53 protein-coding genes and 1 riboswitch (2 of these 54 only partly in view) are annotated in these 56,698 nt (G+C 66.4%); of the genes, 17 read left to right on the forward strand and 36 right to left on the reverse strand.

Annotated features, from left to right (window positions below):
* A protein-coding gene (locus E8L99_RS21230) for a hypothetical protein (protein ID WP_137101427.1) crosses the window boundary here: on the forward strand, nucleotides 1-152 show its 3' end. 475 nt of this gene lie to the left of the window's left edge; only the last 152 of its 627 coding nucleotides appear in the window; its start codon lies beyond the left edge, outside the window; the stop codon is at nucleotides 150-152.
* Here the strand turns inward: E8L99_RS21230 and E8L99_RS21235 are convergent.
* The 8 genes from E8L99_RS21235 to E8L99_RS21270 form a co-directional block, all read right to left on the reverse strand.
* Nucleotides 133-567: a universal stress protein gene (locus E8L99_RS21235; RefSeq protein ID WP_137101428.1), complete on the reverse strand. Its 435-nt coding sequence runs from the start codon at nucleotides 565-567 to the stop codon at nucleotides 133-135. The two genes, E8L99_RS21230 and E8L99_RS21235, sit on opposite strands and share 20 nt — an antisense overlap.
* A gap of 76 nt (nucleotides 568-643) precedes the next feature.
* Entirely contained in the window at nucleotides 644-1,642 is a 999-nt protein-coding gene (locus E8L99_RS21240) for a YcjF family protein (protein ID WP_137101429.1), read from the reverse strand.
* On the reverse strand, nucleotides 1,639-3,078 hold the full coding sequence (locus E8L99_RS21245) for a YcjX family GTP-binding protein (RefSeq protein ID WP_137101430.1): 1,440 nt from the start codon (nucleotides 3,076-3,078) through the stop codon (nucleotides 1,639-1,641). Before E8L99_RS21245 ends, E8L99_RS21240 begins: the two co-directional genes overlap by 4 nt.
* Nucleotides 3,079-3,630, reverse strand: a complete 552-nt coding sequence (locus E8L99_RS21250) for a SixA phosphatase family protein (protein WP_252511179.1) — start codon at nucleotides 3,628-3,630, stop codon at nucleotides 3,079-3,081.
* Nucleotides 3,631-3,663: 33 nt separating this feature from the next.
* Nucleotides 3,664-4,536: a DMT family transporter gene (locus E8L99_RS21255; protein ID WP_137101431.1), complete on the reverse strand. Its 873-nt coding sequence runs from the start codon at nucleotides 4,534-4,536 to the stop codon at nucleotides 3,664-3,666.
* 111 nt (nucleotides 4,537-4,647) lie between these two features.
* Nucleotides 4,648-5,685 (reverse strand): NAD(P)/FAD-dependent oxidoreductase, encoded by a 1,038-nt coding sequence (locus E8L99_RS21260; protein ID WP_137101432.1) that lies wholly within the window; start codon nucleotides 5,683-5,685, stop codon nucleotides 4,648-4,650.
* Between the two features lie 99 nt (nucleotides 5,686-5,784).
* Nucleotides 5,785-6,105 carry a 2Fe-2S iron-sulfur cluster-binding protein gene (locus E8L99_RS21265; RefSeq protein WP_137101433.1) on the reverse strand — a complete coding sequence of 107 codons (321 nt, stop codon included), beginning with the start codon at nucleotides 6,103-6,105 and terminating at the stop codon, nucleotides 5,785-5,787.
* Nucleotides 6,106-6,293: 188 nt separating this feature from the next.
* Nucleotides 6,294-6,653, reverse strand: a complete 360-nt coding sequence (locus E8L99_RS21270; protein WP_252511180.1) for an Hpt domain-containing protein — start codon at nucleotides 6,651-6,653, stop codon at nucleotides 6,294-6,296.
* A gap of 589 nt (nucleotides 6,654-7,242) precedes the next feature.
* On the opposite strand from E8L99_RS21270, the gene E8L99_RS21275 reads away from it, so the two are divergent.
* Nucleotides 7,243-12,507, forward strand: a complete 5,265-nt coding sequence (locus E8L99_RS21275; RefSeq protein ID WP_137101435.1) for an apolipoprotein A-IV repeat region-like domain-containing protein — start codon at nucleotides 7,243-7,245, stop codon at nucleotides 12,505-12,507.
* Nucleotides 12,508-12,836: 329 nt separating this feature from the next.
* On the opposite strand, the gene E8L99_RS21280 is transcribed toward E8L99_RS21275, so the two are convergent.
* The 4 genes from E8L99_RS21280 to E8L99_RS21295 form a co-directional block, all read right to left on the reverse strand.
* On the reverse strand, nucleotides 12,837-13,394 hold the full coding sequence (locus tag E8L99_RS21280; protein WP_168201778.1) for an ABC-type transport auxiliary lipoprotein family protein: 558 nt from the start codon (nucleotides 13,392-13,394) through the stop codon (nucleotides 12,837-12,839).
* 82 nt (nucleotides 13,395-13,476) lie between these two features.
* Nucleotides 13,477-14,757: an MlaD family protein gene (locus E8L99_RS21285; RefSeq protein ID WP_168201779.1), complete on the reverse strand. Its 1,281-nt coding sequence runs from the start codon at nucleotides 14,755-14,757 to the stop codon at nucleotides 13,477-13,479.
* Nucleotides 14,758-14,777: 20 nt separating this feature from the next.
* Entirely contained in the window at nucleotides 14,778-15,542 is a 765-nt protein-coding gene (locus E8L99_RS21290) for an ABC transporter ATP-binding protein (protein WP_137101438.1), read from the reverse strand.
* A gap of 2 nt (nucleotides 15,543-15,544) precedes the next feature.
* Nucleotides 15,545-16,699, reverse strand: a complete 1,155-nt coding sequence (locus E8L99_RS21295) for an MlaE family ABC transporter permease (protein ID WP_252511181.1) — start codon at nucleotides 16,697-16,699, stop codon at nucleotides 15,545-15,547.
* A gap of 125 nt (nucleotides 16,700-16,824) precedes the next feature.
* Between E8L99_RS21295 and dgcN the strand changes: the two genes are divergently transcribed.
* Nucleotides 16,825-17,880, forward strand: coding sequence for an N-acetyltransferase DgcN (gene dgcN / locus E8L99_RS21300; protein ID WP_137101439.1), 1,056 nt, complete (start codon nucleotides 16,825-16,827; stop codon nucleotides 17,878-17,880).
* A 1-nt stretch (nucleotide 17,881) separates the two neighbouring features.
* Entirely contained in the window at nucleotides 17,882-18,865 is a 984-nt protein-coding gene (gene dgcA / locus E8L99_RS21305; RefSeq protein WP_137101440.1) for an N-acetyl-D-Glu racemase DgcA, read from the forward strand.
* Here dgcA and E8L99_RS21310 read toward each other — a convergent pair.
* The gene (locus E8L99_RS21310) at nucleotides 18,835-20,022 is read right to left on the reverse strand and encodes an MFS transporter (protein WP_168201780.1); all 1,188 of its coding nucleotides are present in this window, start codon (nucleotides 20,020-20,022) and stop codon (nucleotides 18,835-18,837) included. The genes dgcA and E8L99_RS21310 overlap by 31 nt on opposite strands.
* Before the next feature lie 76 nt (nucleotides 20,023-20,098).
* Here E8L99_RS21310 and E8L99_RS21315 point away from each other — a divergent pair, with 76 nt between their 5' ends.
* On the forward strand, nucleotides 20,099-21,112 hold the full coding sequence (locus E8L99_RS21315) for a protein phosphatase CheZ (RefSeq protein WP_137101442.1): 1,014 nt from the start codon (nucleotides 20,099-20,101) through the stop codon (nucleotides 21,110-21,112).
* Between the two features lie 101 nt (nucleotides 21,113-21,213).
* On the opposite strand, the gene E8L99_RS21320 is transcribed toward E8L99_RS21315, so the two are convergent.
* On the reverse strand, nucleotides 21,214-22,188 hold the full coding sequence (locus tag E8L99_RS21320; protein WP_137101443.1) for a threonine ammonia-lyase: 975 nt from the start codon (nucleotides 22,186-22,188) through the stop codon (nucleotides 21,214-21,216).
* Nucleotides 22,189-22,341: 153 nt separating this feature from the next.
* On the opposite strand from E8L99_RS21320, the gene E8L99_RS21325 reads away from it, so the two are divergent.
* Both E8L99_RS21325 and E8L99_RS21330 read left to right on the forward strand, forming a co-directional pair.
* A complete protein-coding gene (locus E8L99_RS21325; RefSeq protein ID WP_168201781.1) occupies nucleotides 22,342-23,529 on the forward strand; it encodes an MGDG synthase family glycosyltransferase in 1,188 nt (395 codons plus the stop codon).
* 125 nt (nucleotides 23,530-23,654) lie between these two features.
* The gene (locus E8L99_RS21330; protein WP_137101445.1) at nucleotides 23,655-24,500 is read left to right on the forward strand and encodes a fumarylacetoacetate hydrolase family protein; all 846 of its coding nucleotides are present in this window, start codon (nucleotides 23,655-23,657) and stop codon (nucleotides 24,498-24,500) included.
* 405 nt (nucleotides 24,501-24,905) lie between these two features.
* Here E8L99_RS21330 and E8L99_RS21335 read toward each other — a convergent pair whose 3' ends face one another.
* The 5 genes from E8L99_RS21335 to thiM form a co-directional block, all read right to left on the reverse strand.
* A complete protein-coding gene (locus E8L99_RS21335) occupies nucleotides 24,906-26,471 on the reverse strand; it encodes an AMP-binding protein (RefSeq protein ID WP_137101446.1) in 1,566 nt (521 codons plus the stop codon).
* Nucleotides 26,472-26,661: 190 nt separating this feature from the next.
* Complete coding sequence (locus E8L99_RS21340; protein WP_137101447.1) at nucleotides 26,662-27,276, reverse strand: helix-turn-helix domain-containing protein; 615 nt, start codon at nucleotides 27,274-27,276, stop codon at nucleotides 26,662-26,664.
* Nucleotides 27,277-27,372: 96 nt separating this feature from the next.
* Nucleotides 27,373-28,446, reverse strand: coding sequence for a TRAP transporter substrate-binding protein (locus E8L99_RS21345; protein WP_168201782.1), 1,074 nt, complete (start codon nucleotides 28,444-28,446; stop codon nucleotides 27,373-27,375).
* 4 nt (nucleotides 28,447-28,450) lie between these two features.
* Nucleotides 28,451-29,248, reverse strand: a complete 798-nt coding sequence (gene thiD, locus E8L99_RS21350) for a bifunctional hydroxymethylpyrimidine kinase/phosphomethylpyrimidine kinase (RefSeq protein ID WP_137101449.1) — start codon at nucleotides 29,246-29,248, stop codon at nucleotides 28,451-28,453.
* A 47-nt stretch (nucleotides 29,249-29,295) separates the two neighbouring features.
* Nucleotides 29,296-30,048, reverse strand: coding sequence for a hydroxyethylthiazole kinase (gene thiM / locus E8L99_RS21355; protein WP_137101450.1), 753 nt, complete (start codon nucleotides 30,046-30,048; stop codon nucleotides 29,296-29,298).
* Between the two features lie 20 nt (nucleotides 30,049-30,068).
* A riboswitch (TPP riboswitch) is annotated at nucleotides 30,069-30,178 on the reverse strand.
* 181 nt (nucleotides 30,179-30,359) lie between these two features.
* Here thiM and E8L99_RS21360 point away from each other — a divergent pair.
* Entirely contained in the window at nucleotides 30,360-30,596 is a 237-nt protein-coding gene (locus E8L99_RS21360; RefSeq protein WP_137101451.1) for an Lrp/AsnC ligand binding domain-containing protein, read from the forward strand.
* A gap of 4 nt (nucleotides 30,597-30,600) precedes the next feature.
* On the opposite strand, the gene E8L99_RS21365 is transcribed toward E8L99_RS21360, so the two are convergent.
* The 9 genes from E8L99_RS21365 to E8L99_RS21405 form a co-directional block, all read right to left on the reverse strand.
* Entirely contained in the window at nucleotides 30,601-31,560 is a 960-nt protein-coding gene (locus E8L99_RS21365) for a DMT family transporter (protein WP_137101452.1), read from the reverse strand.
* 92 nt (nucleotides 31,561-31,652) lie between these two features.
* Nucleotides 31,653-32,360, reverse strand: coding sequence for a cytochrome b/b6 domain-containing protein (locus tag E8L99_RS21370; RefSeq protein WP_137101453.1), 708 nt, complete (start codon nucleotides 32,358-32,360; stop codon nucleotides 31,653-31,655).
* 56 nt (nucleotides 32,361-32,416) lie between these two features.
* Entirely contained in the window at nucleotides 32,417-32,863 is a 447-nt protein-coding gene (locus E8L99_RS21375; RefSeq protein WP_252511182.1) for a c-type cytochrome, read from the reverse strand.
* A gap of 192 nt (nucleotides 32,864-33,055) precedes the next feature.
* Nucleotides 33,056-35,374 carry a xanthine dehydrogenase family protein molybdopterin-binding subunit gene (locus E8L99_RS21380; protein WP_137101454.1) on the reverse strand — a complete coding sequence of 773 codons (2,319 nt, stop codon included), beginning with the start codon at nucleotides 35,372-35,374 and terminating at the stop codon, nucleotides 33,056-33,058.
* 115 nt (nucleotides 35,375-35,489) lie between these two features.
* Entirely contained in the window at nucleotides 35,490-35,711 is a 222-nt protein-coding gene (locus E8L99_RS21385) for a hypothetical protein (protein ID WP_137101455.1), read from the reverse strand.
* 156 nt (nucleotides 35,712-35,867) lie between these two features.
* A complete protein-coding gene (locus E8L99_RS21390; RefSeq protein ID WP_137101456.1) occupies nucleotides 35,868-36,059 on the reverse strand; it encodes a hypothetical protein in 192 nt (63 codons plus the stop codon).
* Between the two features lie 367 nt (nucleotides 36,060-36,426).
* A complete protein-coding gene (gene murJ / locus E8L99_RS21395) occupies nucleotides 36,427-37,974 on the reverse strand; it encodes a murein biosynthesis integral membrane protein MurJ (RefSeq protein WP_137101457.1) in 1,548 nt (515 codons plus the stop codon).
* Nucleotides 37,975-38,106: 132 nt separating this feature from the next.
* A complete protein-coding gene (locus E8L99_RS21400; protein WP_137101458.1) occupies nucleotides 38,107-38,565 on the reverse strand; it encodes a PaaI family thioesterase in 459 nt (152 codons plus the stop codon).
* 25 nt (nucleotides 38,566-38,590) lie between these two features.
* Nucleotides 38,591-39,313 (reverse strand): transaldolase, encoded by a 723-nt coding sequence (locus E8L99_RS21405; RefSeq protein WP_137101459.1) that lies wholly within the window; start codon nucleotides 39,311-39,313, stop codon nucleotides 38,591-38,593.
* A 136-nt stretch (nucleotides 39,314-39,449) separates the two neighbouring features.
* On the opposite strand from E8L99_RS21405, the gene E8L99_RS21410 reads away from it, so the two are divergent.
* The 3 genes from E8L99_RS21410 (at nucleotide 39,450) to E8L99_RS21420 (ending at nucleotide 41,661) form a co-directional block, all read left to right on the forward strand.
* Nucleotides 39,450-39,965, forward strand: a complete 516-nt coding sequence (locus E8L99_RS21410; protein ID WP_137101460.1) for a hypothetical protein — start codon at nucleotides 39,450-39,452, stop codon at nucleotides 39,963-39,965.
* Between the two features lie 133 nt (nucleotides 39,966-40,098).
* Nucleotides 40,099-40,566, forward strand: coding sequence for a YccF domain-containing protein (locus E8L99_RS21415; RefSeq protein WP_137101461.1), 468 nt, complete (start codon nucleotides 40,099-40,101; stop codon nucleotides 40,564-40,566).
* Nucleotides 40,567-40,680: 114 nt separating this feature from the next.
* On the forward strand, nucleotides 40,681-41,661 hold the full coding sequence (locus tag E8L99_RS21420; RefSeq protein WP_137101462.1) for a Gfo/Idh/MocA family protein: 981 nt from the start codon (nucleotides 40,681-40,683) through the stop codon (nucleotides 41,659-41,661).
* 18 nt (nucleotides 41,662-41,679) lie between these two features.
* Here E8L99_RS21420 and E8L99_RS21425 read toward each other — a convergent pair whose 3' ends face one another.
* The gene (locus tag E8L99_RS21425) at nucleotides 41,680-42,648 is read right to left on the reverse strand and encodes a Bug family tripartite tricarboxylate transporter substrate binding protein (protein ID WP_137101463.1); all 969 of its coding nucleotides are present in this window, start codon (nucleotides 42,646-42,648) and stop codon (nucleotides 41,680-41,682) included.
* Between the two features lie 21 nt (nucleotides 42,649-42,669).
* The gene (locus E8L99_RS21430; protein WP_137101464.1) at nucleotides 42,670-43,410 is read right to left on the reverse strand and encodes a GntR family transcriptional regulator; all 741 of its coding nucleotides are present in this window, start codon (nucleotides 43,408-43,410) and stop codon (nucleotides 42,670-42,672) included.
* 37 nt (nucleotides 43,411-43,447) lie between these two features.
* Between E8L99_RS21430 and E8L99_RS21435 the strand changes: the two genes are divergently transcribed.
* From E8L99_RS21435 to galE, 3 genes are all read left to right on the forward strand, one after another.
* The gene (locus E8L99_RS21435) at nucleotides 43,448-44,260 is read left to right on the forward strand and encodes an amidohydrolase family protein (RefSeq protein WP_137101465.1); all 813 of its coding nucleotides are present in this window, start codon (nucleotides 43,448-43,450) and stop codon (nucleotides 44,258-44,260) included.
* 129 nt (nucleotides 44,261-44,389) lie between these two features.
* Nucleotides 44,390-45,415, forward strand: coding sequence for an aldo/keto reductase (locus tag E8L99_RS21440; RefSeq protein ID WP_137101466.1), 1,026 nt, complete (start codon nucleotides 44,390-44,392; stop codon nucleotides 45,413-45,415).
* 353 nt (nucleotides 45,416-45,768) lie between these two features.
* Nucleotides 45,769-46,755 (forward strand): UDP-glucose 4-epimerase GalE, encoded by a 987-nt coding sequence (gene galE / locus E8L99_RS21445; protein WP_137101467.1) that lies wholly within the window; start codon nucleotides 45,769-45,771, stop codon nucleotides 46,753-46,755.
* Here galE and E8L99_RS21450 read toward each other — a convergent pair whose 3' ends face one another.
* Nucleotides 46,756-47,520, reverse strand: a complete 765-nt coding sequence (locus E8L99_RS21450; RefSeq protein ID WP_137101468.1) for a CPBP family intramembrane glutamic endopeptidase — start codon at nucleotides 47,518-47,520, stop codon at nucleotides 46,756-46,758. It lies immediately after the preceding gene.
* 202 nt (nucleotides 47,521-47,722) lie between these two features.
* Here E8L99_RS21450 and E8L99_RS21455 point away from each other — a divergent pair, with 202 nt between their 5' ends.
* Nucleotides 47,723-48,703: a Bug family tripartite tricarboxylate transporter substrate binding protein gene (locus E8L99_RS21455; protein ID WP_137101469.1), complete on the forward strand. Its 981-nt coding sequence runs from the start codon at nucleotides 47,723-47,725 to the stop codon at nucleotides 48,701-48,703.
* 79 nt (nucleotides 48,704-48,782) lie between these two features.
* Entirely contained in the window at nucleotides 48,783-49,442 is a 660-nt protein-coding gene (locus E8L99_RS21460; RefSeq protein WP_137101470.1) for a TetR/AcrR family transcriptional regulator, read from the forward strand.
* Between the two features lie 18 nt (nucleotides 49,443-49,460).
* On the opposite strand, the gene E8L99_RS21465 is transcribed toward E8L99_RS21460, so the two are convergent.
* From E8L99_RS21465 to rfbC, 5 genes are all read right to left on the reverse strand, one after another.
* A complete protein-coding gene (locus E8L99_RS21465) occupies nucleotides 49,461-49,886 on the reverse strand; it encodes a hypothetical protein (RefSeq protein ID WP_137101471.1) in 426 nt (141 codons plus the stop codon).
* 173 nt (nucleotides 49,887-50,059) lie between these two features.
* Nucleotides 50,060-50,926 carry a sugar phosphate isomerase/epimerase family protein gene (locus E8L99_RS21470; RefSeq protein WP_137101472.1) on the reverse strand — a complete coding sequence of 289 codons (867 nt, stop codon included), beginning with the start codon at nucleotides 50,924-50,926 and terminating at the stop codon, nucleotides 50,060-50,062.
* Between the two features lie 2 nt (nucleotides 50,927-50,928).
* Nucleotides 50,929-52,113, reverse strand: coding sequence for a dihydrodipicolinate synthase family protein (locus tag E8L99_RS21475; RefSeq protein WP_137101473.1), 1,185 nt, complete (start codon nucleotides 52,111-52,113; stop codon nucleotides 50,929-50,931).
* A 328-nt stretch (nucleotides 52,114-52,441) separates the two neighbouring features.
* Nucleotides 52,442-53,608: a Gfo/Idh/MocA family protein gene (locus E8L99_RS21480; protein WP_137101474.1), complete on the reverse strand. Its 1,167-nt coding sequence runs from the start codon at nucleotides 53,606-53,608 to the stop codon at nucleotides 52,442-52,444.
* A gap of 457 nt (nucleotides 53,609-54,065) precedes the next feature.
* On the reverse strand, nucleotides 54,066-54,620 hold the full coding sequence (gene rfbC / locus E8L99_RS21485; protein WP_137101475.1) for a dTDP-4-dehydrorhamnose 3,5-epimerase: 555 nt from the start codon (nucleotides 54,618-54,620) through the stop codon (nucleotides 54,066-54,068).
* Nucleotides 54,621-54,979: 359 nt separating this feature from the next.
* Here rfbC and E8L99_RS21490 point away from each other — a divergent pair, with 359 nt between their 5' ends.
* Nucleotides 54,980-56,698, forward strand: the 5' portion of a protein-coding gene (locus tag E8L99_RS21490; protein ID WP_137101476.1) for a polysaccharide biosynthesis protein. Its footprint extends 282 nt past the window's final position; the window shows 1,719 of its 2,001 coding nt (coding positions 1-1,719); the start codon lies at nucleotides 54,980-54,982; its stop codon lies off the right edge, out of view.

Raw genomic sequence — 56,698 nt, forward strand, 5'->3', positions numbered from 1 at the left:
ATTGGGGGCTTATCGGCATTCTGGCGCTGCTTGGTGGCTACGCAATCTGGCAGATGAGCCTCTGGCTCACCAAGAACCGCCCGGGCCTGTTCGACCCGGGCCAGCCACCGAAGGCGCTGCTGCCCTCAGGCGTCACGCCGCCTCAGGCCTGAGAACCATGACCGAGCACTTGGCGTGGCGCACGACATGGGCGGCGTTCGAGCCGATCAGATAGGTCGAGAGGCTCGGCCGGTGCGACGCCATCACGATGAGGTCGCTCTTGGCCTCGACTGCCTCTTCCAGGATCTCGTGATAGGGCCGGCCATAGCGAACCTTGGTGGCGACCGTCCCGGCTGGCAGGCCGAGCGACTGCGCCAGATCCTTGAGCGTGGCCTCCGCGTCCTTCCACTGGGTCTCGCGAAAATCCGCCGGCAGATACTCAGCGGCCATGCCGGGCGTGTCGGGAATGACGGCCAGCAAGGTCAGCTTGCCGCCGCTGGCTTCCACCATGCGCTTGGCATTGGTCAGTGCCGGCGCCTCGGGGCCGCGCTCGGCGGGATCGACGGGACACAGCACGGAACGGAACATGGCGACATCTCCTCGGATGAACGGGGAGATGAATAGGCCAGGCGCCGCGGACTGGCCTTGACGCCCGTCAAATGCGTCAAGACTTGCCCTTCTGCCCCCAGGAGAAGGCATCGCCGACGAGATCGCGCAGATCCGGCTTGGGCGCGCCGATATAGGGCAGCGGCCGGGTGACCGCGATGGCCGTGACACCAAGCCGGGCGGTGAGCAACCCGTTCAGCACCCCCTCCCCGAGCTTCGCCGAAAGCTTGGAGGCAAGACCCGCCCCCAGCAGCTGATCGAGCACCGTATCGCCGGCGGCCATTCCGCCGGTCAGCGCCATATGGGCGAGGATGTGGCGCGTCAGCTTGAACATGCCGAGCGTGCCGGGCCGGCCCCCATAGAGTTGGGCAACGCGCCGGATCAGTTGCACGGTCGTGCCGAACACCACGGCAAGGTCGACGGCGGCGCGCGGGCTGACCGCCGTGATGACCGAGACCCGCCGTGCCGCTTCCGCCACCATTCGCGTTGCCTCGCGGTCCAGCGGCTCGAGCAATTCGCGCTCGACGATGCGCAGGCGCTGACGGCCGTCGATGACCGCGCCATTGAGCGCATCGGCCACATTGGCCCGGCCGCGGGCCGTGCGCGGATTGGCGCCAAGCGCCGCGATCAGCTCGTCGGCGACACGGGCGGCCGCGAGGTCGTCGGATACCGCGATCGCGGCCAGTGCCCGCTCGCGCAGATGGTCGAAGCGGGCAAGCCTGCGGAGCGCGATCAGCTCGCGCACCAGCAGCACGCCGCCCGCCAGCACGAACAGGGCCAGCGCCGCGAGGCCGACCCAGCCGAGCCATTGCGCGCGAGCGTAAAGATCATCGATCAGGCGCGTGACCGCCATGCCGAACGCGAGCGAAACGAGAGCGCCAAGCCCCGTCCAGAACAGCGTGACCCAGCGGCTGGATTTCGGCGCGGGACCGGGCGTCTCCGCGATGACCTCGGCAATATCGGTGCGATCGACCACCGGCGCATCGGTCGGTGCTGCGATCTCGACATCGGTCTGGTCGAGCCGGAAGGCCTGCGGCTTGTTGGATGGGGGGCTCATGCCAGCCGGTCTCCGATCAGGAATTCAACGGCGCGATCGAGCCGGATATGCGGCAAGGCCTGGGCGGGATCGGCCAGCGGCGGCCGGAAGCGGACGAAGCGGTAATCCTCGCCGCGAAACGCGTCCGGTCCGGCAAACAGCACATCCGGATCGACCGGCAGTTCGCCCGGAAAGGCCGCGATATCGGACAGGCCGTCGAAGATCTCGTCGCCCACTCTCTCGCCGGGCAGCGGCGCGCCGACGATACAGGCGAGTGGCCGGCCCTTGCGGGTGACGGTGGTTTCGCGCGTGGCGCGCAGCGAGGCCAGCGCGACTGCATCCACCTTGGCGCCGGCAAACTGCGCCCGTCCGATGGCCCGGTCGGTCAGCCGCTTCAGCAGGGCTTCCAGCCGGTCATGGCTCGTCTGGTGCAGATGGTCGGCCTTGGTGGCGGCGAACAGGATCCGGTCGATGCGCCGGGCAAGGATCGCCGAGAGGATCGAATTGGCGCCGGGGCGGAACGCCGTCAGCACCTCCGAGAGCGCCACCTCGAGATCGGCCAGCGCCGGCGGACCGGCATTGAGGGCTGCCAGCGCATCGACCAGCACGATCTGGCGGTCCAGCGTAGCGAAATGGTTGGCATAGAACGGCATGACCACCAGCCGCTTGTAGCTCTCGAACCGGCGCTCCATCAGGGCGGCGAGGCTGTCGCCGGGCGGCGTGCGGCCGCCGAGATCGAGCGGCGCGAAGGTCAGCGCGGGCGATCCCTCCATCTCGCCGGGCAGCAGGAAGCGGCCGGGCGGCAGGGTGGAGAGCGACACGCGCTCGTCGCGGCAGGCCTTGAGATAGGCGGTAAACCCATCGGACAACCGCCTCGCCGCTGCTTCGTCAGCCAGGCCAAAGGCATCGATCTGGCCAAGATCGGCAAGCCAGGCAGCCGCAAGCCCCGCGCGCGGCGGGCGACGGGCGGCGTCCAGGCTCTCTCGCGACCAGTCGGCATAGGACTTGGCAAGCAGCGGCAGGTCGAGCAGCCATTCGCCGGGATAGTCGACGATATCGAGGGTCAACGTCTTTTCCGAGCCGCGCATCAGGCCGGAATTCGAGGCGAAATCGATCGCAAGCCTGATCTCGCTGATCCGCTTGGTACCCTCGGGCCAGGCGCGATCGGGACCGGTCAGGCTCTGCAGATGGTCCTCATAGGGAAATCGCGGCACGCCGTCATCGGGCTGCGGCACCAGCCGGACACGGGCGATCCGCCCTGACGCCCCCGCTTCGAACACCGGCCAGCGCGACGCCTGCAACAGGCCATGGACCAGCGCCGTGATGAACACCGTCTTGCCCGAGCGCGACAGGCCGGTGACGCCGAGGCGGAGCGTCGGGCTCACCCAGTCGGTGGCATAGGCCGCAAGCGACCGGGCGGCGAGCCGCGTCTCGTTGATGAGACCAGACCAGACCATTCACTCGGCCTCCCGGTCGAGGTCACGCGGCACGACGAAATCGATAAGCCGGCCGGACCCGGAGGCCAGATCCGACCAGTGATCGATGGCGCAATCGATCACCGCGAGACCGCCGGTCGGATATTTCAGGCTCATGCGGCGCCGGCCCGCCTCATGGCCTTCGCTGGCAAGATCCAGCGCGAAGTCTTCGATCCCTGGATTGTGGCCGACCAGCAGCAGCGTCTGCACGCTGTCCGGCATCCGCGCCACCAGATAGTCCAGCACACGCGGCAAGGCTTCATAGATCCAGGGCTCCGGCGTACCCGCGATCAGCTCCGGATGCCCTGCCCGTGCGAGCGCCCAGGTCTCTTCCGTGCGTTTCGCGGTCGAGACGAGCACCCGGTCGGGGATATAGCCACGCGCCACCAGCAGTTCGCCCATCAGGGCAGCGGCGCGCCTGCCGCGCGGATTGAGCGGACGGTCGTGATCGGCAAGCCCGGCCGGCCAGTCCGATTTGGTGTGACGCAGCAGGATCAGGCGACGCATCCGGTTCTCCGCGACTTGGACCTTCATGTGCGCGATCGATGCCTCCCAGACAAGGGCGGCTCAGCGTCGCTCGGAGAGGATGAGATAGAGACCACTCGCCACGATGACGGCCGCGCCGACAAAGACATGCGGCCCCGGCAGCACGGAGAACACCAGCCAGCCCGCGATGACCGACCAGATCAGCTGCACATATTGCACCGGCGCGGTCACCGACGCGGAGGCGAACCGGAACGCCACCATCATGAAATATTGCGAGATCAGCTGGACGACCGAAACCCAGGCAATGATCGCGAGCGTCTTCCAGGCCATCGGCTGGAGGCTCGGAAAGGCCAGCGTGCCGGCGATCAGCGTCACCAACAGGTTGAAATAGAAGACGACGGCGAGATTGCCCTCGGTCTTGGTCAGGTTGCGCATGGCGACCATGGTGGCCGCCCAGGTCGCCGCCGAGACGAGCGCCAGCAGCGCCGCGATCGACACGCCCGCCGGCCCTGGCCGGATGATGATCAGCGCCCCGACAAAGCCGACGACCACGGCGATCCAGCGGTTCGGCGGCACCGCCTCGCGCAGGAACAGGCCCGACAGCGCCACCACGAAGAACGGCGTGACGAACAGGATGGCGGTTGCCACGGGCAGGTCGAGATCCCGCAGCGCCTCGAAATAGCAGAACACCGATATAGCGGAGAGGCAGGCGCGCCCGAGATGGCCGCCGAAACGCCGCGTCGAGATGCGCGCCGTGCCGCGCGCCAGATGCCAGATGACGAAGGGCATGAGGTAGATCAGGCCGATGCCGCTGCGTGTCGCCATGAGCTGCCAGCTGCTGGGCACCTCGGCGACCAGCATCTTGAGCACGACATCATTGGCGGAAACGGCCGTGAAGCAGCAGAACTGGGCGGCTATGGCGGCGAGCGGGCGCTCGGCCGGTTGTGGGGGCATGGCGCTTGTCTCCGCGCGTTGTCCCCCAGTCTATCCGACCTGCCGCCTTAAGGTAGGCGCAGGCGGCCGGGGCATAGCGGCCATGTCTCTGAGATGAACGCCGTTCAGCGATCAGGAAACGCCGAGCTTCTTCTGCAGGCTCGACGAGGAGGTCGTGTACTGAAACGTCACCCGCTTGTCGGGATAGATGTAGCGCTGCGCCTTCTGGGCAAACAGTGCTGCCTCGTGGAAGCCCGACAGGATCAGCTTGAGCTTGCCGGGATAGGAATTGATGTCACCGATGGCGAAGATGCCGGGCGTCGAGGTCTCGAACTTCTCGGTATCGACGGCGATCAGGTTCTCGTGGAGGTTCAGCCCCCAGTCGGCGATCGGCCCGAGCTTCATGGTCAGGCCGAAGAACGGCAGCAGCGTGTTGCAGGAGACCGTGAAAGGCTGGTTGTCGGTGCCCCGGCAGGTGACGCCCGACAGGGTCTTGCCGTCGCCCTCGAGACCGGTCATCTGGCCGAAGGCGAGCGTCATCCGGCCCGAGGCGACCAGCGCCCGCATCTGCTCGACCGAATGGGGGGCTGCCCGGAACTCGTCACGCCGGTGCATCAGGGTCAGCGAGCGGACGATCGGCTGCAGATTGATCGTCCAGTCCAGTGCGGAATCGCCACCGCCGACGATCAGCACGTCGCGGTCGCGGAACGCCTCCATCTTGCGCACCGAATAGAACACCGACGTGCCCTCATAGCTGTCGATCCCCGGAACCGGCGGGCGCTTGGGCTGGAACGAGCCGCCGCCGGCGGCAATCACGATGGTCTTCGCCTCGAAGACCGTTTCGGCATCGGTGGTCACCCGGAACCTGGGCTTCTCTAGCGTGCCCAGGCTCTCGACCACATCCACCTGCTCGCCCAGATGATACTGCGCGCCGAAGGGCTCGATCTGCTTCATCAGATTGTCGACCAGCGCCTGGCCGGTGACGCTCGGAAAGCCGGGAATGTCGTAGATCGGCTTTTCCGGATAGAGCTCGGAACATTGCCCGCCGACCTTCGGCAGGATGTCGACAACATGGGCCTTGATGTCCAGGAGGCCGAGTTCAAACACCGCGAACAGGCCGACGGGCCCCGCGCCGATGATCAGGCAATCGGTCTCGATGACATTGGACATGGACAAGGCTCGGCTGGCGGTGAGACGGGGTCCCCGTCTCTAGCCGGAACAGCGGCGCTCAGGAAGGCCGGCTGCGCAGAGCCGGCGCGCTTGAGACAATCAGCCCTGGCGCTCCGGCGTGGTGACGGACAGGCCATCCATCGCATCGGTGATCTTGATCTGGCAGGACAGCCGCGAATTCGGCCGGACGTCGAAGGCGAAGTCCAGCATGTCCTCTTCCATATGCGAGGGCTCGCCGACGATCCCGGTCCAGCTCTCGTCGACATAGACGTGACAGGTGGCGCAGGCGCAGGCGCCGCCGCATTCGGCGACAATGCCGGGAATGCCGTTCTTGACCGCTGCTTCCATCACGGTCGCGCCGGTATCGCCGGCAACCGACCGCTTCTCCCCGGTATGGTCGATGAAGGTGATCTGCGGCATGTCGGCTCTGCCCCCAAGACTGGCTATTCGCTGGAAAGGATAGCGGTTGGCTGAAATAGGCGAACCGCCGCTGTCGAGGCGGTGGTTCCCGTGACTTGACCATCCGGCACATAGCGAAACTGAGGCCTCCGCGCCAGATGCTGCGGCGCGGTGCGGCCTTGCTCGTTCAGCAAACCGGCTGCGCCGGCTCAGGCAGCCTTGGCGATATCGGCAATGAACGCGTTGGCAGAAGCAACCGCCGCCTCGAGCCGTGCAAGCTTGCGCCAGGCTTCGCTCGACAGGTGGTCGACCTGCGCGCATTCCACCGCCTCGGCCGCTTCCGCGACACCGAAGGCGCCGATGCCGAGCGCCGAACCCTTCAGCGTGTGGGCCGCTTCCGCCCAGGTCTTGGCCGTGGTGGCGTGGCGCAGCCGCTCGACCATCACAGCCGATTGCCGCTCGAACAGCGCGAGCACTTCGCGCTCCAGGTCCCGGTCGCCCAGCGTCTGCCGGGCAAGATGGACCAGATCAACTGCGCGGCTGCCGCCGCCCGGAAAATCATCACTCATGATACGCGCCATTTGTTTTACGTCCCTGTTGTCCCCGGAGGAATTTGTCCCCTTCTCTCCGTTGGCCAAACATTGCGACGCGATGGGGCAAGGGCAGGTTAAAGGCGCGGCGAAACTGCGGTTTCCCTTCAATTGCAGTTGATATCCGGTGAATCCATCAATCCGATGTCACGGTGGCGGACAGGCCAGACGGCGCGCGCGCAGCCGGGGTCTGGATCACCGAAACCTTGGGCTGGCCGATTCGGGCGCGCGCCGAAGACAAGGGGCTCTTGCACGGGTCGCGGGCCGACGGGCTGGTCTGCATCTGGGTCGGGACAATCGGACCTGACCCGGTTTCGACGGACCGAACGCGAGCCATTGGGCTGCGTGACCCGTCGCGCCGCCTCGATTGCCATGGTTGCCAACCCGTTAACGATGTTTGGTGAACAAGCGGCCGGACAGGTTTCAATCGGAGAGTGTCACCGGTAGATTAACGACGCGGCGGACTGCGATCCCGTCATTCGTGTTTGTGCGTCCAAGAGGCACTTGGGGCGCGCGCCAGCACGGACGATGGAAACCTGTCTGCGATGTGTACCGAGGACGCGGGCGAATGGCGAACACTCCGAAGAAGGCTCAGGATCCGGCTGAAGCGGCTCTTGCCGCCATCCAGGATGCTCTGAATCTGGCCAACGAGGAGGCGAAGGTGTCGCCGCCATCGAAGCCCGCGGGACGCGATGGCAAGGCCGCCGACTTCCGGGTCGACGAGGACCTGTTCGCCGACACGCGCCGGTCGGACAATGTGGTCTCCCCGAGCCAGCCCGCCGCCAATGACGATCGCCGCGACATTGCCGAGCTGCTCGAGCGCCTGTCCCGCCGCGCGCCCGCAACCCCGATCTGGATCGCCCTCATCCTGTCGGTTGCCTGGCTCGGCCTCGGCCTGTTCCTCGGATCGCGCCTGTTCGCCGGCGCGACCATCGACCTGATGGCACCGACCACCCTCACCTTCCTCGCGGCGCTCGCGCTGCCCGTCGTGTTCTTCTTCGTCATGGGCGCCCTGATCCGCCGCACTCAGGACATGCGCATTGTCGCGCGTGGCATGAGCGAAGTGGCGATCCGTCTCGCCGAGCCGGAATCGATCGCGCGCGAATCCGTCGTCTCGGTCGGCCAGGCCATCCGCCGCGAAGTCGCCGCCATGGGCGACGGCGTCGAGCGGGCGCTGGCCCGCGCCGGCGAACTCGAGACGCTGGTCCACAATGAGGTCGCCTCGCTCGAGCGCGCCTATAGCGACAACGAACTGCGCATCCGCACCCTCATCGAGGAACTGGTCACCCAGCGCGAGGCCATCACCTCGAACTCCGAGCGCGTGCGCGGCGCCATCACGGGCGCCCACGAACAGCTGGCGATGCATCTTGCCGAAGCCGGCGAGAACCTCACCCGCCGGATCGACGACAGCGGCATGCGCGTCACCGGCACGCTCGCCGACAAGGCGGAAGCCATCACCATGGCGCTCGGCCATGCCGGCGACACCATGATCGGCCAGCTCCAGGCCCGCGGCAACGACATCGTCGACCGCCTTGCCTCGACCAGCGATGAGGTCACCCGCGCGCTCTCCACCACCGGCGACCGCGTCACCGCCGTGCTGACCGATACCGGCAATATCGTCACCGTCACCATGGCGGAGACCGGCACGACCATGGCGGCACGCCTGGCCGAGACCGGCACCTCGATGACCGAGCATCTGTCGGCCACCAGCAACGAGATCACCCAGGCGATCGCCAGCCGGTCGGAAGAAGTCACCATTCGCCTCCGGGACACCGGCGAGGCGCTGGTGTCGGAGCTGGCAAGCCGCGGCGGCGAGGTCTCCTCGGTGCTCAAGGAAACCGGCGATGCGCTAATCTCCGAGCTGTCGAGCCGCGGCGGTGCCGTGTCCTCGTCCATCCGCGAGACCGGCGACGCGCTGATCTACGAACTCTCGTCGCGTGGCGGCGAGGTCACGTCGGTCCTCAAGGAGACCGGCGATGCGCTCATTTCCGAACTGTCCTCGCGCGGCGGCAATGTCACCTCGGTGCTCAAAGAGACCGGCGATGCGCTGGTCTACGAACTGTCCACCCGCGGTGGCAGCGTCACGTCGATCCTCAAGGAGACCGGCGATGCGCTGGTCTACGAGCTCTCGACCCGTGGCGGCGAGGTCAATTCGCTCTTGAAGACCACGGCCGACACGCTGGTGTCGGAACTGTCGTCGCGCGGCAGCGAAGTGGCCGCGCTCCTCAAGGACACCGGCGACAATGTCGTCAGCGAGCTGTCGACCCGCGGCTACGACGTCAATTCCCGCCTCAAGGAAACCGGCGAAGCGCTGATTTCCGAACTGTCGAGCCGTGGCAGCAATGTCGTCGACAAGCTGGAATCGACCGGCAATCTGGTCGCCGGCACCATTTCCGAGCGTGGCGATGCCCTGGCAAGCCGCCTGGAAGAGACCGGCGAGCGCCTGCACACCACCGTCACCATCCATGGCGACGAACTCGACAAGCGCCTGTCGGTCACCGGCCAGCTCATTGCCGATGCCATCACCCAGCGCACCCAGGAAGCCAAGTCCGCCATCGGCGATGTCGGCATCCAGGTGGTCGAAAGCCTCACCGAGAAGGCCCAGGACGTCCAGCTTGCCCTCTACCGGGCCGGCGAGACCGTCACCTCGGCCATTTCGGAGCGGACCTCGGGCCTGCGCTCGGAGATCGAGCTTGCTGGCACGGAAGTGCTGTCGTCGCTGGCCACCCAGGGCACCGACCTCACCAACCGCCTCGGCATTGTCGGCATCGACGTCACCAATGCGCTGGGCGCCCGTGGCGAGGAGATCAACTCCCGCCTGCAGGAAACCGCAGCCGCGGTCGCCAATGCCATCGGCGAGCAGAGCGACAATGCGGTCACCCGCATCGGCCAGAACATCATCACCCTGGAAGACGCGATCAACCGGCACACGTCCGGCTTCGAGAACCGCGTCGCCAACCACGCCGAGATGCTGGGCGAGACGATTGCCGCCCAGACCGGCCGCCTCGACGACCGCTTCACCTCGGGCATCGAGATGCTCGACCTGACGATCGCCGGCAAGGGCGGCGAACTCGCCGACCGGATCGCCCGCGATACCCGCGAATTCGCCGACCGGGTCGCCTCCCACACGACCGAGATCACGGAAGCCCTCGACGGCCGGATCGCCCGCATCGATCAGGCTCTCGACAGCCGCGCGCAGGCCTTCAACGCGACGCTTGCCAACCGCACGCTCGAACTTGCCAAGGTCATGGGCGAAGGCGGCAAGAACGTCACCGAGGCGCTGGAGAACAAGGCGGCCGAGATCACGACCAATCTCTCCGCCAAGTCGGACGAGATCACGCGGACGCTGAGCGACAAGTCCGAGGAAATCACCCAGAAGCTCGCCAGCCGCTCAGGCAACATCACCGACATTCTCACCGAGAAGTCGGATGAGATTTCGCGCAACCTCACCGAGAAATCGAGCGAGATCGCGAACAATCTGACCGTCCGGTCGGACGAGATCGCCCGTCACCTGTCCGAGGCCTCGGACGGCATCGCGCTGACGCTGTCGACCCGTTCGCACGACATCGTCCAGAGCCTGTCGCTCAAGTCGGACGAGATCACCCGCACGATCTCGGCCAAGAGCGACGACGTCACCCAGATCCTGACCGGCAAGGCCGACCAGATCACCGCGACGCTCGGCAACAAGGCCGACGAGATCAACCGCACGCTCGGCGATCGCGCGCTGGAGGTTGCCGACACGCTCGACAGCCGCGTGGCCCGCTTCGAGGAGGTCGTGGTTGGCCGCCTCGAGGTCGTCTCGCAGACCCTCGACGAGCGCGGCACCAACATTGCCGAGACCCTGTCCGAGAAGGTCGAGGCGGTCTCCAACACGCTGCGCGTCAATGCCGATGCGGTGGAGCGGACCCTGTCGTCCATCTCGAACGACATTTCGCAAGGCCTCTCGACCAAGGTCAACGAGATCAATGTCGTCCTGGGTGCCCGCTCCGCGGAGCTCGCCTCCCTGCTCGACGAGCGTGGCAACAGCCTGCTCACCCGCCTCGGCGAGAACGGCATGTCGATCACGTCCGAGGTCAGCCGCGTCGGCGACGTCGTGGTCCGGGCTCTGGAAAACCGCGGCGCGACGATCGCCGAAGTGTTGGGGCAGAAGGGCGCCGAAATCACCCGCGCCCTGTCGGAAACCGGCATCGACGTCACCCGGACGATCTCCGACACCAGCGAACAGGCGGTCAAGTCGCTCGCCGATTCCTCGACCAGCTTCCGCTCCAACGTGGAGGAAGGCGCGCGCGAATCGATCCTCGCCCTCACCGCCACCAACGAACAGCTGCGGACCGAGGTCGGCTCGGTTCTCGCCCGCCTCGCCGAGAGCAACTCGACGCTGCGCCTGCTGGTCAGCCAGGCCGAGACCAATCTCGGCGCGGTCAACGAACAGCTCGGCACCCGCATGACCGAGTTCCGCTCCTCGGTTGACGCGGCCTCGACCGCCACCGAGACATCGACCCGCGTGCTCACCGCGCAGGTCGGCGAATTGTCCAATGTCGCCGGCACCGTGCTGCGCGACGTGTCGTCGCTTGCCGAGCGGCTGGACGGTCAAACCTCCATGCTGACCACGGCCGCCGATCAGGTGGACGAGGTCCAGACCCGGTTCGCCGCCTCGCTCGACGAGCGCCGGCAGGCGCTCGACCACCTCATCGCGACCATGTCGGGCAAGACCGAGGACATGGACAATCTCGTCCGCTCGTTCTCGGCCCTGCTCGACGACAATCTCGGCTCCGCCGAGAACCGGGCCCGCGAGATCGGTCGCGTCCTGGTGGAATCGACCTCGCAGACCACCGCAACCATCGCCGAACAGGCCGAGCACCTGCGGCTTGCCACCGGCAAGGAGCGCGAGCGCACCACCCACGCCATGCGCTCGGCCTATGAGCAGGCGTTCAACGACATGAACGCGCTGTTCCGCGATGCCGCCGAGCGTTTCGTCACCCTCACCGAAGGCCTGAAGGGCATGTCGGCCGAGATCCAGCGCGAACTGACCCAGACGCGCGGCGAGCTGTCGCGCGGCCTGGTCGAGCTGCCCCGCGAAACGCAGGAAAACGCCGCCGCCATGCGCCGCGTCGTCGCCGACCAGATCAAGGCGCTGGCCGAACTGAACGACATCGTCGCCAAGTCCGGCAGGGCCTTCGACGTGGTCGATCCGGCCCCGGTCGCGCCCCGCCGTGCTGCGCGCGAGGAGGCCCCCCTCCCCGTCCGCGCGCCCGTCGCCGACTTGCCGCGGGCCGAGGCTCCGCCGCGCGTCGTCGATGCGCCGCCGGCTCCGGTGCGCACCCGCGCGCCCGATCCGGTCGTCCGCCGCGAGCCCGCGCCCCGCGCCGAGTCGCCGCGCACCACCGACCGCACCGGCTGGCTGTCGGACCTGCTCGCCCGCGCCTCCACCGAGGACAGCGCCGATGAGCCGCTGCGCCCGACGCCGCCGCGCCGCACGCCGGCACCGGCCGCCCTCGACAATCTCGACGCCCTGTCCTCGGACATTGCCCGGATGGTCGATCACGACGCGGTCGTCGACCTGTGGGACCGCTGGCGCCGTGGCGAGCGCAACGTCTTCTCGCGCCGCCTCTACACGACCCAGGGCCAGCAGACCTTCGACGAACTGCGTCGCCGCTACCGCCGCGACACGGAGTTCCGCGACACGGTCGACCGCTATATCGACGAGTTCCAGCGCCTGCTGGGCGATGTCGACCGCAACGACCGCGACGGCTCGCTCGCCCGCACCTACCTGACCTCCGAGACCGGCAAGGTGTTCACCCTGCTGGCCCATGCCAGCGGGCGCTTCGACTGAAGCGGGCTGCCAGACATTCCGACATGATCAGGGCGCCCTCGGGCGCCCTTTTCGTTGGCAGGGGTGACGTGTCCGGCGAGCGAGGCTCTCAGACGAATGTCCGCCCATCCCCACCATCGCGTTGACCGATCCGACAGGCCCGACGTCATCCCCGGCGAGCGAAGCGAGGGAAGGGGATCCAGGGGCCACGAGGTCGGTGCTATCGACATCTGCGCCCGTTGGGCCCGGGCTCACGACTCCTGGCCCCCCTTCCCTCGCCCTTCGGGCTCGCCGGGGGTGACGTCGTGAGATCAAGGCAAGGTAGAGCCTAGCGACAATCGGCCAGGACTTCAGATCTGGCCGGCGGTCCACACCACGATGTCGCGCAACGCCTGCTGGGCGGCCTCGTTGAAGGCGGCGGAAACGGCCGGCGCGGTCGTGCCGCTGGCATTGGCGCGGGCCCGGAACACCTGGCCGGCGAGAATACGGCCCGTGCGCTCGTTGACGATCCGCACAGCCATGTCGATCACCACCTCGGTCGAGCCGCCGGTGACCACTTCGAACGAGCGGATGTCGGAGATCAGCTGATAGTCGCCGGTGAGCCGGTCGCCGGGACGGCCGACAGAGCGCAGCCGGTTGGCATTCTCGAAGGCCTGGATCATCCGGGCCTGCAAGAGCTTGGGCAGCCGGTCGGCCCAGGCGCCATCGGTCAGATAGGAGAATGCGCCGGCGGGGTTCCTGACGGCGATCCGTTCGGTGTCGAGGCTGGCAATTGCCTTGGGCTCGACCACCAGCAACTGGCCGCGCTGGCCGCCGCCACGGGCGAAAGACTGGGGCGCGGTGAGGTCATAGGCCTGCGGAGCGCCAGAAGAGACGCAGCCAGCCAAAGCGAACGCGACGGCGGCCACCGCCCCGATCCGACCCATGAAACCACGCTGGCTCAAACCCAACCCCACACTTTCCCCTGCCGAGCAGGGTCACATCCGGACGTCAACGCCGGAATTCCGGCACCCCTGAACCACCGAAGATGAAACGCTGCGGATTGCGCTCCAGAGAACGCAAGGTCCGCTCCAGTTCCGTCAGGGTACGGCGCCCATCAGTCGACAACGCTTGGATATCGCGAATGGTTCGATCCGTGAAGCCGGATATCGATGTCGTCAACTGCGAGGTGCGGGTATCGAGCCGCTCGGCGAGCGTACGCACCGCCTTCGCGGTGGCGGTGAATTCGGCCATCATGCCGCCGGCTCCGCCATCGCCCTGGAAGCTTTTCAGCGTCTGATCCAGCCGATCGGCCATGCCGTTGAGCTTGGCGACCAGTTCACTGGCATTGCGCGCGATCTGGTCGACGCTGCCGGAATTGTCGCCGAGTGCCTGAGCGAACCGGTCAATATTCGACATGGCGCGCTGGATCCGGTCGGTATCGAGCGCCGCCATCACGCGGTCGGCCCCGCCGAGTGTCCGGGTAATCGACTGGGTGGCGCCGCGCGCATCGCGGATCAGTTCGGCAAAGCTGTCACCCTGCGAGGCAAGGCTCTTGGTCAGATCGTCGACATTGCGGATGATCGAGGCAACGCGCCCCCGCTCGGCGCCCTCCATCAACTGCTCGACCTGAGTTGCGACGCGATCAAGCCGCTGCGCCAGCGCGCTGATCTGCTTGGCGGCCTCGCCGGTATCCTTCAGGAACGTGCCGATGCTGTCGGAATTGTCGGCCAGCGCCTGGGTGAACTTTTCCACATTGCCGAGGCTGCGCTCAACCGAGCCCTGACCGGCAGCAATCGTGTCGTCGAGCCGGCGCACCATCTGGTCGACATTCGACATGATCTGCTTGGCGGCCTGGACAAGGTCCTGAACCGACGAGGGATCGGCTGTGAGTTGGGGAGCCTGCCCCGGCGCCGGCGCTGCCAGTTCGGTGCCGCTGGTATCGCCACCCCGCAGGGCGATCCAGGCATTGCCGGACAAAAGCCCGACCTCGAGACCGACGCGGGTATTGGTGCGGATCGGCGTGTCCGGATTGACCGCGATCATCGCGATCACCTTGCGCGGATCGGCAGGATCGACCCGGATCGAGCGCACCTCGCCGACACGGATACCATTGAACTGGACGCTCGCGCCGGTGCTGAGGCCTGAGACCGGGCCCGAGAACACCACGCTGTAGATCGTCCGGTTGGTGCTGTCGCCGACCCTGAGGAACCACCACAGGAAGACGAAGAACAGCCCCAGGACGCCAAGCGTGAAGGCTCCGATCAGAGTTGTGTTGGCCTTCGTTTCCATTCCGTCCGGACGCCTCGTGCTCAGCCGATGCCAGCGGAGCGCGCCCGCTCGCCGCCGAAATATTGCTTCAGCCATGGATGCTGCTGACGAAGCATGTCAGCCATCGTACCCGTGGCGATGACCTTGCCGTCTGCGAGCGCCGCGATGCGATCGCAGATTCGCGCCAGGCTATCGAGGTCGTGTGTCACCATATACACGGTCAGCCCCAATGTGTCGCGAAGCGTCCGGATCAGCGTGTCGAACTCGCCGGCGCCGATCGGGTCGAGACCCGAGGTCGGCTCGTCGAGGAACACGATGTCCGGATCGAGCGCGAGTGCCCGCGCAAGCGCCGCCCGCTTGATCATTCCACCCGACAATTCCGACGGATATTTGTCCGCCGCATCGGGCCTGAGGCCGACCAGCGCGATCTTCAGCCGGGCGATCTCGTCCATCAGCGGCTCGGAGAGCTTCAGATATTCCCGAAGCGGCACCTGGATGTTCTGCTTCACCGTCAGCGACGAGAACAGCGCACCGTGCTGGAACAGCACGCCCCAGCGCCGCTCCAAGTCCTTGTGCCGCCCACCGGTCGCCTCATCGATGTCCTGCCCGAAGACCTCGATCTTGCCGGCCCGCTTGGGGATCAGCCCGATGATGCAGCGCGTCAGCACTGACTTGCCGGTGCCGGAGCCGCCCACCACACCCAGCACCTCGCCCCGGAAGACGTCGAGGTCGAGCCCATTGATGATCGTCTTGTCGCCGAAGCCGATCGTGACGCCACGGACCTTGATGATGACGTCCTCGGCCATTTCTACTGCCCGATGGCCGCGTAGAAGATGGCGAAGAGCCCGTCGACGACGATCACCAGGAAGATCGCCTTGACCACCGAGGCTGTCGTCTGGGCACCCAGGCTCTCGGCGGATCCCTTGACCCGCAGGCCCTCGACGCAGGCGACAAGCCCGATGATCAGCGCCATGAAGGGCGCCTTGGCCAGTCCGATCCAGATATGTCGCGTGCTGACCTCGTCCTGGAAGCGCTGTAGGAAGCTCTCGATCGACAGGCCGCCATAGACCTGCGCCACCACCGCGCCGCCGGCCAGCGCCGAGAGATCGCCAATGATGGTCAGAAGCGGCAGGCCGATCATCAAGGCGATCAGCCGCGGCAGCACCAGCACCTCGATGGGATTGAGCCCCATCACCTGCAGGGCGTCGATCTCCTCGCGCATCTTCATCGAGCCGATCTCGGCGGTGAAGGCAGAGCCGGTTCGCCCTGCCACCATGATGGAGACGATCAGCACGCCGATCTCGCGGAGCGTCAGCACCGAGACAAGATCGACGACATAGGTGTCGGCGCCGAACTTGCGGAAGAAGAAGAAGCCCTGCTGGCAGATGATGGCGCCGATCAGGAACGTGATCAGCGCGATGATCGGCGTGGCGCGGAAGGCCATGCGATCGAGCTGGGTGATCACGGCGGCAAACCGGAACGGCGAGGACAGGGTGACGACCTTGCCGAGGGCCACGACCACCTTCCCCAGCACATCGAGCAGCGCCTTGAGGTCGTCGATCGCCGAAATCGTCTCGGTTCCCACCTTCTCAAGCGCCATCCGGAGCACGGGGACGCGTGGCGGGACCGGCTCAAGCGGCGCCGACAGGCCAGTCACCACCTCGCCATAGATGACGGCGGCGGCTTCGCTCAGCCCGGTCCGCTCAACCGACACGCCCTTGTCGGCGAAGGCCTTCTCGATGCCATAGGCCAGCGTGCCGCCGAGCGTATCGAGGCGCGTGACGTCTGAGAAATCCATCAGAACGGCTTGCGGCGTGCCGGACTCGGCCTTGAGCTTGGTCGTGCCAGCTTCCGCCGCGGAGGCAGTATCCGCCGTCCATGCACCGCCCAGCGCCACGACGAGGCGCCCCGCATCGATACGGCTCGTCAGCGTTGCAGCGGGGGCAAGGGCTTCTGTGGTCACGGCTCGATTTTCGATTGTGTCGCATGCGTGTGCAAGCTTGGCACGCGCGCCTCTCCTCTCCATAAAGGAGGGGCCGGGCGCCGTCGAGGTCGCCCACTCTTTTCGCATTGACCGGAATCGCGTCCATGGACATCGCCAAGCCCTATCTCCTGTTCCTGGGAGACGTTCACGACCAGCTCGCCGCCAAGACCGCCCAGGGCATCGTCGACTGGCGCCGCGACTGGTGCGTCGGCCAGCTGCGCCTTGAAGGCTGCAAGGCTGATACGGGCCTGAAGGACACCAGCATTGCCGAGGGCGTGAAGGCCGGTGCGAAGACCCTGGTCGTCGGCGTGGTCAATGCCGGCGGCGTGCTGCCGCCCCACTGGATCGATTCCATCGTCGAGGCGATCGAGGCCGGCATGGACATCGCAACCGGCCTGCACGCCAAGCTCTCGGATATCCCCAAGATCGCCGCCGCTGCCAAGAAGCACGGCGCCAAGCTGTTTGATGTGCGCCATCCGACCCAGACCTTCCCGACCGGCAAGGGCGGTCTCCGCTCCGGCAAGCGCCTGCTGATGGTCGGCACCGACTGCTCGGTCGGCAAGAAGTACACCGCGCTCGCCATGGAAAAGGGCATGCGGGACCGTGGCTTCGATGCGGATTTCCGCGCCACCGGCCAGACCGGCATCTTCATTTCGGGCCGGGGCGTGGCGGTCGACGCTGTCGTCGCCGATTTCATCTCCGGCGCCGCCGAATGGCTCACCCCCGATGCCGACCCGCTGCACTGGGACGTGGTCGAGGGCCAGGGTTCGCTGTTCCACCCCTCCTTCGCGGGCGTGACGCTTGGCCTGCTGCATGGCGCCCAGCCCGATGCCTTCATCGTCTGCCACGAGCCGACGAGGCGCACCATGCGCGGCGTCCACACGCCGATCCCCTCGATCGACGACGTGATCGAGATGACGACGGCGCTCGGCCGCCTGACCAATCCGGCCATCACCTGCGTCGGCCTGTCGGTCAATACCGAACACCTCTCGGAAGACGCTGCCTTCTCCTGCCTCGATCGCCTGTCGCGCGAATATGAGCTGCCGGCCTCCGATCCCGTCCGGTTCGGCGTCGAACCGCTGGTCGATGCCATTGCCGAGCTCTATGGCGAGCCCGAACCGAAGCCGAAGACCCGCTCCACCGCGCGCCGGGCCCGCTGACATGCCGTCCCGTGATCTGACGGTGCGCACCGAACGCTGGCCGATCGCCGGCACTTTCACCATCTCGCGCGGTTCTCGCACCGAGGCGGTGGTGGTGGTCTGCGAGATCCGCCAGGGTTCGGCGGTCGGGCGCGGCGAATGCGTGCCCTATCCCCGCTATGGCGAGACGGTCGACGGCGTCGCCGCCGATATCGAGGCGATGATCGATCAGGTCGACAATGGCCTTGATCGCCAGGGCCTGCTCGCCGCGATGAAGCCGGGTGCTGCCCGCAACGCGGTCGATTGCGCGCTGTGGGACCTGGAATCGAAGCTCGCCGGCAAGCGGGCCTGGGAACTGGCCGGCATCGTGTCGCCGAAGCCGCTCACGACGGTCTACACGATCTCGCTCGGCGCGCCCGACGAGATGGCGAGCAATGCCAAGAGCTGTGGCCGGCCGCATCTCAAGATCAAGCTCGGCGGCGAGGGCGATGCCGATCGCCTGGCGGCCATCCGCGCCGCGGTTCCTGACGCCACCCTGGTGATCGATGCCAACGAGGCCTGGACGACCGCCAATCTCGAGGCGAATCTCGCGGTCTGCGAGCGCTTCGGCATTGCCATGGTGGAGCAGCCCCTGCCGGCCGCCGAGGACGGCGCGCTGAAAGGGATCCGCCGCCCCTTGCCGATCTGCGCCGACGAAAGCGTCCACGACCGCGGCTCGCTGGAGCATCTGGTGGGCAAGTACGATGCGATCAACATCAAGCTCGACAAGACCGGCGGCCTGACGGAAGCCTTCCTGCTGGCGGATGCCGCCCAGAAGCTCGGATTCAAGATCATGACCGGCTGCATGGTCGGCACGTCGCTGTCGATGGCGCCGGCGACCCTGATCGCGCAGCGCGCCTTCCTGGTCGATCTCGACGGGCCGCTTTTGCTCCGCGAGGACCGGCCCGAGGGCCTGCGCTACGACGGCTCGACCGTCTATCCGCCGACCTCGTCCCTCTGGGGCTGAGGCTGGATCGGCAGAGACCGCGCATAGGTCGTCACCAGCACGCCCGCGATCGTCAATCCCGCCATGGCGAGATAGGCTGTCGCGCCGACGCGGGCATAGAGATAGCCGGCGATCAGGGTTGCGACCGCCGTCGTCGATCCCGCTGCGACCGACACCGTGCCCTGCCCGCTCGCCCGCGCATGGGGCGGAAGACGGGCGGCGAGATAGGCCATCGTGCCGAGATGCACCAGGCCGAAGCCGAAGGCATGGAGGAGCTGCATCGGGAAGAGGACGGCGAGCGGCAGGTCGAAGGCCATCAGCAGCCAGCGCAGGCTGCCAGCCGCGCCCCCGATCAGCAGGTAGCTGGTCGGCCGCCAGTTCGCGGTGTAGCGCCCGGCGATCCAGAACACGGCAATCTCCGACAGGACTGCGATGGCCCACAGCAGCCCGACTGTTGCGCCGGAATAGCCGAGGCTGCCCCAGTGGATCGAGGCGAAGCCGTAATAGACGGCGTGGCTTGACTGCAGGAAGGCGGCGGCCGCCGTCACCAGCACGAAGCGGGCGTTGAAATAGCTGGGATCCTCGCTGCTGCGCGGCGTCTCCCGGCGGTCCGGCACCAGCATGGCGGAGGCGATCACCAGCGGCACGAAACTCGCGAGGATCATCCAGACAATATGGGTCGGCGCGATGAAGATCAGCAGCACGCCACCGGCCACGTTGGTTGCCATGAAAGCGACCGAGCCCCAGACCCGGATCCGCCCGTAATCGAGGCCACGGCGGGCCACACCTGCCAGGCCATAGGCGTCCGACAAGGGCACCATCGGGCTCCAGACGAAGCCGGTGATGACAACCCCGATCAGGATCATCGCGAAGCCCTCGGCAATGCCGACCCCGACAAAGGCCACCATGGTCGCGCTCGCGCACATGACGATCGCTGTGGACAGCACCCCTCCCCTGTCGGCGAGAAAGGTCACCGCCGGGGTCGCGACCAGGCGAATCAGCAACCCGCCGGCGAGAACGATGCCGATCTGGCCGTCATCCAGGCCCTTGGCCTTCAGCCAGATCGGGAAAAAGGGCTGGTGCAGGCCGAATCCAACGAACAGCGCGGCATAAAACAGCGCCAGACGCCGCGCGAACGTCTTCGAATCGTTGGATTTTGCAAGCGCCGGGGAAAGCATTAAGATTTTCTGAGGATTCGCATGCGAGCTTTCTTTCATATCATTCCGGTCCGCCTTCGCGAGAGCATTCAGCGACATGTCTGACAAGTCCACGCCCGCACCGGTTGCGCCGGATGATTTTGACTCCATCGAGGGTGCAGTGATGGAGACAGCGCGCGGGCGCTGGTTCCTCGCGGAATATGCCCGGCGCCACCGCGCCGCCGACACGATCACGGTTCTCGCCGCGATGGACCGGCTCGAAAAGGCCATGGGCGCCAGCCGCACCGCGCCGCAACTCGACCGCGTCCGGATGGACCTCCGGGAAATGGCGCAGGCCATCTCGCGCACCAAATCGGAGATCGCCTCGATCAAGCCCGAGGGCGAGGAGGGCCGCTTCGAGGAAGCATCCGTCGAGCTCGACGCCATCGTTCAGGCGACCGAGACCGCCACCGGCGACATTCTCAGCGCTGCCGAGACCATCCAGGAGATCGCCTGGACGCTGCGCGAGATGGGCGCCGAGAACGAGGTCTGCGACCTCATCGACACCAAGGCGACCGACATCTATTCGGCCTGCTCGTTCCAGGACATCACGGGACAGCGCACCCGCAAGGTGATCGGCGTCCTGCGCTTTCTCGAGGAGCGCATCGACTCAATGATGGCGATCTGGGGCGAAGGCGGGCTGGAATCGGCGCCGCCGCCGCCGGTCAAGGCCAGCGAGCCCTCGCTGCTCAACGGTCCGGCCCGTCCGGGCGAAGGGCTCGAACAGGGCGATGTCGACCTGATGCTCGACGACGACCTGTTCGGCAAGAACCGCGTGCCCGAACTGCCGGACACCACGCCTGCCGAAGCCATCTCAGCCGACCTCGACGCCGATCCGGCAGCCGACCTGCTCGCCTACGATGGGCTTGATCACGAAGCCTTGGCCGCCGATGCGCTGGCTGCGGCCGCCAGCGCCCGCGCAACGGCTGCAGCGGCGCTCAGCGTCGATGACCGGCCGCTCAGCCCCTCGCCCCGCCCGGCGCGCCCGGATGTCGTGGCGCCGCCGACCCTGCCGAGCATCGAGGATATCGAGAAGCTCAGCTTCGTCGAGAAGGTCGCGCTGACCAGCTGAGGCGGCTCGCGGAAGCGCGTAGATTCATCAATTCGTCATGCCCGGCCTTGTGTCGGGCCTCCACGTCTTGATTTCGGTCTGCAAGGAGCCGAGCCCGCCCCTCACCCCACCATCTTGGCAAACACCGCCGGATCGACATTGCCGCCCGAAATCACGGCGGCCACCACCTGGCCCTTCACGTCGATGCGGCCGGCAAGCAGCGCCGCCAGCGGCACGGCGCCCGAGGGCTCGACCACCAGCTTCAGCTCGCGGAAGGCGAAAGCGACCGCCCGCTTCACTTCGTCCTCGGAGACGACCAGCCCACCCGCGACATGCGGCTTGTTGATCGCGAAGGTCAGTTCACCCGGCATCTGGGCGAGCAATCCGTCGCACAGCGAACCCGACAGCTTGGTGTTGCCAAGGCGCTCGCCCGCCTCGAAGGAGCGGGCATGGTCGTCGAAGCCTTCAGGCTCCACCGAATAGACCTTGGCCTTCGGCGCGCGCTCGTGCACCGCCAGCGCGACGCCGGCCAGCAACCCGCCGCCCGAGCAGCACACCAGCACCGTATCCGGCGAGAGCCCCTGCGCCGTCAGGTCGTCGACGATTTCGCGGCCAGCCGTGCCCTGCCCGGCCATGATGTAGAAATCGTCATAGGGCGGCACGACGATCGCACCGCGTTCGGCGGCCAGCGCATTGGCCATGGCCACCCGGTCGTCCTTCTCGCGGTCGAACAGAACCACTTCGGCACCGGCGGCGGCGGTGCGGTCGCGCTTCAGCTGCGGGCTGTCCTTCGGCATCAGGATGGTGGCGCGGATGCCAAGCAGCTGGGCAGCGGTCGCAACGCCCTGGGCATGATTGCCCGACGACATGGCGACGACGCCGATCGCCTTGCGATCCTCGGGAATGCGGGCAAGCCGATTATAGGCGCCGCGAAACTTGAACGAGCCGGTGCGCTGCAGCGATTCCGCCTTCAGGAACACCCGCGCCCCGGTCAGCGCGTCGAGCTCGGGCGACGAGACCAGCGGCGTGCGGCGGGCGACGGACGCGATCATCCGGGCGGCATCCGCCACATCGGCGGCAGTCGGAAGGGTAGCCATGACAAGTCTCCTCGGGATTGGCGCCATATGACGGGCGAAGTCCCCGCTCCGCAACCCCCGCTGCGCAAAGGCGGACCCGCGTCGCCTTGCCTCGCGCGCAGACCTCGCCATGCCGGCCGCTTCACGCTAGACAGCGAGGCGGAGATACGGACATTGACGCCAGCCGACCTGCCCATCCAGCCGCTTGCGCCGGCCACCGAGAGGCCGCCGCTCAGGATCCTGATCCTGATGAGCCGGACCGGCGGCGGCCATCTGGCAAGCGCCAGGGCGCTCGAAGCCGAATTCCGCCGCCAGCGCCCCGATGTCGCCGTCACCATCGTCGACATGCTGTCCGACCATCTGAGCTTCCCGTTCAACCAGCTGCCACGCACCTATGACGGGCTGGTCAGCCGCTTTCCCCGCCTGTGGAGCGCCATGTGGCATGGCTCCGCGCGCTCGCGCTTCGGGGATCATTCCTCCGCCATCATCCGCCGCCTCTCGCACCGCCATCTCGCGCGGCTGATCAGCGAGACCGCACCGGATCTCGTTGTGTCGGTCCATCCCCTGGTCAACGACCTTTTCGTGCCGGTGCTGGCGAAGGTCCGCCCGCAGACGCGCTATGTGACGGTGGTGACCGACCTCGGCGGCATCCATCCCTCATGGCTCCATCCGAAGAACAGCGCGGTCTATCTGCCGACCGAACAGGCTGTTGCCGGCGCGCTTGCCCGCGGTCTGCCGCGCGATCGCCTGCATATTCACGGCCTGCCGGTGCGCGCCGAGTTCTCGCAAGCCCCGGCGGAGCGAAGCGCGGCACGGACGAGCTTCGGCCTCGATCCCGAAAGACCGGTGGCGCTGGTGGTCGGCGGCGGCGGCGGCATCGGCCCCATCGAGGCCATCGTCTCCGAGCTTGGGACAAGCCTCGCGGCAGCCGGCTCTGACGCCCAGATCGTTGCGGTCACCGCCAAGAACGAGACGCTGAAGCGCCGTATCGAGGCCCTCCCCGCCCGCGTGCCGATCACCGCGCTCGGCTATGTCGACCGCATGTCGGACCTGATGCAGGCAAGCGACATCCTGATCACCAAGGCAGGCCCCGGCACCATCGCGGAAGCTTCCATCCGGGCGCTGCCCATGGCGATCTATGGTTTCATTCCCGGCCAGGAAGCCGCCAATGTCGACCATGTCGTGAAGGCGGGCGCGGGCCTGTTCGAACCTGCCCCGGCCAGGCTTGCGGCCCGTGTCGCCACCCTGCTCGGCCCCGGGCGCCTGGAACTGGCCGCCATGGCCGGCGCCGCCAAGGCTCTCGGTCGCGAACAGGCGACCCATGCCATCGTCGCCTCCATCCTCGCCAACCAGGACGCGTAAGCCTACGCAACATCCCGGAATACCAGCGGAAAGCATGGGCCGGATGCGGCAAGGCCCTTGCGAAACGATTGAATTGCCGGTCACAATCCCGTCGCAACGACGCCAAAAAAGATGGGAGGCCGGTCGTGAAACTCGTGCGCTTTGGACCCAAGGGCAAGGAAAAGCCCGGACTGATCGACCCCCAGGGGAAGATCCGCGATCTGTCGGATGTCGTCCCTGATATTGCGGGCGCCGCCCTGACCAAGAAGGGCCTCGCCAAGATCGCCAAGGCGAACTGGAAGAAGCTGCCGGTGGTTTCCAGCCGCGCGCGCATCGGCTCCTGCGTCGGTGGCGTCGGCAATTTCATCGCGGTCGGCCTCAACTATGCCGACCATGCCGCCGAGACCGGCGCGCCGATCCCCTCCGAACCGATCCTGTTCAACAAGGCGCCCTCCTGCATCCAGGGCCCCGACGACGACGTCATGCTGCCGAAGAAGTCGGTGAAGACCGACTGGGAGGTCGAGCTTGCCATCGTCATCGGCGAGCGCTGCCGCTACGTCACCAAGAAGGATGCCCTGTCGGTGGTCGCCGGCTTCTGCATCTGCAACGACGTCTCCGAGCGCGCCTACCAGATCGAGCGCGGGGGACAGTGGATGAAGGGCAAGGGCTGCGAGACCTTCGGTCCGCTCGGCCCCTGGCTCGTCACCACCGACGAGATCGCCGACGTGCAGAAGCTCGGCATGTGGCTCGACGTCAACGGCGTGCGCATGCAAACCGGCTCGACCAAGACCATGATCTTCGACGTGAAGACCATCGTCTCCTACATCTCGGAATTCATGGTCCTGGAGCCCGGCGACGTCATCACCACGGGCACCCCGCCCGGCGTTGGCCTCGGCATGAAGCCGCCGAAATTCCTCAAGGCCGGCGACACGATGGCGCTCGGCATCGATGGCCTCGGCGTGCAGAAGCAGAAGGTCATCGCCTGGAAGTGAGGCGAGACCTGAATCGGAACGTGAGCTGAAACGGCCACTCCGAATCTGAATCAGAACATGAGGAACCCCGGTGAAAGCCGGGGTTTTTCAATGGGATGGACCGGCCAGCGGAATCAGATTGCGGCTACTGACAAGAGCAACGAGAGCGACATTCAGCGCAGGCTGGTCGTTGTCCCGGACCCGCCCCGTCTGCACAGACGTCATCCCCGGCGAGCGAAGCGAGGGAAGGGGATCCAGGAGCCACCAAGGCCTGCATCATCGGCAGCGGCCGCTGCGAGACCCGGACACACGGCCCCTGGACCCCCTTCCCTCCCTCGGCCAAAGGCCTCGGTCGCCGGGGGTGACGGCGTGGCTAGCGGCTTCGGCCAGCCGTCTGACTCTGGGACCAGCGAAGCGATCCGCCATTCACGCAACGCCCCTCGTCCGCCCCTCCCAATAGGGCGCGCGCAGCACCTTCCGGTCCACCTTGCCAAGCCCGGTCACCGGGATCGCGTCGACGAAATTGACCGTCTTCGGCGACCAGGGCGCACCGCGTCGTTCCTTCACATGGGCCTGCAATTCCGCCGCCCCCGCATTGGCGCCGGGCTTCAGCACCACGAAGGCGGTGACAGCTTCGCCCCATTTCTCGTCAGGGATCCCGATCACCGCGGCGGACGCGACGGATGGATGCGCCATCAGCGCGTCCTCCACCTCGCGGGGATAGATGTTGAAGCCGCCGGAGATGATCATGTCCTTGGTCCGGTCGACGATATAGAGATAGCCCTCGGCATCACGCACCGCGACGTCGCCGGTATGGAGCCAGCCGCCGCGCAGCGTCTCGGCATTGGCGTCCGGCCGCTTCCAGTAGCCGGCCATGACCAGCGGCCCGCGCACGCAGATCTCGCCGGGCTCGCCGACGCCCACTTCGTTCATCTCGGCATCGAACAGCCTGACATCCACCATCGCACTCGGCCGCCCGCAGGAGCCGAGCCGCTCGGGCTTTGTCAGATCATGATCGATCTTGCGCATGGTCGTGATGCATTGCGGCGCTTCGGTCTGGCCATAGAGCTGGACGAAGACCGGGCCGAATATCCCGATCGCCTCGCGCAGCCGGTCGGGCGACATCGGCGCGGCGCCATAGACGATCATGTCGAGCGACGAGAGGTCGAAGCGGGCGCGAAGCCCAGCCTGGTCCATCAGCGCATAGATCAGCGTCGGCACGAGGAAGGTCGCATTGATCTTTTCCTCCGCGACGATCCGGCACCAGGCCTCGGCCTCGAAACCCTGCGCGAGGCGCACATAGCCGCCGCGATACATGACCGGATAGATCGTGACGCCGGCGGCATGGCTGATCGGGGTCGCCGCGAGGTAGCGGATATCGGCCGGCCAGTCCCATTCGCCATAGAGCAGCATGGTCATGGTCACCACCACCCGATGCGGCAGCATCACGCCCTTGGAGCGGCCGGTCGTGCCGCCGGTATAGGCGAGCCAACCGATATCCTCCGACCGGCTCTCGTCGATCAGCGGCGCCGGTGCCGCGGCTGCGGCCGCCACCAGGATATCCGGCACGCCGTCCATCGGGCCGAACGAGGCGACATGCTTCAGCCCCGGCACGCGGGCGCGGATCGCCTGCCCGCGCGGGCCGAACTTGGCGCCCTCGACGATCAGGAGGTCGATCTCGGCATCCTCGACGATGAAGGCCTGGTCGTCCTCCGCCGCCAAAGGGTGGAGCGGCGTGTAGCGCATGCCCATGATCAGACCGGCGCACATGGCGGCCCAGGATTCCGCCCGGTTGCCGGCCAGGATCGACAGCGCATGGCCGCGCGCAAGCCCCATGCCCTTGAACACCGCGATATAGCGGCCGATAGCCTCGCCGAGTTGCGAATAGGTCCAGGTGATGGTGCCATCGCCAATGGCCGGCCGTTCGCCGTGGCGGATCACCGCTCCAATGATCAGGCTGCCGGCCGTTCCGCCCTGGTGGAGGCTGTCCATGATGCTTTCCCCAAGTCTGCGGCCCTCTGGCGGAGCCGTCATGTCGGGGAAATTGTGCATGGGGCAGGCGCCATGGCGAGCGCCTTTCAAGCACCGCGCCATCTGCCGAACGGCAGGCGCGCCCAGGTCTCACGTGGAATCGAAGCTTGGAGAGCTCGGCCGAAGTCGCTGATGCGACTCGGCAATTGGCTCAATCCATCACCGCGGCTTTCAGGATGCACACCATCGTGGCATGGGCCGGCTCGGGCCCGACATTGCGGATCACGTGGCGGCCGTCGCAGCGATAGCGCAGGCTCTCGCCGGCCTTGGCGGTCTCGACCCGGTCACCGACCTCGACCTGAAACTCGCCGGACAGAACCGACAGGCTCTCCACCGAACCGCGCTGATGGCCATCGCTCTCCAGAACCCCGCCGGGGTCGCACTGGAAATCATACCATTGCAGCCATTCCACCGTCTTGATCCAGCCGATGATCGACAGCCGGCATTTGCCGTCGGCGGAGACCAGAAGCGGCGTGTCGCCCCGGCTCATCTTGTCGATGAACGGCTCTTCCGTGGCGGTCGCCAGCACGCGCTCGATCGACACGTCGAGGGCCTGCGAAAGCCGCCAGATGGTGGCGAGCGTCGGGTTGGTCTCGTTGCGCTCGATCTGGCTGATGATCGACTTGGCGACGCCCGACTGCTCCGACAATTCCGACAGCGAGAGATTGTAGGCCTTGCGCAGGCGCTGCACGGTCTTGCCGAGATTTCCCGACAGGACATGCGCTCCGGCGTCCATCTCAATCTTCTTCGGGTCGCGGTCTGCCATGGCACTCGGTCGTTGTTCCGAACGATCGTTCGTTGAAACAGACACTATTCCGCACCGCGGCAGGGCGCAAGCAAACCACCCGCCGAGGCCCCCCGCTCAGATCTCGCGGGCCGCCAGGAAAGCGTGCTGCGAGGCGCGCGTCCACGGCGCAATGCGTCCCTGGAAGGCGGCATAGCTGTCGCCGATCTTCTTCGCGGAGGCTGAGCGCGTGCCGACATCCTTGGCAAGTTCGGTCGCCTGCCGGCGAGCGCTGAGCAACAGATCCGCCGGGAAACCGCGCAGCTTGACGCCGTTGGCGCCGATCATGGTCGCCAGCGCCTCGGTGTTCAGCCGCTCGATCTCGGCGAGCGCGATGGTAACCTCCGCCTCGCAGGCCGCCTGGATCGCGGCCTTGAGGTTGGCGGAGAGCCCGTCCCACAGCACGCGGTTGATCACCAACTCGCTCGCGCCATTCGGCTTGTTGAAGCCCGGCGCGTAATAGAACGGCGCGACCTTCCACAGACCCAGCTGGATGTCCGAGCCCGGCGAGGTGAATTCGGCGGCATCGATCGCGCCACGCTCCAGTGCCGGATAGATGTCGCCGGGCGGCACGGCGAGCGCGGTGGCCCCCAGCCGCTGGAACAGTTCGGCGCCGAGCCCGACCATGCGGATCTTCAGGCCCTTCACGTCCTCGGCCGAGTTGATTTCGCGGCGGAACCAGCCACCCATCGAGACGCCGGTATTGCCGCCCATCAGCGACTTGTACCCGAAGCGCTGCGAGACCTCGTCCCACAGCTCCTGGCCGCCACCCTGCAGGATCCACGACATGTGCTCGGTTGGTGTCAGGCCAAACGGCACCGAGGTGAAATAGGCCAGTCCCGGCTCCTTGCCGACGCCGAAGAACGACGCGGTGTGCCCCAGTTCGATCGTCGCATTGCCGACCGCCTCCTGCACCGAGAAGGCCGGTACGATCTCTCCGGCCGAAAACACCTGCACCTCGATCTGCCCGCCGGTCACCAGCTTGATCCGATCGGCGATGCGCTGGGCCGAAAAGGCCGGTCCCGGCAAGGTCTTCGGCCAAGAGGTGGCCATCCGCCAGCGCAATGGCGTCTGCGCCCGCGCGACGGAGGGAGCGGCGATCAGGCCGGCAGCGGCGGCGGCAAGGGTGGAGCGGCGGTTCATCGGGGGCATGGAACTACCAGAATGCGTGAAAGTGATGGGTGGGACCATGGCCGTGGCCGATCCTGAGGCGATCTGCCGCGACGATGGCCTTGGTGACGTAATCCTTGGCCTCCTCGACCGATTGGTCGAGCGGGAAGCCCTTGGCGAGGCCGGCGGCAATCGCCGACGACAGCGTGCAGCCGGTGCCGTGATTGTTGGCGCCGGGGATGCGGGGCGCGGACAGCCGCACCGTGCCTTCAGGGGTGACCAGCAGGTCCACCGCCATCTCGCCTGTGCCATGACCGCCCTTCATCAGCACGGCCTTCGCGCCGCGTTCGATGAGAGCCGCGCCCTGGCGCTCCATCTCGGTCTCGTCCTCGGCAATCGCGCGATCGAGCAGCACGGCTGCCTCGGGAAGGTTCGGCGTCACCAGCAATGCGCGGGGAAACAACAGCCCCGCCAGCGCATCGACCGCATCGGCATCGAGCAGCTTGCCGCCGGAGGCCGCCACCATCACCGGATCCAGCACGACGTGCGTCATGCCATGGCGGTCGAGGCCTGCGGCCACCTGCTCGATCACGGGAACCTTGGAGAGCATGCCGATCTTCACCGCGTTGACCGTCAGGTCGGAAAAGACCGAGTCCATCTGCAGCGCGACGAAGCCGGCGGGCACGTCATGAATGCCCTGAACGCCAACCGTATTCTGCGCGGTCAACGCCGTGATGACGCTCGCGCCATAGACGCCAAGCGCAGAAAAGGTCTTCAGGTCGGCCTGAATGCCGGCCCCGCCGCTGGAATCAGACCCTGCAATGGTCACGGCGATCGCCGTCATGATGGGAATTCTCCTGGGAAACGTGCCGGCCGGACCGCCGGCAACCGTCAGATGACGCGTGCGCGTGTCGCGAGCTTGCCCGAATCAAGGCCGTGGAGTGCATCGAGATAGGCAGAGGCAAAGGTGCCGGGTCCGCTTGAATGCTCGGCGGCGATCTCGCCGGCGACACCGGCCGCCAGCATGGCCGCAGCACAGCCCTCGAACGGATCATCGGCGACCGTCAGGAGGGCAGCGATCAACGCCGCATTGGCGCAGCCCATGGCCGTGACACGCCCCATCAGCGGGTGGCCGTTGGGGATGCCGATAGCCCTGTTGCCATCCACCAGGCGATCTGTGGTGCCGGTGGCGGCGACGATGGCCCCAAGCGCCCGCGCGAAACCGTCGATGGCCTGGCCTTGGCTCAGATGCGCGATTTCGACCTCGTTGCCGCGGATGACCTTGGGGCCATGGGCAATGAGTTCGTGCGCGAAGGTCGAGCGGCCTGACGAGCGCTCGACGAAGACCGGATCCAGGACCCAGGGAATTCCGCGCCGGTTGGCGACCCCGATCGCCAGCCGCATCGCCTGGCGTCCGGGCTCGTCGAGCGTGCCGAGATTGACCAGCAACGCGTCGGCGCCCTCCACGAAGGCCTCGACCTCTTCGACCGAATTGGTCATCGACGGCTGCGCGCCGAGCGCCAGCAGCGCATTGGCCGTGAAGGCCTGTGCCACGCCATTGGTCAGGCAGTGGATACGCGGATGACGCTTCCTGATCTTGTCGATCAGGGCGGCGGCACTCCAGGCGAGGCTTGCGGCGGCCATTACAGGCCCCCGCGGCAGGTGGGGACAGACATCTCGGTTTCCTCCGCCGGCATGACCCGGTTCAGGTACGACGGGTTGACCGGGAAACCCGATCTCTCAGCCCCAGATTGAGGCACCCCGACGAGACAGGAGCCAAGTGGTAGGACAAGCCCCGGCACCATGCAAGCGCTTCAACCTGGGCCATACGGCCAGCGCGCAGCCGGGTCGCGCTGCCGCATGGCGGCATCTCCTGCGCGCGGGATCGCAAGCCCAGCACCTTGCGCAGCCCCCTGCCGTCGTGGAATCTGGCGCCTGAGAGAAAGAGGCGCCCCATGATCCCGTTCTTCGTCCAGATCAAATGCCACCTCGGCAAGGCCTATCAGGTCGCCTCGGACATCGCCGACCGCGAGATCGCGTCCGAAATCTATTCGACCGCCGGCCATTTCGACCTTCTCGTGAAGTTCTATGTCGAGGCCGGCACCGATATCGGCCATTTCGTCAACGAGAAGGTGCAGATCATCCCGGGCATCCAGGACACCCACACGATCATCACGTTCAAGGCGTTTTGAGCCCTCACCCCTGCGGGGTCGAGACCTTGCGCTGGCGGGCGCGCTCCAGGCCCAGCTTCTGCTCGCGCCAGATGACGAAAATGCCCGAGGCCACGACAATGGCGCCACCCGTCAGCACATAGGCGCTGGGCAGGTCGGAAAAGACGAAATAGCCCATGATGATCGCCCAGATCATCGAGAAATACTCGAAGGGCGCGATCAGCGACGTGTCGGCATGGCGGTAGCTCATGGTCAGGAAGATCTGGCCAAGCCCGCCGAACACGCCGACCATGACCAGGATGAAGGCGAGCTGCGGCCCCGGCACCATCCAGCGGCCCATGATCGGCACGTAGTAGCCAAGCGGCCAGGTCACGAGCGCCAGCACCGCGCAGAGCACCATGAAGTAAAAGACGATCGAGGCGGTCGTCTCGATCGCCACCAGACGGCGCACCTGGATCGTCGAGAACGCCGCCATGACCGCGCTGGCGAGCGAGAACATCGCGCCGATCGACTGGGCATCGGAGGCACTGGCCAGCGCGTGCAGGTCGAGATGCGGCCAGAGGATGACAACCACGCCGACAAAGCCGATGCCAACCGCCGTCCAGCGATAGACCCTGACCTTCTCGCCGAGGAAGATCGCCGCCAGTGGCACCACCATCAGCGGCGCCGCATAGCCGATGGCGGTCGAATCAGCGAGTGGCAGCAGGGTGAGCGCCACGAAGCCGCAGAACATGCCGGTGGAGCCGAGCACGCCGCGCTTGATATGGCCGATATAGGAGGTGGCGCGGAACGCATCCATGATCTCGCGGCGGAAGGCGAGCATCACAAACAGCGGAATCAGGGCGAAAAACGACCGGCAGAACACCACCTCGCCCACGGGCGCCTCGCGGCCCGCGATGCGCGCCAGCGTCGACATGCAGGTGAAGCATACCGTCGAGCAGAGCTTCAGCAGGATTCCCGTAAGCGCACGGGACAGGACTGGCATGGGCGGGGGCCGATCGTGAGCGGAATCCCTTCAAACACATCCATGCAAAAATGAGGAGGCTTTTCTTTGCGGTGGAGGCCTGAAAGCCGGTGTCAGCGGAAGGCCGACAGGCCCGCGGCCCAATAGAGCCCACCCCAGACCACCACGATGCTGAGCGCCAACAGGGCCAGCGCCAGCACTGGCGAGCCGCCCTCGGTCGCTGCCGCATCCTCATAGGCAGCCGCAGGCTTGTCGCCCGTCACCATCGCCTGGATCAGCGGCTCCTTCTTGAGGAACGTATAGGCGAGATTGGCGAGCACATGGATGGCGATCAAGCCGAGCATCATCGGAAAGGCTGCATGATGGAACGCCTGCGCAGCGCGCCTCAGGGCCGGCGAGCCATAGGCATAGAGCGGCCCCTCGACGATGATGTCGTCGCTGACGAACAGCCCGGCGAGCCCCTGAAGGCCGATGAAGACCAGCAGCAGCAGGACCATCGAGCCGCCCAGCGGATTGTGGCCGAGGAAACGGCGCGGCCGGCCCCGCAGCACGTCGAGACCATAGCCGAATGCGGTCCAGGGCCAGGCGAGGAACGTCGAGAACCGCGCGGTGGTGGAGCCGGAAAAGCCCCACATGATGCGCCAGAGCAGCAGGGTGAGGATCGCGTAGCCGTTCATCTTGTGCCAGGCCAGCGTCACATCGCCGAAATTCTTGGCGAGCGGTGCCATGATCACCAGGAGGACCAGCGACCATTTGAACAGGCGGGTCGGAAGGTCCCAGGCACGGACCCGGTCAGGCCCCGAAAGCGTCTGCGATGTCATGGCTGCTCCTGCGAGAAACCGGCCGGATGATCCATCCGGCCGGCCGAGAGCCCCCGTCAGGTCCGGGGGCGGCGATAGGTGTCGTGGCACTGGCCGCAGACGCGCAGCACATTGCCCATATTGGCGCGGAACGTCGCCTCGTCAGTGATCGAGGCGAGGGCCGCGGTCGCAGCCTGGTCGAGACGGCCGAAGGTCGCGACGAAATCGGCGCGGCTCTCGTCGATCTTCGGCAGGGCCGCCGTCTCGCCGGTGAACGAACCGGCCGGGAACAGGATCGGCAGCACCTTGGCGTGGCGCGAATAGGTCTCCAGCGCGGTCTTGACCTTGGCGAGGTCGAAGGCGGCCTCGCGGCGCAGCATCTGGCCGGGCTCGCGCGACACGGCACCAAATTCCTTCAGCAGGGTCTGGCGCTGGGCAATCGGATTGTTCTGAGCGATCAGACTGCCGGCCCCGGCCACAGTCAGCGCGGCGGCGGAGAGGATCGCAAGCGTCAGGCGTTTCATCAGGTGTCCCTTGGTGTTTCGGCCAGTCCGGCCATGCGCGAATTGACCATGGGGAAGGCGTAGATTGGAACACCTCAAATCGGATCACGAGGTCGATTGTCGCAGCCCGGCGATCACGGCTGCGTGAGACGGCCTCAGTATTTGCACCGACGCAAGCGACCACTTGCGCCGGTGCAAATTGGTGTCGCTCGATCAGGCGGCCTTGGCCGCCTTGGCATCCTGGATCGTCTGCCAGACGAGAGCAGGCGTCGCCGGCATGTCGATATGGGTGATGCCATAGGCGCGGTTCAGCGCATCCACCATCGCGTTCATGATCGACGGGCAGGCCCCGATCGTGCCGGCTTCGCCCGCGCCCTTGATGCCGAGCAGATTGGTCACGCAGGGCACGTTGCGGGTCTCGAAATGGAAGTTCGGGACGTGGTCAGCGCGCGGCATGGCGTAGTCCATGAACGAGGCGGTGATCAGCTGGCCCGTTTCCTTGTCATAGACCGTGCGCTCCAGCAGCGCCTGGCCGATGCCCTGCACGATGCCGCCATGAACCTGGCCGGCGAGCAGAGTCGGATTGATGGTCACGCCGAAATCGTCGACCACCGTATAGGCGACGATCTCGGTCGCCCCGGTGTCCGGATCGATCTCCACTTCGGCGATATGGGTGCCATTCGGGAAGGTCGGCTCCGGCGGACGCCACGTGCCATGGGCATGAAGCTTGTCGCTCGCGCCGGGAAGGCTCGCGACCTTCTCGTAGCTGATCGACTTGTCGGTACCGACCACCCTCACCTGACCACCGACCACCTCGACGTCACCGACGCCGACTTCCATCTCGGCGGCGGCAAGGTCCTTGATGATGTCGACCAGCGCGCGGGCGCCGACATCGACGGCAGCGCCACCGACAGGCAGCGAGCGCGAGCCGCCCGTGCCGGTGCCGCTCGGCACCAGCGCGGTATCGCCCTGGATCACGTTGATCCGCTCGATCGGGATATCGAGATATTGCGAGGCAACCTGAGCATAGGCGGTCTTGTGGCCCTGCCCGTTCGACTGTGTGCCGATCTTCAGGGTCACGGTGCCGTCGGTCTCGAGGTTGAGCCAGGCATTTTCCGGCGCACCGCCACCGCAGGCCTCGATATAGGTCGCCATGCCGATGCCGCGCACCTTGCCGAGCTTCTTGGCGGCCTTCACCCGGTCCTTGATCGTGTCCCACTTCGCCACTTCCATGGCGCGGGTCATGTGGCCGTCGAACTCGCCGGAATCATAAGTGCGGCCGACCGGCGTCTTCCACGGGAACTGGTCGGGCTTGATGAAGTTGCGGCGGCGGACTTCCGCCGGCGTCGACCCGATATCAAGCGCGATCTTGTCCATCAGCCGCTCGATCAGATAGGCGGCCTCCGGGCGACCCGCGCCACGATAGGCGTCGACGGGAATCGTGTTCGTATAGGCATATTTCAGGTGCACATACATGGCAGGGATCGCGTAGACGCCCGCCAGCATGAGTGCGCCGACATAGGGGATGAAGGTCGCATATTGCGACAGATAGGCGCCCATGTCGGCGATCGTGTTGACCTTGACTGCCAGTACCTTGCCGCGCTTGTCGATCGCCGCAATCGCGGTCGAGACATTGTCGCGGCCCTGGCTGCAATTCATGAAATGGTCCGAGCGGTCCTGCACCCAGGCCACCGGCTTCTTCAGCTTCTGCGCCGCCACCATGCACAGCGGATATTCGCGGAACATGAAGGTCTTGGTGCCGAAGCCACCGCCGACATCCGGGGTGATGACGCGGATCTTCTCCTTGGGGATGTTGGTGAAGATCTTGGTCGCCAGCGTGTTCTGGATGCCGTGCGAGCCCTGGCTGCCCATGGTCAGCGTGTAGCTCTTGGCCTTCGCGTCATATTCGACGAGGCAGCCGCGGGTCTCCATGTAATTGGTGATCAGGCGGTTGTTGACGATGGTCAGTTCCACCGTGCGCGCGGCCTTGGCGAAGGCTTTTTCGGTCGCGTCCTTGTCGCCGAGCACCACTTCGCCTGCGAGATTGCCGGCAATGTCGGGCCAGACCAGCGGCGCGCCGGGCTTCAGGGCATCGACCGCATCGATGGCGGGGTCGCGCGGGGTGTAGTCGATCTCGATGGCTTCGGCCGCATCGCGGGCCCGCTCAAGCGTATCGGCCACGATGAAGGCAACGCCGTCGCCGACATGGCGCACGGTCTTGGAGCAGAGCACTTCCCAGGGCGGGGTGACGATCGGCTTGTCGTCCTTGGTCGGCACCTGGCTGAGGCAGGGCAGCAGGCCGACGCCTTCGAGGTCGGCATGGGTGAAGATCGCCTTCACGCCCTTCATGGCGCGGGCGGCCGAGACGTCCTTGATGGTGAAATCGGCAAAGGCATAGGGCGAACGCAGCACATAGCCGACCAGGGCGCCTTCCGGCACGAGGTCCGAGACGAAGCGTCCCTCGCCTTTGATCAGAGGTGCGTCCTCAACACGGGTCAGGGCCTGACCCATTCCGAACTTCATCGGCGTCATGAATTAATGCTCCGGGGTTTAGCCCCGAAGGATGGAACGCTTCCAGTCTTGTCGCAAGTGCGCTGCAGCGCAGGCGCGCAATGCACAGGGAAAAACCCGGCGACCTTTCGGACCGTCAGATGCGGGCCGGCTGGTGGTGGGCGACGCGAGCCGACTCGTACCGGCGGGCACAGCGGCTGATCGAGATGCCGGCAAGCGCGAAGAAGCCGATCGCGAAGGCGAGGATGCCGATCACCGGGGCCACGAACCAGGCAACGGCCAGTGCGGCGGCGGCAACCACGCCCAGGGCAGCAACGGTCCGGACTTCGCAGAAGAGAAGGTCGATCGCGTCGGTCATGGCTCGCTCCATCGGTCTGGACCGGACTTGTTGCCGCTCCCTGTTTCTCTGTCGTGTCGGCAACGGCAAAGGTTCATGAGGGCGGCGATATCAGGGGACTGTCTCAGCCGTCACATGAAGCCAAGCTGAACGGCGGCAACAGCTGGCACACCCGCATCACGCCTTGCGGCGCCCAATGCTGCGATAGAGCCCATAGCTGAGGACAAAACCGCCGATGCCTGCGGGAACGGCGCCCCATGCACCGAAGAATGTGCCGGCGACCGCAGCGGCGAAAACACCGAGCACGGCGCAGGCCACGATCGGAATCTCCATGAGCGCGTTGAAGATCAGTTCGAGCAGGCTGAACATCGGGCACCTTGAAACCGGGTTGAATCAGGGAGGCACACGACCTCCGCGTCATGGGTCGTGCGCGCGATCTGGAAGGTTCAACGCGGGACCGGTCGCGTCAAGCGGAGCGGGATCCATCGTGCCAGGCGAGCTGCGGTAGGGGCGTGGTCCGGCCAAGGCGGTTGGGCGCGCTCTCGCCTCTCCCCGACGGAGAGAGGCCGGGCGCTACAAGCGTCCGGGTGAGGGGGAGAGCTGTCACCGGTGAGGTCCAAGGCCCCTCACCCGCCCTCGGCTAACACCTCGGTCGACCTCTCCCCAACGGGGCGAGGTGAAGATCGCGCCAGCGTCAAGCCCCGCCTTCGACGCTCAGCGCCGCAGGACCGCTCCCCTACCCCTGCACGCCCCGCCGCAACCGCTTCAGTTCGGGAAGGAACTCCCGCCCGAACAAGGCGATCAGCGCGCCGCCATAGGTGACGCCGCCGAGCGCCATGAGGATCACCAGCTTCAGCCGCTCGGCATTGGCACTCTCGCCCGTGATCACCAGGCCAAGGCCGTAGGATGCGGCAAACAACACGACCACCAGGGCTCCGAACGCGATGGCAAGCCGTGGCAGCACCCGGTTGGCGCGCTCGTCCAGCCCCATCAGCCCGCGCCGTTTGGCAAACCAGCCGAGCAGGCCAATATTGATCCAGGCGCCGACGCCGGTTGCCATGGCCAGCCCGACATGGCCGAGCGGCCCGACCAGCGCGAATTTCAGTCCGACATTGACGATGATCGCGGCAAACATCGCGATAACAGGCGTCTTCGTATCGCCGCGCGCATTGAAGGTGACGGTGAAAGAGCGCAGCAGCACCAGCGCCGTCAGGCCGAACGCATAAGCCGCCAGCGCCGCCGCTGCCTGCCGCGCATCATCCGCCGTGAAGGCGCCATGCATGAACAGGGACTTCATCAGCGTGCCCGGCAGGATCATGAAGGCGGCAACCGCCGGCAGCGTGAACACCAGTGTCAGTTCGATCGCCCTGAGCTGGGCGTAGCGCGCGCCCGCCTCGTCGCCGGCCGCGATCCGTCGGCTCATCTCGGAGAGCAGCACGGTGCCGACCGCCACCGCGATGACGCCGATCGGCAGCTGGTTCATCCGATCGGCGAAATAGAGCCAGGTGATCGAGCCGGCCACCAGGTAGCTCGCGATGATCGTGTCGGCGAACACCGCGATCTGGCTGCCGGACGAGCCAGCCGCCGCCGGCACGAAGGTGCGCCAGAACTGCTTCACCTCCGGCGTGATCTTCGGCAGGCGGAACTCCAGCATCACATTGGCGCGCAACGCATCGCCGGCCACGAGCAGGAATTGCAGCAGGCCTGAGATCAGCACGCCCCAGGCGGCCGCGTGGCCGGCGGTCGGGAAAGAACCGGCCGCCAGCAGCGTCAGGATCGTCGCCATGTTGAGCAGGATGGCGGTGGCGGCCGCCGCCGCAAAGCGCCCGACCGCGTTCAGCACGCCACCGATCAGCACCACCAGCGAGACGAAGGCGAGATAGGGAAAGGTGATGCGGGTGAGCTCGACCGCCAGCTGGAAGCGCGGTCCCGATCCGCCAAAGCCCGGCGCCAGCAGGTTGACCACGAAGGGCATGAAGACAAGCGCGAGCCCCAGCAGCACCAGCTGCGCCAGCAGGAGATAGGCGAAGATCCGGTCGGCGAAAACCAGTGCCGCGTCCTGACCCCGCTTGGCCGCCACCTTGGCGAAGGCCGGCACGAAGGCGGCATTGAACGCGCCCTCGGCGAAGATCGCGCGGAAATGGTTGGGAATGCGGAAGGCGACGTTGAAGGCATCGGAAATGATGCCGGCGCCCAGCACATTCGCCAGCATCAGGTCACGGATGAAGCCGACCATCCGGCTGATCAGCGTCAGCGCCGAGACCGAGAAGATGTTCCTGATCACGGCCGGCCGGATCCTCGATGAAGGCGATGGCGCTGCGCGCGACGGCGCGCGGAGACTGCTAGCCCGTGTTTCGGACGAAACCAAGACTTAGACGACAGCAATCGATTCGGCTCGCGGCGAGCCGTCCCTGCCTCAGGACGGGAGCGTGCCGGCGAATTGCGGCCCACCAGGAAACTGGAACACCTTGTCCTCGGCCGGAAACACCCGGAACACCGCGGACGCCAGCATGATCAGCTGATCGCCGGCCATCACCTCGCCGTCGATGAAGGCGAGCGCGCGGGTCAGCTTCTTCACCGTCACGCGCGCCGACACCCAGTCGCCCGCACGGGCGCCGGCGACGAATTGCAGGTTGAGGTTGATGGTGGCGCAGCGCCGCCCGGTGAGCCGCATCACCTCGCAGCCGATCACCGTGTCGACGAAGGTCGAGACAGAGCCGCCATGCAGCACGCCGTTGGGATTGCCATGGCGCAGCTCGCTGCGGAAGCCGTATTCCACGGCATTCTCGCCGTCCTCGCGCCAGAAATAGGGCCCGGCGAGGCCGATGAAGCCCTCGCCATCGCCGAAGCGGTTGAAGCCGGCCTCCGTCGTCATGTCGCCTGCCTGCTCATCCGCTGCCTCAGACCGGCAGCGTCAGGCCGGCAGCCTTGGCGTCGGCGACGAAGCCCTTGACCGTATCGAGCGAGATCTCCTCCGGCGCCTTGCCGAGGCCTTCGAGCTTCTTGAGGATATCGGCCGGCGCCGTGATGATGTGGCAGCCGATCCGGTCGGCTTCGAACACGTTCCACGCCTCGCGGGTGGAGGCCCAGATCACCTCGATCGTGTCGGTGCCGCGGGCAAGGCCGACGGAATAGGTCATCACCGGCATGTAGTCGTGGCCGGCATCACCGAGCCGTCCGGCAAAGACCGAAATGATCGACGGCGCACCGCCCTTCAGGGCATCGACGGAAGTCTTCACCTGCGCCTCGGTATAGAGCGCGGTGAAATTGATCTTCACCCCCTCGCGGGAGAGCTTGTGGATCATGTCGTAGAGCGGCTCGCCCTTCGAATTGGTCACCGGCAGCTTCACATAGACATTCTTGCCCCAGTTGGCGATCAGGCGGGCCTGGCGCTCCATCTCGGCGAGATCATCCGAGATCACCTCGAACGAGATGTGATGGTTGGGCACGGCCTCCACGAGGTCGCGGGCATAGGCCGCGTAATCGGTGACGCCGGCCTTCTTCAGCAGCGACGGATTGGTGGTGAAGCCCTGGATCCACGGCTTTGCCACCATTTCCAGGATGGAAGCCTTCTCGGCGCCGTCGGTGTAGAGCTTGATCTTGAGGTCGGCGAGTGCCGGCATGCGTCGTCTCCCGAATATCGTTCCCGTCGTGTTTAAGACCGACAGCACCAGGTGTCCAACCAGCGATTCGCCTTGCCCGCTCTCCCGTACGGCAACATGATCACTGGCAGCACAGCCTCCCCATGCTGGAGACGCCATGCCTGAGCCCCCCGATGCCCCGCTCGTCGCGCGGTTCGACCGCAAGCGCTACGAGCAAGGGGCCTATGTCTTCGTCGCGATCCTCGTCCTGGCGTTGATCTACACCGCGTGGGCCGCCGAACCGCGGGACCTGATCATCGCCATGGTCGCCTTTGCCGTCATCGTGGCTGTCCTCTATGCCGAGCAGCGACGAATCCAGAACGCCCCCGGCCCCCAGCTCATCATCGACGCAGACGGCATGGTCATGCCCGACCATTTCGTCCACAGGCTGCCATGGGCGGCCATCACCAGCGCCAGGGTGACCACGACCTATAAAGGCGTGCAAATGCTGGTCGTGACCATCCCGAGTGCATCGCCATACGGCCCCCGCGGCAACGCCTGGGAGTGCGGGATACAGACGATCGGCGGCACCACCGAAGTCACGCTCGGCATCAACCATTTCGATGTCGACAGCACGCAGATCGAGGCCGCCATCGCCCGCTTCGCGTCCAGCAAGGGGAACCCGCCCGCCTGAGGACTGTCTGCCCATTCGCGACCATGGCCCCGCCCAAAAATCGTTTCGCCCAAGCTGCGCAGGGGCTTGATGATCCCTATCTAAGGTCGACCTGGGCCAACGTTGGCCGCAGACATTGGGATCGGGACTATCCATGGGTGTGCTTCGTTTCATCGGCAATGTGCTGTGGTTCGTGCTCGGCGGCGTCATCGCCGGCCTCGCCTGGTATCTCGCCGGCATCGTCGCGGCGATCACCATCATCGGCCTGCCCTGGGCGCGGGCCTGCTTTCGCATCGGCACCTACACGTTCTTCCCCTTCGGCCGCGACATGATCTCGAAGAGCGAACTGACCGGCCAGCCGGCCGGGGCTGCGGGCGTGTTCCGCTTCATCGGCAATGTGATCTGGTTCGTCGTGTTCGGCTGGATCCTGCTGGTCATCCACGTCACGTCGGCGCTTGCCTGCTTCATCTCGATCATCGGCATCCCCTTCGGCTGGGCACATCTGAAGCTTGCGGCCGCCTCGGTCTTTCCGCTGGGACAGCGCATCGTCTCGGTGGACGTCGCTAGGCTCGCCCGTGACCAGAATGCCTATGCCGCGCTCGCCGGCATCCGCCAGCGCTGACATGCCCGGTCACGTCATGTGATCTCGGCCGATTTGGCTGATGGCGCGCGAAACGCTATAGGTCGCGCCCCGCTGGCGGCGATTCAATCGCCGCGCATCCAAGGACGGACGACCATGATCAGCATGACGGATGGAGCCAAGCCCCTCAGGGTCGGCGTGGTCGGCCTTGGCGTCATGGGCAAGAACCACGCCCGCGTGCTGGATGAGCTGCCGGGCGTGACGCTGGTCGGCGTCGCCGATCCCGATGGCGTCCAGGTCGAGTTCGTGACCTCGCGGCTTGGCTGCGCCGGCTTTTCCACGCTCGACGCGCTGATGGATGCCGGCATCGACGCCCTGACCATCGCCGCCCCCACCCAGCTCCATACCCAGATCGCGCTCCAGGCCATCGCCCGCGGCATCCATGTGCTGATCGAAAAGCCGATCGCCCAGACGGTCGAGGACGGCCAGCGCATCCTCGACGCCGCGTCGCGCGCCGGCCTCACCCTGATGGTCGGCCATGTCGAGCGGTTCAATCCGGCGGTCCAGTCGATCAAGCAGGCGCTGGCCGGCGAGGACATCCTGTCGATCCAGATCACCCGCGTCGGCCCCTTCCCGCCGCGCATGTCGGATATCGGCGTGGTCATCGACCTCGCGGTCCACGACATCGACCTCATCCGCTGGTTCACCGGCTCGGAAATCCAGGACATCCAGCCGCAGACCAATTCGATCCATGCGGCGCGCGAGGACATCGCCCTCCTGCAGTTCCGCACGGTGTCGGGCGTGCTCGCCCATATCAACACCAACTGGCTGACGCCGTTCAAGGCGCGCACGGTGCATGTGGCGACCCGCAACAAATACATCACCGGCGATCTCATCACCCGCCAGGTGACCGAGTGCTTCGACTACAAGCCCGACGGCTCCTATTCGATGCGCCACCTGTCGGTTGCCTATGCCGAGCCGCTCCGCGCCGAACTCGTCGCCTTCATCGATGCGGTGCGCACGGGCAAGGCCCCCGCCGTCCTCGGCACGGACGGCCTCGCCAGCCTCGACATCGCCATGCGCTGCCTTGGCGATCGCGGGCAGAGCGCGCCGAAGCTGGCAGCGGCTGGGGAATGATCCGGCCCCCTGTGGCGCCTACTCAACCCTGATCCCGGCGGCCTTGATCACAGCGCCCCATTTCTCGATTTCCGCCCGCACGAAAGCGCCAAACTCCTCAGGCGTATTCTCGCGCACCGTCACCGCAAGCCCCTGCAGCCGCTCACGAATGGCCGGCTGGCGGATCACCGCATTGAGGCCGGCATTCAGCCGCGCGACGATCGCATCGCTCGTTCCCGCCGGAACGAAGACGCCATTCCATTCCAGGGCCTCATAGCCGGGCAGCGTATCGGCGACCGCCGGCAGGCCAGGCAGCAGGTCGAGCGGCGTCTTGCTCGTATGGGCGATGGCGCGCAGCGATCCGCCGCGCACATGGCCGATCGACGAGGAGGCATTGGAGAAGAAATAGCGGATCTGTCCCGCCACCAGATCGTTCAGTGCCGGCCCGCCGCCCCGATAGGGCACATGGCTGACATCGATCCCGGCCATGGTGCGGAACAGTTCGAGGGCCAGATGCTGGGCCGATCCATTGCCGGACGAGGCCCAGTCGATGCGGCCGGGAGCAGCCTTCGCCGCCGCAATGATCTCGGCGACGGTGCGCTCCTTCACCCCCGGATTGACCAGAAGCAGGTTCGGCACGACGGCCGACAGGAAGACCGGCCGGAACGCTGCGAGCGTGTCATAGGGCAGGCGCGCGAACAGCGTCGGATTGGCCGAATGCGCGGTCGCGTCATAGAGCACCGTATAGCCATCGGGCGTCGCGGTGGCGACGACATTGGCGCCGAGCGTGCCCCCTGCCCCGCCCCTGTTCTCGATGAAGAAGGACTGGCCCAGTTCCTCGGAGAGCCGCTGGAACAGGATGCGGCTCACCGTGTCGGCGCCGCCGCCCGCCGAATAGGGCACGACGACGCGTACTGGCCGGGCGGGCCAGGCCTGGGCGAGCGCCGGGGCAGCCAGCCCGGTGGCACCTGCGGCGATGACGAGGCGGCGAGAAAGCATGGCAGTCATCGGACGGCTCCGTTTTGGCGGTTAGCGGATGTCGATCGAATAGGAAAAGCGGTCGGCCGGACCGTAGGAGCGGCGGAACTCGAGCGGATTGCCGTCGAAACCGAACGCCACGCGCTCGATGACGACAGCGGCCCTGTCGAGGGGGAGCTCGAGCGCCTCCGCCATGGGCGCGGACAGCGGCTGAAACCGGATCGTCTCGCGCGCCGTCGCAACGACGCGTCCGCAGATGCGCTCGTAGAGCGGATAGAGAAGATCACCGAAATCGGTGAGGGCGAGATCGGCGAGCGGCCCGAAGGCCTTGTGGTCGAGCCTGATCTCTTCGGCCAGGATCGCCACGCCATCGGCCAGGCGCAGGCGCCGCAATCCGATCACGGGATCGCCGGCCATCAGGCCAAGCCGCTCGGCGGTCTCGCCATCGGCCGGCAGGATGTCGCGGGCGAGAATGCGGGCCTGTGGCCGGATCGACTGCCCGGCCGCATCCGTCATGCGGAAGAAGCGGGCCAGCGCACTCCCGAAATCCGCCCGGCGAACAAAGGTGCCCCGGCCCTGGCGCCGCTCAAGCAGGCCCTCGCCCACCAGGCCCTCGATCGCCTTGCGCACCGTGCCGACGGCCACGCCGTGGCGCACGGCAAGCTCGTCCTCTGCGGGGATCGCATCGCCCGGCTTCCACAATCCTTCGGCGATCGTCGCGACGAAGCCTTCCCGCAATTGCTGATACAGCGGCAGGCGGCTGTCGACAGAAGGGGCTTGCGCAAGGACCATAGAAACCTCTAGTCCTATAGAGGACTATTGGACTTCAATGACGAGCGCAAGTGCCTCCATGCCCCGGGTCGATACCCATGCCCATATTTTCCACCGCGGCCTGACGGCCATCGCGACGGCGCGCTATGTGCCCGCCTATGACGTCGCTCTGGCCGATTATCTCGCCTTCCTCGACGCACACGGGATCGCGCGCGGCGTCCTGGTGCAGCCCTCGTTCCTCGGTTCCGACAACAGCCATCTCGTCGAGGCCCTGCAGCAGGCCAGCGGCCGGCTGGCCGGCGTTGCTGTCGTCGAGGAGGCGCTGCCGGAGAGCCAGATGGCGCGTCTGGCTGAAGCCGGCATCCGTGGCCTGCGGTTCAACCTTGTTGGCCGCGCACCGACGCTGATTGCCGATCCGGCCCACCGCCCGACCCTGCGCGCCGCCGAGCAACTCGGCCTGCATGTCGAATTGCATGCCGATGCGCCGGACCTCCTGCGCGCCCTGGCTGTGCTCGATGGATTTGACGGGCCTATCGTGGTCGACCATTTCGGCCGCCCGTCAGCCACCGCAGGCGAACTTGAGGGCCTGCTGGCGCTTGCCAAAGATCCCCGCATCCACGTCAAGCTGTCGGCGCCCTACCGGGTCCAGCGTCCGGATGCGACCAGCCTCGCGCCGCTTTTCGTCGCCGCCTTTGGTACAGAGCGGCTGCTCTGGGGCAGCGACTGGCCCTGGACCCAGTTCGAGGATCGGGTCACTGCGAATGCCGTCCTGCCCGCCGCGCTTGGTTTGACACCGGCCATGGTCGAAGGCCTCGATGCCACGGCGATGCGGCTGTTCTTTCCAGGGGCGGCGCAGCCCAACGCGGCCTGAGGCCGCGATACGCCGTCCCCGCAACAGGCCCCGCAGATCTCCCCCGCCTTCCCGCCCTTGCATCCCGCCCCTGCCCGCAGACACACTCCCCGCCTGCCGGACAGCAACAACGGCCAAGGGGATGACGCCATGGACTATCGCACGCTCGGAGGCTCCGGCCTGAAAATCCCGGCCCTCATGCTCGGCACCGCGACCTTTGGCGGCGGCAGCGAGTTCCTGCGCAAATGGGGCGCGACCGATGTGGCCGAAGCGACTTCGCTGGTCGACATCTGCCTCGACTTCGGCTCCAACATGTTCGACACGGCCGATGGCTATTCGACGGGCCAGTCGGAGGAAATCCTCGGCCAGGCGATCAAGGGCCGCCGCGACAAGGTGCTGATCGCGACCAAGACCGGCATGCCCATGGGCCTCGGCGAGAACGAGATCGGCACGTCCCGCCACAAGATCATCGCGTCCTGCGAGGCAAGCCTCAAGCGGCTCGGCACGGACGTGATCGACCTCTACCAGCTGCACGCCTTCGATGCGCTCACCCCCATCGAGGAGATGCTGCACGCCCTCGACACGCTGACCCGCGCCGGCAAGATCCGCTATTACGGCGTGTCCAATTATTCTGGCTGGCACCTGATGAAGATGTTGGCGCTGGCCGACAGGCACGGCATGCCGCGTCCCGTCACGCACCAGATCTATTACACGCTGGTGGCGCGCGATTTCGAATGGGAGCTGATGCCGCTGGCGCTCGACCAGAATGTCGGAACCCTGGTCTGGAGCCCGCTCTCCGGCGCCAAGCTCTCCGGCAAGATCGGCCGCAACAGGCGCCCGCCGGAGGGCAGTAGGCTTGCAACCGACGCCAGTTGGCCGGTGGCAGACGATCTGCTCTATTCCGTGACGGACGTGCTGGAAGATGTCTCGGGCGAAACCGGCCGCTCGATCCCACAGGTGGCGCTGGCCTGGCTGTTGGGGCGGCCCTCGATCTCCAGCATCATTGTCGGCGCCCGCAATGCCGCACAGCTGAAGGACAATCTCGCCGCCTGCGAGCTGAAGCTGACGGCGGATCAGGTGGCGAGGCTCGATGCCGCCAGCGCCATTCCGCCGGTCTATCCCTACTGGCACCAGCGCCGCACCATGATGAAGCGCAACCCGCCGCCGGTGGGGTGAGACGGGCGGCGAATTTCAACCGCGTACGGCCCCTCACCCTTCCCTCTCCCCGCAGGCGGGGAGAGGGTATGCGGCGCCATGCGGCCTTCGACGATAACCTTCGCACCCCTCCTCCCCGCCTCGGCTCCCAATCCGGGACCGGACAGCGCGCAGACGCCAACGGGCACAGACCATCCCCTCTCCCCGCCTGCGGGGAGAGGGTTAGGGTGAGGGGTCAAGCGGCAAACCTGCCCCATCGCGAGAAGCACCACGACTTTGCCGCGGCACATCGATCCCTTGGCACTTTCTTGACCTTCACCCGCTAGAACCCTCTTAATTGCCGCTGCGTCAGCGGCCGAGCGAGGGTGTGATCCATGACCGTTCTTGTCACCGGCGGCGCCGGCTATATTGGCAGCCATATGGTGCTGGAGCTGGCCGATGCCGGCGAAAAGATCGTCGTGCTCGACAATCTGTCGACCGGCTTCGTCTGGGCCGTCGACCCCAGAGCCACCCTCGTGGTCGGCGACATGGGCAATCAGGCTCTCGTCGAGACCGTCATCCGCCAGCACGGCGTCGATGCCATCATCCACTTCGCCGCCAAGATCGTCGTGCCGGACTCGGTCGCCGATCCGCTCGGCTATTATCTCGCCAACACGGTCAAGACCCGCGCCGTCATGGCCGCCGCCGTGGCCACCGGCGTGAAGCACTTCATCTTCTCATCCACCGCCGCGGTCTATGGCACGCCCAAGGTCATGCCGGTGGCCGAAGACGCGCCGACCCAGCCGGAAAGCCCCTATGGCACGTCGAAGCTGATCACCGAATGGATGCTGCGCGACGCCTCCGCGGCCCATGATCTCCGCCATGTCGTGCTGCGCTATTTCAACGTCGCCGGCGCCGACCCGCAGGGCCGCACGGGACAGTCGACGCCGAACGCCACCCACCTCATCAAGGTGGCGGTGCAGACGGCGCTCGGCCTGCGCGCCAAGATGGATGTGTTCGGCACCGATTATCCGACGCCCGACGGCACCTGTGTGCGCGACTATATCCACGTCACCGACCTCGTCGGCGCCCATCTGGCGGCGCTGAAGCACCTGCGCGCCGGTGGCGCCAGCATGGTGGCCAATTGCGGCTATGGCCACGGCTATTCGGTCAAGGAGGTGATCGACACAGTGCGCGAGGTCACCCGCGTGCCGTTCAAGGTCGATTATGCGCCGCGCCGCCCGGGCGATGCGGCAGCCGTGGTCGCCGATCCGACCCGCGCCAAGACCATTCTCGGCTGGAAGCCGGCGCATGAGGACCTGAACGAGATCGTCCAGGCCGCCTATGCCTGGGAGCGACGCCTCGCCAACGGGCCAGGGTGATCAGGGCGCGCGGGGCGCCGGCCGCCCGACATAGCGCATGAGATAGAGCCCGTAGACCGCATTGGGCAGGACAAGCGCGATCGGCAGGACAAGCGTTGCCCAGCCGCCCGCAGCCGCCGCCTCGACCGTCCCCGCCTTCTGGCCCGCCGACATGGAAAAGGTCAGGAAGTCCCAGAGGGCGTGATAGGCCATCGCGACCACGAGCGAGCCGGTGCGGAGCAGGATCGCCATCATCGCAAGACCGGTCAGCGTCGCGGCCAACGCCTGGACGGCGGCCTCGCCGAATTTGCCCGTGATGAAGCCATTGAGCACGTGGACGCTGCCAAACATGAGCGATGTCGCCACGATCGCCGGCCAGACCGGCAAGCGTGTCAGGAAGGCCCGGTAGAGCACGCCGCGGAACATCAGCTCCTCGGAAATGCCGACGAACAGGGTGTTGATGGCGACGAACAGCAACACCGACATCGACGGCCAGCCCAGAGCGGTCGCCATCCCGGCAAAGCCGACGAGATAGAGCATCGGGAGCCACAGGATCCGCAGCGATCCCGGCGACGGACCACGCACCGCGAGATCGCGCCAGCCGCAGACGAGCGCCACCACGACCAGGAACAGCGCCGCGGCCACCAGATGAAGCGCGACGCTGCTCTTCAGCATGTCCAGAAGCGAGGCAGCCGATCCATGGCTCAGCCGCGCCCCGAACAGGGTGATGGCGGTCCATACCGCGAAAGTGGCGAGCGCGATCGGCAGGCGGCGTGCATCGAGCATGGCGAAAGCCTGCCTCACACCTTCCCTAAAGGCAAGGACATGCCGGTGGCCGGCCGGCGGACCGACAGGGCTGTCCCGAGGGCTCAGGACAGGCAACTAGTCACTCACCAGTTACATACTTCATTGACGCCCTGCCCGGCCCTGATTATCGTTTGTCGCAACGGGCCGCCAAGGCCGATCGCTACGTTTTCAGGAGGAAGACATGTCCAGGACCAGGCTGGCGCTTGCCGCCGTTGCAGCGCTTGTTGCGGGCTCGTTCACCGCAACCGCGCAGACCTTTCCCTCGCGCCCGATCACCATGGTGGTGCCCTTCGCGCCGGGCGGGCCGACCGATATCGTCGCCCGCATCGCCGCCGAGCGCATGTCGCAGACCCTCGGCCAGCAGGTGGTGGTGGAGAATGTCGCCGGTGCTGCCGGCACGACGGGTGCTGCCCGCGTCGCCCGCGCAGCCCCCGACGGCTACACGATCCTGATGGGCCCGATGAGCACGATGAGCTTCTCGCCCGCGCTCTATCCCCGCCTCGCCTTCAATCCGCTGACCGATTTCGAGCCGGTCGGCATCGTCGCCTCCGCCCCGATCATGCTGGTGGCGAACAAGAACCTGCCGGGCAAGACGCTCGCCGACTTCGCCGCCCATCTGAAGGCCAACACCGCCTCCATCAACAACGGCAATGCCGGCGTCGGCTCCACCTCGCACCTCTCCTGCGCCCTGCTCAACGCGCGCATGGGCGTGACGCCGACGCTGGTGCCCTATCGCGGCACGGGCCCTGCCCTGCAGGACGTGGTGGCCGGCCAGATCGGCTATCTCTGCGATCAGGTGACCAGCCTGATGGGTCAGGTCCAGGCCGGCGCGGTGCAGCCGCTGGCGGTTTTGGCCCCCACCCGCTCGCCGGTGCTGCCGAATGTGCCGACCGCGACGGAAGCCGGCATGGCGGGCGTCGACATGGTGGTGTGGAACGCCATCTTCGCGCCCAAGGGCACGCCGGCCGAGATCGTCACCGCTCTCAACCAGGCGATCGCCAAGGCGATCGACGACCCGAGCGCCCGCGACCGCTTCCTGCAGCTCGGCGCCGAGGCTCCCGCCGCCGCGCAACGCTCGCCCCAGGCGCTTGGCCAGATCCACGCCGCCGACGTCGCCAAATGGGGCGATGTGATCCGGGCCGCCAATATCAAGGTGGAGTGAGGCCGCACACCGCCTCGTGCCGCCTTGAGCCGGCCCATCGCCCGTGTCAGAACCAAAGCGAGCGTGGGAGCAGAACGGCATGGCGGACGAGGCGGCAGGCGCGCCGGTGATCAAGAAGCCGGTGCGCAAGCGCGACAGCGTGGCCACCCGCGCCCGCATCCTGAACGTCGCCACCCGCGAATTCGCCAACAAGGGCTTCGAGGGCGCCCGCACCGACGACATCGCGGATCGCGCGCGCATCAACAAGCGCATGATCTACCACTACTTCACCTCGAAGGAGCAGCTCTACCTGGCGGTTCTCGAGGAGGCCTATGAGCGCGCCCGCTCGGCCGAACAGAAGCTGGAATTCGACCAGCTGGAGCCGCTGGCCGCTCTCATCCGCTTTGTCGAGTTCACCTTCGACAGTTTCGTGCGCGACCGCACCTTCATCAACCTGCTCGGCACCGAGAACCGTCAGCGCGCGCGGGTCCTGAAGAAGTCGGCCCAGGTCAACACGATGAACTCGCCGATCATCGAAGCCCTCGCCGGCATCCTCAAGCGGGGCGAGAAGGCCGGCGTCATCCGCCCGGGCCTCGACGCCCTGCAGCTGTGGATCACGCTGACCGGCGTCTGCTACTTCTTCTTCTCCAACATCTACACGCTGTCGGTGATCTTCGAGCGCGACTTCGAGCAGGCCGCGGTGATTGCCGAGCGGCGCGCCCATGTGGTCGATTTCGTGATGCATGCCGTGAAGGCGTGAGTGATCGCGCGGAGCGCGTCAGACCGGCAGCACCATGTGGGGAACGCTGGCAATCAGCACCGCCAGTTGGGCAGCATTGTAGCCCATTGCCTCCCAGTGGAGCCGCCGCAGCCGTCCAACTGCCGCTGCGTCGCCGCCATCACGGGCGCTCAGTTCGGCATCCATGCGGCGCAGGAACCAGGCCCGCGCCACAATCGCGCCGCCTGCGATCAGGGCAATACCGGCCACGGTGGCCAACCGACCCTCGGTCGCGAAGGCCAATGTCGAGACGATGGCTGCCACCGTCAGCACCCGGAAATAGCCGCTGAACATGCTGCGCATCAGCACGGTGACCGGCGCGATGTCGAGCTTGACCAGCAGAAAGCCCGGCGCCGCCAGCAGGAAATAGCCCATCGGCAGGAGCAGGATGACGGTCGCGATGAGAGCGATGGGATCGAGCGACATGGGCCGGACCTCGGCATCGGCCAGCGATCTGCCAGCCCGTCGACCAAGTATCGACGAGAGATGCCGCAGGGGCAATCGGGCATTGTTCGTACTCCCGGCAACCGGTTGGCGCGATGCGGCGCGCTGCGCGGGACCCCTGTCGGGTCTGTGACGAGTAGCCCCTCACCCGCCGATCACACCGCGCTTTTGTGCCGCTCGATGCAGGTCTTGAGCACCTCGTCCATCGGGCGCTTCCACCAGTCGAGTTCGGAGAAGATCTCCACTTCCGAGAACCCTTCGAAACCCTGCGCTTCCACCGCCTGCCGGATCTTCGCGATCTCGATCACGCCGTCCCCCATCATGCCGCGATCATTGAGCAGGTCGCGGGTCGGCACCAGCCAATCGCAGACATGGAAGGCGAGCAGGCGCTCGCGCCCGGCCCTGATGATATCGCGGTAGAGGTTTGGGTCCCACCAGACGTGATAGACGTCGCAGGCGACCCCGAGCGCGCCAGTGCGGCCGGGATCCAGCCGGTCGCAGATGTCGAGCGACTGTTCCAGCGTGTTCACGCAGGCCCGGTCGGCGGCATACATCGGGTGCAGCGGCTCGATGGCGAGCGGCATGGCGGCTGTCCTGGCATAGTCCAGCAGCTCCCCGATGCCGTCTTCCACCTGCTGGCGCGCGGCTCCCAGATCATGCGAGATCGCCGAACCGGGGCGCGCATAATGCGGCAGGCCGCCCACTACCAGCACGAGACAAGCGGCACCAAAGGCCACGGCTTCGTCGACCGCGCGGCGGTTATCGTCACGCGCGGCTGCCCGGTGGGCGGCATCGGCCGGGAACATGCCGCCCCGGCAATAGCCCGAGAGCTTCAGCCCGTTGGCCTTGACCGCCTTCACCGCCGCGTCGAGGCCGACAGTCGCCACCTGGTCGCGCCAGGGCGAGATGGCGCGGATCTCGTGGCGCGCGCAGGCCTCGATAATGGCGAGGAGATCGCCCTGCTTCCTCACCGTCGCGGTGTTGAGGGAGAGGAGGCTATGGTCCTTCGAGAAGTCGCGCATGGTCAGGCAATGCCCCGCGCCGCCATCACCGTCGCCATCCGTGCCGCCGCCTGCTCCGGATCGCGCAGGATGCCGGCGGCATCGGCGAGCCGGAACAGCTCAGCCAGATGCAGTGTCGAGCGCGTGCTCTCCTGGCCACCCACCATGGTGAAATGGTCCTGGTGGCCGTTGAGATAGGCCACGAAGACCACGCCTGTCTTGTAGAAGCGCGTCGGCGCCTTGAAGATGTGGCGCGACAGGGGAACGGTGGGCGCGAAAATGTCGTGGAAGGTGGCGGTATCGCCATCGGCCAGCGCCGACAGCGCGCCCGCGGCAGCCGGCGCGATCGCGTCGAAAATGCCGAGCAGTGCGTGGGAATAGCCCTGATCGTCGCCGGCGATCAGCTCGGCATAGTTGAAATCGTCGCCGGTATACATGCGCACGCGGCTGTCGAGCCGGCGCCGCATGGCGATCTCCTTGTCCTTGTCGAGGAGAGAGATCTTCACGCCGTCCACCTTGGCGGCATTGCGGTTGATGACATCGACCGCCGTATCCATGGCGGCGTCGAGATCGGGCGTGCCCCAATAGCCAGCCAGCGCGGGATCGAACATATCGCCCAGCCAGTGGATGATCACTGGCTCGCGCGACTGGGTGAGGATCCGGTCATAGACGCGGGCATAATCCTGCGGACCCTTGGCAAGCTTGGCGAGCGCCCGCGAGGCCATCATGATGATGCGCCCGCCGACAGCCTCGATGGCCGCGAACTGCTGCTCGTAGGCGGTGATGACATCGTCAATGGTCCGGGCTGCGGCGACATCGAGATGATCGGTGCCGGCGCCCGAGAACACCACGGCGCCAGGCGTCGCCTTGGCCGCCTTCACCGAGCGGGTCAGAAGGTCGAGCGCCATCGGCCAGTCGAGACCCATGCCGCGCTGGGCGGTGTCCATGGATTCCGCGACGCCAAGGCCGAGGCCCCAGAGATAGTCGCGATAGGCCATGGTGCGCTCCCAGTCGGGCGCGGCGCCAAGCCAGGGATCGACCTCGGCGAAAGGATCGGCCACCACATGGGCGGCGGCCAGCGCCACGCGGTTCAAGGGGCGCGTGATCCGGTCGGGGAAATTCTTCGGCACCGACAGGCGGAAACGCTCCAGCGTCCGGTCGGCGCGCGGCAGGACGACACTTGCGGCGGTCTGCGGCTTGTCCAGCATGGTCGTTGCTCCCTTCGATCTTCCTGGTCGCTTATCCCGGGCCTTGCCCGGATGTTGAATGGTCCTTCGAGGCTTGAGCCTCGAAGGACCTTCTGCACGTCCAAGGCCGCGGATCGGCGGCCCCATGCTCAATCGTCATCCCCGGCCGAGGCGTAGCCGAGGGGAAGGGGATCCAGGAGCCACAAGGTCAGTCCCTTCCGCTGGCAAGACGGCGGAGAGGTCAGGACAAACGGCCCCTGGGCCCCCTTCCCTCGCCGCTTCGCGGCTCGCCGGGGGTGACGTCTGTTCTTTAAGGGTGGGGACGCGAACAAGCGCCCCGCTCCCATCCTCACACCGTCAGCGCGGGCACGTCGACCCAGCGACGCTCCTTCCAGCTCTGCAGCGCGCATTCCACCAGCTGCACGCCCTTGGCGCCTTCCACCAGCGTGTAGGAATAAGGCGCGTCCTCCACCACGTGGCGGATGAACATCTCCCACTGCGCCTTGAAGCCGTTCTCATAGACCTGATTGTCCGGCATCTTCTGCCAGGTCGAGCGGAAGTCGATGGACTGCTTCTGGTCGGGGTTCCAGACCGGGCGCGGCGTCGCGTTGCGCGGCTGGATCATGCAATCGTGCAGGCCCGCTACCGCCGAGCCCAGCGTGCCGTCGACATTGAAGGTCACGAGGTCGTCGCGATAGACGCGGGTGACCCAGCTCATGTTCATGTGGGCGATAACGCCGCCCTCGAGCTCGAAGGTCGCGTAGGCAGCATCGTCAGTCGTCGCCTTGTAGCGCTTGCCGTTCTCGTCCCAGCGCTCCGGGATATGGGTCGCGCCGAGGCACGACACCGACTTCACCTGGCCGAACAGGTTGTCGAGCACATAGCGCCAGTGGCAGACCATATCGAGGATCATGCCGCCGCCATCCTCGGAGCGGTAGTTCCAGGACGGACGCTGCGCCTCCTGCCAGTCGCCCTCGAACACCCAATAGCCGAACTCGCCGCGCACCGAGAGCATGCGGCCGAAGAAGCCGGAATCGCGCAGCGACTTGAGCTTGAGGAGGCCCGGCAGGAACAGCTTGTCCTGTACCGTGCCGTTCTTCACGCCCTTGTCCTTGGCGAGCTTCACGATCCGCATCGCCTCGGCGAGATTGGTCGAGATCGGCTTCTCGCAATAGATGTGCTTGCCGGCATGGATCGCCTTGTCGAGCAGCGTCGGGCGCATCTGCGTGGTCGCGGCATCGAAGAAGATCTGGTTGGCCGGATCGGCGATCGCGGCATCGAGATCGGTGCCCCAGCGCTCGACGCCATTGGCCTTGGCAAGGGCTGCCACCTTGTCGGCATTGCGGCCGATCAGGATCGGATCGAGCTGCACGCGCGTGCCGTCGGACAGCTTGACGCCGCCCTGTGCGCGGATGGCGGCGACGGAGCGCACGAGGTGCTGGTTGGTGCCCATGCGGCCGGTGACGCCATTCATGATGACGCCGAGGCTGCGGGGAGTGGATGGCTTGGTGCTCATGACGGGCGTCCTTCGTCGGAGGTGGTGAGATCAGGGGAACGATGAGGCAGATGGCTCGCATGCGGCAGCGGCCGACGGGCGCACAGCCGGAGACCGGTCTCCGGCCTTGTCCACGACAGCTCCACCATGAACAGGCCGAAACGGCGGAAATTCGTGATTGTGGGATAGGGCGCGCGGAGACCAGTCTCCGCCTTCGTCCGGAATATCGTACTGACGCGGGGCCCAGGGTGAGGCCGCGTTTCGGATCGGGCCGGTCGGCGGAAACAGTCAGGCAGCGGCAGGATCGCGGCCCGAACGGCGCGCCGATCTCTCCCCGTCAGGCACGGCAGGGGCAGCCTTGCCGTCATCCGCGATCTCCCCGGTCACAAGGCTCTCTTGGATGGAGCCAATTAACTCACCAGTGATTTACTTAAGGAGGTGTGCAAGAGTCAAGACAGCGATCGCCACTCGGCCAGATTCAGCCCTCGAGCTGGAACGGATGGCCGATCTCGGCGAGACGCGGTGCGGCCTGGTCCTTGGCCGAAAGCGTCACCGCCGCCGCTGAAACCGGCCAGGAAACGCCGATATCGGGATCGTCCCAGGCAACAGCCGCGTCATGCTCGGGGCTGTAATAATCCGTCACCTTGTAGACGACCTGGGTGGCATCGGTCAGCGTGCAGAACCCATGCAGGAAGCCGGCCGGCACCCACAGCTGGCTCCAGTTGGCGGCCGACAGTTCCACCGCGACATGGCGGCCATAGGTCGGCGAGCCCCAGCGGATATCGACCGCCACATCCAGGATCGCTCCAGCGATGACGCGGATAAGCTTGCCCTGCGCGCGCGGGTTCTTCTGGTAGTGCAACCCCCTCACCGTGCCGCGCTTCTCGGACAGCGAGTGGTTGTCCTGCACGAAGACCGTGTCAGGCAGCCACTCGGCCCGGAACACCTCCGAGAAGAAGCCGCGCTCGTCGCCGAACTTCCTGGGGCGAATGAGCTTCAGGCCGGCAATGTCGAATCCGTTGATCTCGGCCATCATTGCTCCCAGAACCTGCGCCGCAATGGGGCTGGTTCTAGTCCAGTGGCCGGGCCTTGCAACCCTCTCAGAAAGGCCCGCGGCTCAGCGCCAGTGTTTCCGCAACGTCATCGATATAGAACGGTAGATTTCTATATAATTCGAGTAAAAATCACCAGCATTGACACGTTCTGAATTTAATAAAATGACGCCAATTGCAATACAAGAAAGTACGTCTGGCGTGAACGTTCATGTTCGGAGTGCCGTGAAATCTATTGACGGAACGTCAGGCACTCAGATCGGTTGACCCGACGCGCGAACAATGGTTTCTGGTGACAGTCGCCTGTTTCCAAGTCCATTTGCCGGTAGCGAGCCACCGCTTGAATCCCGTCCTTCACACCATTGCCGGCATGATTGGTCGCCTGGTGGCGAATCCGGCGAAAAAGTTCTGGGTTGCGGCCCACGACTACTGCGTGACGCTCGGCGCCCTTTTTGCTGCCATCGCGCTCCGCGGCGAGCCGCCGCTTCCAACCTATACTGGCATCGGCCCCCTCGCGCCCGCGCTGATCTTCGCAGCCACCGCGATCCTCGTTTACAAGGCCTGCGATCTCTACGCCTCGCGCTGGCGCTTCGCGTCGCTCTACGACCTGTTCGGCATATTCAAGGCCGTGTCGGTCCTCACCTTGATTCTGCTGGCGGCCGACTATCTGGTGGCACCCCGCCTGTCCGAGGCCGGCAAGCTGTTCGGCGGCCGCACGCTCATTATTTATTGGTGCGTCCAGATGATCCTGCTCGGCGGCCCGCGGGTCGCCTACCGGGCCTATCGCAGCTGGCGGCGGTCTGTGATCCGCAATATCGACCCGCTGGCGGCAATCGTCATCGGCCGTGCCTCCGATGCGGAATCGGTGATCCGCATGGCGGAAGCAGGGCTTGCCGGCCCGCTGCGCATCTATGGCATCCTGTCGCCAACGGCGAACGAGATCGGCCAGGCGGTGCGCGGCGTCTCCGTCTGGGGCTCGCTCGATCACGTCGAGGCCGTTGTCCAGGACGCCAACGAGCGCGGCATCGTCGTGCAACGTGCGATTATCGCACCCGACGCCCTGAACGAAGGGCCTGTCATCGAGGACCTGGTCGGCCGTTTCCGCCGCATCGGCATTCCCGCCATCCGCCTCGACGTGGCCTATTCCACCGACATGACCCGGCCGGCCCAGTTGCATGCCGTGATCGACGAGGATCTGCTGATCCGGCCGCTCGTTGACGTCGACGAGGCTCCGCTGCGCGATTTCGTCGCCGGCAAGCGCGTCATCGTCACCGGTGGCGGCGGCTCGATCGGCTCCGAGCTCGTGCTCAGAAGTGCGACGCTGGGGGCTTCCGAGGTGCTGGTCATCGACCATTCCGAGGCAGCCCTGCACGCCATCCTGGCGAGTGCCGAATTGCGGTTCCAGCCTGGCACCAACGCCGTGACCGGCCGCATCTGCGACGTCCGGGACCGCGCGCGCCTCGGGCGGCTGATGGCGGAGTTCAAGCCAGACGTGGTCTTCCACGCCGCGGCGCTGAAGCACGTGCCCCATCTTGAGCGCGAGGTGGCCGATGCCGCCCGGACCAATGTGATCGGCACCGTCAATGCCGCCGACGCGGCAATTGCCGCGAGAGCCGCAGTCTTCGTGCTGATCTCCACCGACAAGGCGACCAAGCCGGCGTCGATCCTCGGCGGCACCAAGCGCATTGCCGAACTCTATGTCCAGTCGATCGATGCAGCCCCACAACTGGTCGACGCAGAGGCCCGCGTGACGCGGCTTGTCTCCGTGCGCTTCGGCAATGTGCTGGGCACTGCGGGTTCGGTTGTTCCGCGGTTCCGTGCCCAGATCGAGGCCGGCGGCCCGGTCACCGTCACCGACCCCGCCATGGTGCGTTATTTCATGACCAAGAAGGAGGCGACCGACCTCCTGTGGACGGCCGCCCGCATCACCGAGGTTCGGGAACCAGGCGCCCATTCGGCGGTTCTGGTGCTCAATATGGGCCAGCCAGTGCGGATCGATGATCTCGCGCGCCGCATGATCCGACTTGCCGGCTTCGACCCCGACAAGAGCATGAAGCTC

The sequence above is a fragment of the Phreatobacter aquaticus genome, assembly GCF_005160265.1.
GTDB classification, from domain to species: Bacteria; Pseudomonadota; Alphaproteobacteria; order Rhizobiales; family Phreatobacteraceae; genus Phreatobacter; species Phreatobacter aquaticus.

Bases quoted from the DNA above. Each gene is read 5' to 3' on its own strand.
- E8L99_RS21235 (WP_137101428.1), bottom strand. From the start codon at position 567: ATGTTCCGTTCCGTGCTGTGTCCCGTCGATCCCGCCGAGCGCGGCCCC.
- E8L99_RS21240 (WP_137101429.1), bottom strand. From the start codon at position 1,642: ATGAGCCCCCCATCCAACAAGCCGCAGGCCTTCCGGCTCGACCAGACC.
- E8L99_RS21245 (WP_137101430.1), bottom strand. From the start codon at position 3,078: ATGGTCTGGTCTGGTCTCATCAACGAGACGCGGCTCGCCGCCCGGTCG.
- E8L99_RS21250 (WP_252511179.1), bottom strand. From the start codon at position 3,630: ATGAAGGTCCAAGTCGCGGAGAACCGGATGCGTCGCCTGATCCTGCTG.
- E8L99_RS21255 (WP_137101431.1), bottom strand. From the start codon at position 4,536: ATGCCCCCACAACCGGCCGAGCGCCCGCTCGCCGCCATAGCCGCCCAG.
- E8L99_RS21260 (WP_137101432.1), bottom strand. From the start codon at position 5,685: ATGTCCAATGTCATCGAGACCGATTGCCTGATCATCGGCGCGGGGCCC.
- E8L99_RS21265 (WP_137101433.1), bottom strand. From the start codon at position 6,105: ATGCCGCAGATCACCTTCATCGACCATACCGGGGAGAAGCGGTCGGTT.
- E8L99_RS21270 (WP_252511180.1), bottom strand. From the start codon at position 6,653: ATGAGTGATGATTTTCCGGGCGGCGGCAGCCGCGCAGTTGATCTGGTC.
- E8L99_RS21275 (WP_137101435.1), top strand. From the start codon at position 7,243: ATGGCGAACACTCCGAAGAAGGCTCAGGATCCGGCTGAAGCGGCTCTT.
- E8L99_RS21285 (WP_168201779.1), bottom strand. From the start codon at position 14,757: ATGGAAACGAAGGCCAACACAACTCTGATCGGAGCCTTCACGCTTGGC.
- E8L99_RS21290 (WP_137101438.1), bottom strand. From the start codon at position 15,542: ATGGCCGAGGACGTCATCATCAAGGTCCGTGGCGTCACGATCGGCTTC.
- dgcN (WP_137101439.1), top strand. From the start codon at position 16,825: ATGGACATCGCCAAGCCCTATCTCCTGTTCCTGGGAGACGTTCACGAC.
- dgcA (WP_137101440.1), top strand. From the start codon at position 17,882: ATGCCGTCCCGTGATCTGACGGTGCGCACCGAACGCTGGCCGATCGCC.
- E8L99_RS21310 (WP_168201780.1), bottom strand. From the start codon at position 20,022: ATGCTTTCCCCGGCGCTTGCAAAATCCAACGATTCGAAGACGTTCGCG.
- E8L99_RS21315 (WP_137101442.1), top strand. From the start codon at position 20,099: ATGTCTGACAAGTCCACGCCCGCACCGGTTGCGCCGGATGATTTTGAC.
- E8L99_RS21320 (WP_137101443.1), bottom strand. From the start codon at position 22,188: ATGGCTACCCTTCCGACTGCCGCCGATGTGGCGGATGCCGCCCGGATG.
- E8L99_RS21335 (WP_137101446.1), bottom strand. From the start codon at position 26,471: ATGGACAGCCTCCACCAGGGCGGAACGGCCGGCAGCCTGATCATTGGA.
- E8L99_RS21340 (WP_137101447.1), bottom strand. From the start codon at position 27,276: ATGGCAGACCGCGACCCGAAGAAGATTGAGATGGACGCCGGAGCGCAT.
- E8L99_RS21345 (WP_168201782.1), bottom strand. From the start codon at position 28,446: ATGCCCCCGATGAACCGCCGCTCCACCCTTGCCGCCGCCGCTGCCGGC.
- thiD (WP_137101449.1), bottom strand. From the start codon at position 29,248: ATGACGGCGATCGCCGTGACCATTGCAGGGTCTGATTCCAGCGGCGGG.
- thiM (WP_137101450.1), bottom strand. From the start codon at position 30,048: ATGGCCGCCGCAAGCCTCGCCTGGAGTGCCGCCGCCCTGATCGACAAG.
- E8L99_RS21360 (WP_137101451.1), top strand. From the start codon at position 30,360: ATGATCCCGTTCTTCGTCCAGATCAAATGCCACCTCGGCAAGGCCTAT.
- E8L99_RS21365 (WP_137101452.1), bottom strand. From the start codon at position 31,560: ATGCCAGTCCTGTCCCGTGCGCTTACGGGAATCCTGCTGAAGCTCTGC.
- E8L99_RS21370 (WP_137101453.1), bottom strand. From the start codon at position 32,360: ATGACATCGCAGACGCTTTCGGGGCCTGACCGGGTCCGTGCCTGGGAC.
- E8L99_RS21375 (WP_252511182.1), bottom strand. From the start codon at position 32,863: ATGAAACGCCTGACGCTTGCGATCCTCTCCGCCGCCGCGCTGACTGTG.
- E8L99_RS21380 (WP_137101454.1), bottom strand. From the start codon at position 35,374: ATGACGCCGATGAAGTTCGGAATGGGTCAGGCCCTGACCCGTGTTGAG.
- E8L99_RS21385 (WP_137101455.1), bottom strand. From the start codon at position 35,711: ATGACCGACGCGATCGACCTTCTCTTCTGCGAAGTCCGGACCGTTGCT.
- E8L99_RS21390 (WP_137101456.1), bottom strand. From the start codon at position 36,059: ATGTTCAGCCTGCTCGAACTGATCTTCAACGCGCTCATGGAGATTCCG.
- E8L99_RS21400 (WP_137101458.1), bottom strand. From the start codon at position 38,565: ATGACGACGGAGGCCGGCTTCAACCGCTTCGGCGATGGCGAGGGCTTC.
- E8L99_RS21405 (WP_137101459.1), bottom strand. From the start codon at position 39,313: ATGCCGGCACTCGCCGACCTCAAGATCAAGCTCTACACCGACGGCGCC.
- E8L99_RS21410 (WP_137101460.1), top strand. From the start codon at position 39,450: ATGCCTGAGCCCCCCGATGCCCCGCTCGTCGCGCGGTTCGACCGCAAG.
- E8L99_RS21415 (WP_137101461.1), top strand. From the start codon at position 40,099: ATGGGTGTGCTTCGTTTCATCGGCAATGTGCTGTGGTTCGTGCTCGGC.
- E8L99_RS21420 (WP_137101462.1), top strand. From the start codon at position 40,681: ATGATCAGCATGACGGATGGAGCCAAGCCCCTCAGGGTCGGCGTGGTC.
- E8L99_RS21425 (WP_137101463.1), bottom strand. From the start codon at position 42,648: ATGACTGCCATGCTTTCTCGCCGCCTCGTCATCGCCGCAGGTGCCACC.
- E8L99_RS21430 (WP_137101464.1), bottom strand. From the start codon at position 43,410: ATGGTCCTTGCGCAAGCCCCTTCTGTCGACAGCCGCCTGCCGCTGTAT.
- E8L99_RS21435 (WP_137101465.1), top strand. From the start codon at position 43,448: ATGACGAGCGCAAGTGCCTCCATGCCCCGGGTCGATACCCATGCCCAT.
- E8L99_RS21440 (WP_137101466.1), top strand. From the start codon at position 44,390: ATGGACTATCGCACGCTCGGAGGCTCCGGCCTGAAAATCCCGGCCCTC.
- galE (WP_137101467.1), top strand. From the start codon at position 45,769: ATGACCGTTCTTGTCACCGGCGGCGCCGGCTATATTGGCAGCCATATG.
- E8L99_RS21450 (WP_137101468.1), bottom strand. From the start codon at position 47,520: ATGCTCGATGCACGCCGCCTGCCGATCGCGCTCGCCACTTTCGCGGTA.
- E8L99_RS21455 (WP_137101469.1), top strand. From the start codon at position 47,723: ATGTCCAGGACCAGGCTGGCGCTTGCCGCCGTTGCAGCGCTTGTTGCG.
- E8L99_RS21460 (WP_137101470.1), top strand. From the start codon at position 48,783: ATGGCGGACGAGGCGGCAGGCGCGCCGGTGATCAAGAAGCCGGTGCGC.
- E8L99_RS21465 (WP_137101471.1), bottom strand. From the start codon at position 49,886: ATGTCGCTCGATCCCATCGCTCTCATCGCGACCGTCATCCTGCTCCTG.
- E8L99_RS21470 (WP_137101472.1), bottom strand. From the start codon at position 50,926: ATGCGCGACTTCTCGAAGGACCATAGCCTCCTCTCCCTCAACACCGCG.
- E8L99_RS21475 (WP_137101473.1), bottom strand. From the start codon at position 52,113: ATGCTGGACAAGCCGCAGACCGCCGCAAGTGTCGTCCTGCCGCGCGCC.
- E8L99_RS21480 (WP_137101474.1), bottom strand. From the start codon at position 53,608: ATGAGCACCAAGCCATCCACTCCCCGCAGCCTCGGCGTCATCATGAAT.
- rfbC (WP_137101475.1), bottom strand. From the start codon at position 54,620: ATGGCCGAGATCAACGGATTCGACATTGCCGGCCTGAAGCTCATTCGC.